Origin of the sequence: Streptomyces sp. NBC_00178 (assembly GCF_036206005.1) — a bacterium.
In the GTDB taxonomy this organism is placed as follows: domain Bacteria; phylum Actinomycetota; class Actinomycetes; order Streptomycetales; family Streptomycetaceae; genus Streptomyces.
Map to the genome: position 1 here is coordinate 6,328,376 of NZ_CP108143.1, position 57,201 is coordinate 6,385,576.

51 protein-coding genes (2 of these 51 only partly in view) are annotated in these 57,201 nt (G+C 71.2%); 35 read left to right on the plus strand and 16 right to left on the minus strand.

The features are described 5' to 3' along the window. On the plus strand, positions 1-73 hold the 3' end of the coding sequence (locus OHT61_RS27645) for a cytochrome P450 (RefSeq protein WP_329041946.1). 1,154 nt of this gene lie to the left of the window's left edge; only the last 73 of its 1,227 coding nucleotides appear in the window; its start codon lies beyond the left edge, outside the window; it ends in the stop codon at positions 71-73. A 57-nt stretch (positions 74-130) separates the two neighbouring features. Here the strand turns inward: OHT61_RS27645 and OHT61_RS27650 are convergent, their stop codons facing one another. From OHT61_RS27650 to OHT61_RS27665, 4 genes are all read right to left on the minus strand, one after another. Continuing rightward, complete coding sequence (locus tag OHT61_RS27650; RefSeq protein WP_329041947.1) at positions 131-1,345, minus strand: acyl-CoA dehydrogenase family protein; 1,215 nt, start codon at positions 1,343-1,345, stop codon at positions 131-133. Between the two features lie 6 nt (positions 1,346-1,351). After that, entirely contained in the window at positions 1,352-1,825 is a 474-nt protein-coding gene (locus OHT61_RS27655) for an SCP2 sterol-binding domain-containing protein (protein ID WP_329041948.1), read from the minus strand. A gap of 69 nt (positions 1,826-1,894) precedes the next feature. Further along, the gene (locus tag OHT61_RS27660; protein ID WP_329041949.1) at positions 1,895-2,158 is read right to left on the minus strand and encodes a hypothetical protein; all 264 of its coding nucleotides are present in this window, start codon (positions 2,156-2,158) and stop codon (positions 1,895-1,897) included. 197 nt (positions 2,159-2,355) lie between these two features. Continuing rightward, a complete protein-coding gene (locus OHT61_RS27665; RefSeq protein ID WP_329041950.1) occupies positions 2,356-3,570 on the minus strand; it encodes a helix-turn-helix domain-containing protein in 1,215 nt (404 codons plus the stop codon). A 662-nt stretch (positions 3,571-4,232) separates the two neighbouring features. On the opposite strand from OHT61_RS27665, the gene OHT61_RS27670 reads away from it, so the two are divergent. From OHT61_RS27670 to OHT61_RS27750, 17 genes are all read left to right on the plus strand, one after another. Next, positions 4,233-4,868: a hypothetical protein gene (locus OHT61_RS27670; protein WP_329041951.1), complete on the plus strand. Its 636-nt coding sequence runs from the start codon at positions 4,233-4,235 to the stop codon at positions 4,866-4,868. 109 nt (positions 4,869-4,977) lie between these two features. After that, positions 4,978-6,468 (plus strand): DUF6801 domain-containing protein, encoded by a 1,491-nt coding sequence (locus tag OHT61_RS27675; protein WP_329041952.1) that lies wholly within the window; start codon positions 4,978-4,980, stop codon positions 6,466-6,468. Positions 6,469-6,538: 70 nt separating this feature from the next. Beyond that, positions 6,539-7,492, plus strand: a complete 954-nt coding sequence (locus tag OHT61_RS27680) for a hypothetical protein (protein WP_329041953.1) — start codon at positions 6,539-6,541, stop codon at positions 7,490-7,492. A 699-nt stretch (positions 7,493-8,191) separates the two neighbouring features. Further along, positions 8,192-9,172, plus strand: coding sequence for an ABC transporter ATP-binding protein (locus OHT61_RS27685; protein WP_329041954.1), 981 nt, complete (start codon positions 8,192-8,194; stop codon positions 9,170-9,172). Continuing rightward, the gene (locus OHT61_RS27690) at positions 9,169-10,014 is read left to right on the plus strand and encodes an MlaE family ABC transporter permease (RefSeq protein ID WP_329041955.1); all 846 of its coding nucleotides are present in this window, start codon (positions 9,169-9,171) and stop codon (positions 10,012-10,014) included. Before OHT61_RS27685 ends, OHT61_RS27690 begins: the two co-directional genes overlap by 4 nt. Before the next feature lie 3 nt (positions 10,015-10,017). After that, positions 10,018-10,821: an MlaE family ABC transporter permease gene (locus OHT61_RS27695; RefSeq protein ID WP_329041957.1), complete on the plus strand. Its 804-nt coding sequence runs from the start codon at positions 10,018-10,020 to the stop codon at positions 10,819-10,821. Beyond that, positions 10,821-12,116 (plus strand): MCE family protein, encoded by a 1,296-nt coding sequence (locus tag OHT61_RS27700; RefSeq protein ID WP_329041959.1) that lies wholly within the window; start codon positions 10,821-10,823, stop codon positions 12,114-12,116. Before OHT61_RS27695 ends, OHT61_RS27700 begins: the two co-directional genes overlap by 1 nt. Continuing rightward, positions 12,113-13,144 (plus strand): MCE family protein, encoded by a 1,032-nt coding sequence (locus tag OHT61_RS27705; protein ID WP_329041960.1) that lies wholly within the window; start codon positions 12,113-12,115, stop codon positions 13,142-13,144. The genes OHT61_RS27700 and OHT61_RS27705 overlap by 4 nt, the downstream gene beginning before the upstream one ends. Continuing rightward, positions 13,141-14,160: an MCE family protein gene (locus tag OHT61_RS27710; protein ID WP_329041961.1), complete on the plus strand. Its 1,020-nt coding sequence runs from the start codon at positions 13,141-13,143 to the stop codon at positions 14,158-14,160. Before OHT61_RS27705 ends, OHT61_RS27710 begins: the two co-directional genes overlap by 4 nt. A gap of 1 nt (position 14,161) precedes the next feature. Continuing rightward, positions 14,162-15,280, plus strand: coding sequence for an MCE family protein (locus OHT61_RS27715; RefSeq protein WP_329041963.1), 1,119 nt, complete (start codon positions 14,162-14,164; stop codon positions 15,278-15,280). Then, complete coding sequence (locus OHT61_RS27720) at positions 15,277-16,425, plus strand: MCE family protein (RefSeq protein WP_329041964.1); 1,149 nt, start codon at positions 15,277-15,279, stop codon at positions 16,423-16,425. Before OHT61_RS27715 ends, OHT61_RS27720 begins: the two co-directional genes overlap by 4 nt. Next, on the plus strand, positions 16,425-17,654 hold the full coding sequence (locus tag OHT61_RS27725) for an MlaD family protein (RefSeq protein WP_329041966.1): 1,230 nt from the start codon (positions 16,425-16,427) through the stop codon (positions 17,652-17,654). Before OHT61_RS27720 ends, OHT61_RS27725 begins: the two co-directional genes overlap by 1 nt. Next, a complete protein-coding gene (locus OHT61_RS27730; RefSeq protein ID WP_329041968.1) occupies positions 17,651-18,172 on the plus strand; it encodes a hypothetical protein in 522 nt (173 codons plus the stop codon). Before OHT61_RS27725 ends, OHT61_RS27730 begins: the two co-directional genes overlap by 4 nt. Next, a complete protein-coding gene (locus tag OHT61_RS27735; protein ID WP_443049553.1) occupies positions 18,169-18,804 on the plus strand; it encodes a hypothetical protein in 636 nt (211 codons plus the stop codon). Before OHT61_RS27730 ends, OHT61_RS27735 begins: the two co-directional genes overlap by 4 nt. Positions 18,805-18,819: 15 nt before the next feature. Next, the gene (locus tag OHT61_RS27740; protein ID WP_329041970.1) at positions 18,820-19,350 is read left to right on the plus strand and encodes a nuclear transport factor 2 family protein; all 531 of its coding nucleotides are present in this window, start codon (positions 18,820-18,822) and stop codon (positions 19,348-19,350) included. Between the two features lie 28 nt (positions 19,351-19,378). Further along, positions 19,379-20,152, plus strand: a complete 774-nt coding sequence (locus tag OHT61_RS27745; RefSeq protein ID WP_329041971.1) for a hypothetical protein — start codon at positions 19,379-19,381, stop codon at positions 20,150-20,152. Positions 20,153-20,171: 19 nt separating this feature from the next. Next, entirely contained in the window at positions 20,172-21,413 is a 1,242-nt protein-coding gene (locus tag OHT61_RS27750) for a lytic transglycosylase domain-containing protein (protein WP_329041972.1), read from the plus strand. A gap of 4 nt (positions 21,414-21,417) precedes the next feature. On the opposite strand, the gene OHT61_RS27755 is transcribed toward OHT61_RS27750, so the two are convergent. Beyond that, on the minus strand, positions 21,418-22,479 hold the full coding sequence (locus tag OHT61_RS27755) for an ATP-dependent DNA ligase (protein WP_329041973.1): 1,062 nt from the start codon (positions 22,477-22,479) through the stop codon (positions 21,418-21,420). A gap of 94 nt (positions 22,480-22,573) precedes the next feature. On the opposite strand from OHT61_RS27755, the gene ligD reads away from it, so the two are divergent. Together ligD and OHT61_RS27765 are read left to right on the plus strand one after the other, a co-directional pair. Next, positions 22,574-23,584 carry a non-homologous end-joining DNA ligase gene (ligD, locus tag OHT61_RS27760; RefSeq protein WP_329043403.1) on the plus strand — a complete coding sequence of 337 codons (1,011 nt, stop codon included), beginning with the start codon at positions 22,574-22,576 and terminating at the stop codon, positions 23,582-23,584. Further along, complete coding sequence (locus OHT61_RS27765) at positions 23,581-24,663, plus strand: ABC transporter permease (RefSeq protein ID WP_329041974.1); 1,083 nt, start codon at positions 23,581-23,583, stop codon at positions 24,661-24,663. Before ligD ends, OHT61_RS27765 begins: the two co-directional genes overlap by 4 nt. A 1-nt stretch (position 24,664) precedes the next feature. Here the strand turns inward: OHT61_RS27765 and OHT61_RS27770 are convergent, their stop codons facing one another. Both OHT61_RS27770 and OHT61_RS27775 read right to left on the minus strand, forming a co-directional pair. After that, positions 24,665-26,899 carry an OmpL47-type beta-barrel domain-containing protein gene (locus OHT61_RS27770; RefSeq protein ID WP_443049555.1) on the minus strand — a complete coding sequence of 745 codons (2,235 nt, stop codon included), beginning with the start codon at positions 26,897-26,899 and terminating at the stop codon, positions 24,665-24,667. Beyond that, complete coding sequence (locus tag OHT61_RS27775; RefSeq protein ID WP_329041975.1) at positions 26,896-29,391, minus strand: ThuA domain-containing protein; 2,496 nt, start codon at positions 29,389-29,391, stop codon at positions 26,896-26,898. Before OHT61_RS27775 ends, OHT61_RS27770 begins: the two co-directional genes overlap by 4 nt. Before the next feature lie 232 nt (positions 29,392-29,623). On the opposite strand from OHT61_RS27775, the gene OHT61_RS27780 reads away from it, so the two are divergent. The 3 genes from OHT61_RS27780 to OHT61_RS27790 all read left to right on the plus strand — a co-directional run bounded on the left by OHT61_RS27780 (position 29,624) and on the right by OHT61_RS27790 (position 31,950). Next, positions 29,624-30,613, plus strand: a complete 990-nt coding sequence (locus OHT61_RS27780) for a multicopper oxidase domain-containing protein (RefSeq protein WP_329041976.1) — start codon at positions 29,624-29,626, stop codon at positions 30,611-30,613. 224 nt (positions 30,614-30,837) lie between these two features. Beyond that, entirely contained in the window at positions 30,838-31,629 is a 792-nt protein-coding gene (locus tag OHT61_RS27785) for a VOC family protein (RefSeq protein ID WP_329041978.1), read from the plus strand. Between the two features lie 66 nt (positions 31,630-31,695). Further along, positions 31,696-31,950 (plus strand): WhiB family transcriptional regulator, encoded by a 255-nt coding sequence (locus tag OHT61_RS27790; RefSeq protein WP_329041979.1) that lies wholly within the window; start codon positions 31,696-31,698, stop codon positions 31,948-31,950. 88 nt (positions 31,951-32,038) lie between these two features. On the opposite strand, the gene OHT61_RS27795 is transcribed toward OHT61_RS27790, so the two are convergent. From OHT61_RS27795 to OHT61_RS27805, 3 genes are all read right to left on the minus strand, one after another. Beyond that, positions 32,039-32,938 carry a chitosanase gene (locus tag OHT61_RS27795; protein ID WP_329043405.1) on the minus strand — a complete coding sequence of 300 codons (900 nt, stop codon included), beginning with the start codon at positions 32,936-32,938 and terminating at the stop codon, positions 32,039-32,041. 218 nt (positions 32,939-33,156) lie between these two features. Further along, the gene (locus OHT61_RS27800; protein WP_329041980.1) at positions 33,157-34,131 is read right to left on the minus strand and encodes an acyl-ACP desaturase; all 975 of its coding nucleotides are present in this window, start codon (positions 34,129-34,131) and stop codon (positions 33,157-33,159) included. An 863-nt stretch (positions 34,132-34,994) separates the two neighbouring features. Continuing rightward, on the minus strand, positions 34,995-35,411 hold the full coding sequence (locus OHT61_RS27805) for an SsgA family sporulation/cell division regulator (RefSeq protein ID WP_329041981.1): 417 nt from the start codon (positions 35,409-35,411) through the stop codon (positions 34,995-34,997). A gap of 186 nt (positions 35,412-35,597) precedes the next feature. Between OHT61_RS27805 and OHT61_RS27810 the strand changes: the two genes are divergently transcribed. The 3 genes from OHT61_RS27810 (at position 35,598) to mmpA (ending at position 37,712) form a co-directional block, all read left to right on the plus strand. After that, positions 35,598-36,683, plus strand: coding sequence for a WD40/YVTN/BNR-like repeat-containing protein (locus OHT61_RS27810; RefSeq protein WP_329041982.1), 1,086 nt, complete (start codon positions 35,598-35,600; stop codon positions 36,681-36,683). A 101-nt stretch (positions 36,684-36,784) separates the two neighbouring features. Continuing rightward, entirely contained in the window at positions 36,785-37,462 is a 678-nt protein-coding gene (locus OHT61_RS27815; protein WP_329041984.1) for an endonuclease V, read from the plus strand. Positions 37,463-37,565: 103 nt separating this feature from the next. After that, positions 37,566-37,712 (plus strand): morphogenic membrane protein MmpA, encoded by a 147-nt coding sequence (mmpA, locus tag OHT61_RS27820; RefSeq protein WP_329041986.1) that lies wholly within the window; start codon positions 37,566-37,568, stop codon positions 37,710-37,712. A gap of 29 nt (positions 37,713-37,741) precedes the next feature. Here mmpA and OHT61_RS27825 read toward each other — a convergent pair whose 3' ends face one another. Continuing rightward, positions 37,742-38,932, minus strand: coding sequence for a saccharopine dehydrogenase family protein (locus tag OHT61_RS27825; protein WP_329041987.1), 1,191 nt, complete (start codon positions 38,930-38,932; stop codon positions 37,742-37,744). Between the two features lie 208 nt (positions 38,933-39,140). Here OHT61_RS27825 and OHT61_RS27830 point away from each other — a divergent pair, with 208 nt between their 5' ends. The 4 genes from OHT61_RS27830 to OHT61_RS27845 all read left to right on the plus strand — a co-directional run bounded on the left by OHT61_RS27830 (position 39,141) and on the right by OHT61_RS27845 (position 45,014). Beyond that, the gene (locus OHT61_RS27830; RefSeq protein WP_329041988.1) at positions 39,141-40,292 is read left to right on the plus strand and encodes a CaiB/BaiF CoA transferase family protein; all 1,152 of its coding nucleotides are present in this window, start codon (positions 39,141-39,143) and stop codon (positions 40,290-40,292) included. Between the two features lie 72 nt (positions 40,293-40,364). Continuing rightward, on the plus strand, positions 40,365-41,507 hold the full coding sequence (locus OHT61_RS27835; protein WP_329041989.1) for an acyl-CoA dehydrogenase family protein: 1,143 nt from the start codon (positions 40,365-40,367) through the stop codon (positions 41,505-41,507). A gap of 89 nt (positions 41,508-41,596) precedes the next feature. Beyond that, on the plus strand, positions 41,597-42,811 hold the full coding sequence (locus OHT61_RS27840; protein WP_329041990.1) for an acetyl-CoA C-acetyltransferase: 1,215 nt from the start codon (positions 41,597-41,599) through the stop codon (positions 42,809-42,811). Between the two features lie 31 nt (positions 42,812-42,842). Further along, positions 42,843-45,014 (plus strand): 3-hydroxyacyl-CoA dehydrogenase NAD-binding domain-containing protein, encoded by a 2,172-nt coding sequence (locus OHT61_RS27845; protein ID WP_329041992.1) that lies wholly within the window; start codon positions 42,843-42,845, stop codon positions 45,012-45,014. Between the two features lie 27 nt (positions 45,015-45,041). Here OHT61_RS27845 and OHT61_RS27850 read toward each other — a convergent pair whose 3' ends face one another. Further along, positions 45,042-45,782, minus strand: a complete 741-nt coding sequence (locus tag OHT61_RS27850) for a MerR family transcriptional regulator (protein ID WP_329041993.1) — start codon at positions 45,780-45,782, stop codon at positions 45,042-45,044. A 210-nt stretch (positions 45,783-45,992) separates the two neighbouring features. Between OHT61_RS27850 and OHT61_RS27855 the strand changes: the two genes are divergently transcribed. Then, positions 45,993-46,469 carry a macro domain-containing protein gene (locus tag OHT61_RS27855; RefSeq protein ID WP_329041995.1) on the plus strand — a complete coding sequence of 159 codons (477 nt, stop codon included), beginning with the start codon at positions 45,993-45,995 and terminating at the stop codon, positions 46,467-46,469. A gap of 102 nt (positions 46,470-46,571) precedes the next feature. Further along, entirely contained in the window at positions 46,572-47,204 is a 633-nt protein-coding gene (locus OHT61_RS27860; protein ID WP_329041996.1) for a TetR/AcrR family transcriptional regulator, read from the plus strand. 106 nt (positions 47,205-47,310) lie between these two features. On the opposite strand, the gene OHT61_RS27865 is transcribed toward OHT61_RS27860, so the two are convergent. Beyond that, positions 47,311-48,186 carry an oxygenase MpaB family protein gene (locus OHT61_RS27865; RefSeq protein ID WP_329041997.1) on the minus strand — a complete coding sequence of 292 codons (876 nt, stop codon included), beginning with the start codon at positions 48,184-48,186 and terminating at the stop codon, positions 47,311-47,313. A gap of 358 nt (positions 48,187-48,544) precedes the next feature. On the opposite strand from OHT61_RS27865, the gene OHT61_RS27870 reads away from it, so the two are divergent. Then, on the plus strand, positions 48,545-49,450 hold the full coding sequence (locus OHT61_RS27870; protein WP_329041998.1) for an oxygenase MpaB family protein: 906 nt from the start codon (positions 48,545-48,547) through the stop codon (positions 49,448-49,450). Here OHT61_RS27870 and OHT61_RS27875 read toward each other — a convergent pair. After that, a complete protein-coding gene (locus OHT61_RS27875; protein WP_329041999.1) occupies positions 49,413-50,465 on the minus strand; it encodes a LacI family DNA-binding transcriptional regulator in 1,053 nt (350 codons plus the stop codon). The genes OHT61_RS27870 and OHT61_RS27875 overlap by 38 nt on opposite strands. Before the next feature lie 283 nt (positions 50,466-50,748). On the opposite strand from OHT61_RS27875, the gene OHT61_RS27880 reads away from it, so the two are divergent. Then, entirely contained in the window at positions 50,749-52,485 is a 1,737-nt protein-coding gene (locus OHT61_RS27880; protein WP_329042001.1) for a BCCT family transporter, read from the plus strand. Positions 52,486-52,545: 60 nt separating this feature from the next. On the opposite strand, the gene OHT61_RS27885 is transcribed toward OHT61_RS27880, so the two are convergent. Then, positions 52,546-53,469, minus strand: coding sequence for an FAD-dependent oxidoreductase (locus OHT61_RS27885; RefSeq protein WP_329042002.1), 924 nt, complete (start codon positions 53,467-53,469; stop codon positions 52,546-52,548). A gap of 113 nt (positions 53,470-53,582) precedes the next feature. Here OHT61_RS27885 and OHT61_RS27890 point away from each other — a divergent pair, with 113 nt between their 5' ends. After that, a complete protein-coding gene (locus tag OHT61_RS27890; protein ID WP_329042004.1) occupies positions 53,583-55,223 on the plus strand; it encodes an ABC-F family ATP-binding cassette domain-containing protein in 1,641 nt (546 codons plus the stop codon). Positions 55,224-55,469: 246 nt separating this feature from the next. Here the strand turns inward: OHT61_RS27890 and OHT61_RS27895 are convergent, their stop codons facing one another. After that, positions 55,470-57,201, minus strand: the 3' portion of a protein-coding gene (locus OHT61_RS27895) for a Tex family protein (RefSeq protein ID WP_329042006.1). The gene runs 722 nt beyond the window's last position; 1,732 of the gene's 2,454 nt are visible here — the last part of the coding sequence; its start codon lies beyond the right edge, outside the window — the gene reads right to left on this strand; the stop codon is at positions 55,470-55,472.

Sequence of the window (57,201 nt, forward strand, 5' to 3'; positions counted from 1 at the left end):
CCCGGTCGAGCAGGGCGTCTTCACCCGGGGGCCGGCCTCGCTCCCCGTACGGTTCGACCCGGTGGCCACCTGAGGGGGCGGCGCCCCGAGATACGGTGGATGTCGCCCCGCAGCGGCCGGCCCCGCCCCCTCAGCGGATCTGGCGCCCCGAGATCGCGCGGGCGATGACCAGGCGCTGGATCTCGCTGGTGCCCTCGAAGATGGTGTAGATCTTGGCGTCGCGGTACATCCGCTCCACCGGATGCTCCCTGCTGTAGCCGGCGCCGCCCAGGATCTGGACGGCCTTCTCCGTCGCCGACACCGCCAGCTCACCCGCGCGCAGCTTGGACATCGAGCCCTGTCCCGCGTCGAAGGCGCGGTCGTTGCGGGCCATCCAGGCGGCCTGCCAGATGAGCAGCCGTACGGCCTCGATCTCGGTCCGGATGTCGGCGAGGGCGAACGCGATCGACTGGTTCTCGATGACCGGCCTGCCGAACGCCTCGCGCTGCCCGGCGTACTCCAGCGCGTACTCGTACGCGGCGCGGGCGATGCCCAGGGCCTGCGCGCCCACGGTGGGGCGGCTGACCTCGAAGGTCGCCATGGCGGCCTGCCCCTTGGCGGTGCCGCCCTCGCGTGCGCGGGCCAGCCGGGCGTCCAGCCTCTCCTTCCCGCCCAGCAGGCAGTGCCCCGGCACGCGTACGTCGTCGAGGAAGAGGTCGGCCGTGTGGGAGGCACGCAGTCCGAGCTTCTTCACGGTGCGGCCCGCTTCGAGGCCGCGGGTGCCGGGCGGCACGATGAACGCGGCCTGTCCGCGCGCGCCCAGGGACGGGTCGACCGAGGCCACCACCACGTGCACCTCGGCGATGCCGCCGTTGGTGATCCACGCCTTCTGGCCCGAGAGCACCCATGCGTCGGCGGCCTCGTCGTAGCGAGCCCTGGTGGCCATCGCCGAGACGTCGGACCCCGCCTGCGGTTCCGACACGCAGAAGGCGGCCACCTTCGGGTCGTCCGCGTCGCCGTAGCACTGCGGGACCCACTCGGCGAGCTGGTCGGGCGTGCCCGAGGCGAAGATCCCGGCCACCGCGAGCGAGGTGCCGAAGAGCGCCATGCCGATGCCGGCGTCGCCCCAGAACAGTTCCTCGTTGGCTACCTGGAGGGAGAGCCCGCTGGGGTCGCCGTACATGTCGGCCAGCGACTCGAATCCGTACAGCCCGATCCGGGCCGCCTCCTGGATCACGGGCCACGGCGTCTCCTCCCTGGCGTCCCATTCGGCCGCCGCGGGGCGCACCACCTCGGCGGCGAATCCGTGCACCCAGTCGCGCAGGTCCTGCTGTTCCTCGGTGAGGGCGAGGGAGAAGTAGCTCATGGGCGCTCAGGCCTTCGGGATGTCGAAGTAGCGGGTGAGGCCGGAGGCCAGGCCGACGTCGCCGGCTATCTTCAGCCTGCGCATCATGAACATCGTCACGGGGTTGCCGTTCCCGGAGACGAGCCGGAGGAAGTCGGCGTCGGCCATCACCAGGGTCGTCCGGGGCTCGGCCGCGGAGCGGCCCGCGCCGACCGTGCAGACGCCGTCGGCGATGGTGGTCTCGTAGACCTCGTCGCTCTCGCCCGTGATCCTCCAGCGGATCAGTGCCTCCAGCGGGCCGGCCGCCTCGGGGCGGAACTGCTGCCGCATCCGGCCGAAGACCTCGCTCAGCACGCGGGTGCGCAGGTCGCCGCGCATCACCTCGCCGAGCTCCTTCGTGGACAGGCCCTTGACGATCCGTGCGAACTCCCCGGGGGAGACCGCGGCGAAGTCGAGCCCGGACAGTTCGCCGGTGAGGTCGCCCTTGCTGTGGTCGGGCACGCCAAATCCTTACTCCGGAGTAAACTTACTTCAGAGTAAGGTAAGGGTGCCGCAGGGTCTTCGCAAGCGTCACCAAGGGCCGCCCTGACGAACCGCGAGGAGCGGGTCATGGGCCGACAGCACCTTGTTGGCCCACGCGAGTTCGGACAGTGCCTGTTCCCGGTCGGCCTGGTCCTCGATGCCCAGCCTCGGCCCCCGGAACCTGCGGACCTCGCGCGCGGCGCAGTCGGCGTCGAACTCCGCCTGCAGGATGTGCGGCGGGGTGCAGGCCCCGATGAGCGCGGCGACCCGGTCCGGGATCGGCACGGGGACGAGGAGGTGCGAGGCGGTCATGGGGGGTTCCCTCTCGGGTGGTCGGCCAGGAGGCGGTGCCGCGCGGTGACCTGTGGGCCACCGCTCCTCCATATGTACGGGACGCAGTTCCTGGTTTCTCGTTGAGAACGTCTCCGTGTCGCAACCGTTTGGGACTGACCGTCTATTTCGCATTACTTGGAGGTAAGTTGACGCCGTGCGTGACGTGTGATGCACCATCAGTTGAGGTTCTGGCTGCCGCGCGCCCGTAACTGCAGTGCCCGCAGCACGGCCTCCGTGGCGAACCGGCTCTCGGGATCCGTCAGTTGCCCGCCGAAGATGGCCTCCAGGCTGCGCATCCGGTAGCGGACCGTCTGCGGGTGCACGTCCAGCAGCTCGCCCATCTGGGCAGCTGTGCCGCGGGTGTCGAGCCAGATCCGGAGCGTCTCGATCAGCCGCTCGCGCCGAGTGGTGCTGATCGAGGAGACCGCGGCCAGTTCGCGCTCGGCGAGCTGGTCCAGGAGGGCCGGGTCGGACAGGAGCCAGAGCGTGATGAGGTGGTCCTCGCAGCGCACGAAGGGGGTGCCCTCGATGACACCCGCGTCGACCAGTTCCAGAACCCGTCGGGCCCAGCGGATCGAGTCGGCCGCCGAGGCGGTCGGCACCGTCAGCCCGATCGCCGCGCCCCCGTTCGGGATCGTGCGTTCGAGCATCTGCCTGCGGTCCTCGTCGACGGCACCGGGGATGAGGAGGTGCGGCTGCGGGTCGCCCGGATCGATCAGCACGTCGTGGTCCGCGCTGATCCGGTCCAGGCCGGCCGGGGCGCGCACGGCGACGAGCGTGACCTGTTCGGGCAGTGCCCACCCGGTCTGCTCGCACAGCTCGGCGATGGCGCTGCGGGGCACCGGCCGGCCCGCCAGGACGAGGTGGAGCAGCTGGCGCCGCATGGCCTCGCTCTGTTCCCCCGACCGCGACTGCACCTCCAGGAAGCCTTCGCGTGAGAGCGTCTCCAGCTCGTCGACGTAGGCGAAGAGCGCGTCCGCGAAGCTCAGCATCAGCGACGGTGAGAAGTTGTACTTCCGGCCGACCTTCTTGGCCCGGCGCAGGGCGACGCGGGCGCCGAGGCGGTAGGCGCCCTGGAGCGTCTCCATGGTGCGGCCCTCGTAGGCCTCGAAACGGCCGAACCGGCGGCAGATGTCGTCGCGCAGCGGTGTGGCCGAGGTCGGTTCCGCGACGAGGTCGACGAACGCGGCGAGGCTCTGCTCCACACCCACCCGGATGGCCTGCCCGTTGGGCCCCCCGAGCAGACGGGCGTACTCCGGATAGGCCCGGGTGACCTCGACGCCGATCTCCTTGATCAGGCTGGGGAGTTCGGGACGCATGATCGCGGCGAACTCCTGGGGGAGGGGACCCAGCGGGTCGCCGGTGTCCAGCGGCTGGATGAGTCTCGGCATGACCGTCCCCTCGCTCATCGGTGCCCTGTGTGGGTGAGGCGGTGGAGGGAAAGCGCTCCCACGGACCGATAGGTGTATACCAACATCGGCGCCGAAGATAGACCAAGTCGGGCGGGTGGCACACCGCCTGGACAAGATCGAAGTGCAAGGGGCACACATCGTGGCCCTGTTATGGGGTTCCGGTGCAGGTGGGGCGCTCCTGCTCACTTCCGGACAATGTTTTCGGCCTTATGCTCCTCGCGAGGCGCGTAAACGACCTCCGAAGCCGGCCGCCACGGAACTCCGGGCCCCGGCGCTCCTACCCGGCCGGCTCTCCGGGGAGACGGCCGAAGCGGTGCCCGCCCCCGGTGCCGCGGACCGCGAAGATCCCGGTCCGGTGGCCTTCCTCCCCGAATTCTGCGCACCAAGTGACAAGTGCTCCGGGCGAATTAGTGACGTGCGGACGAGGAAACAAACTCGCGGCACCAATCTTGACCGACGGCATTGTGTTCCAAGTTTCCCGCAAGTAACGTCACGCCCTGTCACAGAACGTGTGTGGCTGAAAGCGCAGCACGGCCCCCCACGCAACTCGGTTCATCGCGGCACTCCCTGCGCCTTTGCAGGAATTCGGGTGCTGTCCCCGCAGCAGTGCACCCGCATTGTTCGAATCGGAGGAAATCACTGTGCGCAACTCCCTCAGGAAGATCTCGGTAGCGGTCGGCGCCGCCACCGCCGCTGTCGCCCTCGGAGCCACCACCGCGACCGCCGGCGTCTCGGCCCCGACCTGGACCGTCGGTCCCAGCTCCCCGGAGACGTTCTCGGCTACCGCCGGCACCGTCACCCTCACCCTCAACGGCATCCCCATGACGTGTACGTCGTCCGCGGCCCAGGGCAACCTGGCATCGGCCGCCGGCACGACCAACGTGCAGGTCGGCACCATCGCTCCGCTGACCTGGAGCGGCTGCACCAGCCCGTTCGGCCCGGTGACCCCGACCGCCGACACGTCCACCCCGTGGAAGCTGAACGCCAACACCTACAGTGCCGGCGTCACCAGCGGATACATCAGCGGCATCAAGGCCACGCTCAAGGTGCTCACCTGCACCTTCACCGTGACGGGCAACGCCGCCGCCACCTACACCAACTCCACGGGCAAGCTGGCGGTCAGCAACAACGCCACCTACAAGCTGACCGTCGCGACCGTCACCGCGGGCTGCGCGGGCATCGCGGCCGTGGGCAACAACCCGACCTACAGCGCCAGCTACAACGCTGTGACGCCGAGCGGCGGCACCACCAAGCCGACCATCGTCTACACCCCCTGATCCGGCCTCCAGCCGGTAACGGGTGATCAGGGATCGCACGGCGGGCCCGCCCGCCGTGCGATCCGCGTCAGGCCGCCCCCGAGGGGCATCGTCGATGAGGGGCAGTCGTATGGCGGGAACCCGGAGACGCACGGCGCGTGGTGCGGCAGTCGCCACCGCGGTACTGCTGGGCGGGATGATCCCCGGTGCGCAGGCGGCATCAGGCACGCAGAGGATCGACGCGGAGCTGGCCTACACGTGTGCCGCTCCAGGAGGCGAGCAGCACCCGGTCGAGGTGGGTGTGACCGCCGAGGTCACGGATTCGGCGCGCCCCGGCGACCGGTTGCAGCCCGAGGGCGTGACGCTGGACGTGAGACTGCCGGAGACCGTCCTCGCCGGGGTCCCCGATGCCGGGGCGGCGACGCTCACGGCCGCGACACGGCTGTCCGTCGCCGTCTCGCAGGACGACCGCCGGGCCGGGGCCGAATGGCTGGGCTCGACTCCCGAACCTGTCACGGTCCCCGGGGCGGGCGGCCCGAAACTGAGCACCACGGGGAGGGTGCCCTACGTACAGCCCACGGCAGAGGGCGAGTTGGCGCTCGACGCCGGGGCCCTGACGGTGGAGCTCGGGCTGAGGAAGGCGGACGGGACACCGGCCGACCCCGAAAGCATCGTGCTGGAGTGTGTGCTGGATCCGGGCCGGGACGCGGCCCTGGCGAAGATCCCCGTCGCGGGCGGCGACGAGGGCGGAGAGGGCGAGCCGGAGCCCGGGCCGACGGAGACCTGGCCCGCCGACGAGCGGGACGCGGGAGCCGTGGACGGCCGGCCGGAGGTCGGTACCGCTGCGAAGCCGTCCGCCGCCGACGGCGTGCCTCCCTGTGTGGGTGACCCGAGCGCCGAGCTCGGCATGGTCGCGTACGTCACCGGATACGCCAATGTGACGAAACTCGACGGCGCGACCAGATTCCCGGTCGCCTGCGCCCGGATCACCCAGGGGCTCAGCCAGCTCGTGCCCGACGGTGAGTTCCTCCACATCTTGCAGGATTCGACCGTCGACCTGGAGTACGAGGGGAAGCCGCAGCTTCCTCCCTCGTCCGGGACCTTTCTGACCTTCGGCTTCATGCCGACCACCGCGACCCTGGAGATGACGCAGATCCCCCCGGCGGCCAACCCCGACGGCACCCGTGAGGCGAATATCAAGTCCGATCTGGCGATCAACCTCGCCGAGGGTTCCACCAAGGCCCTCACGGTCGTGACTCTCCAGCTGATGCTCAGGCTCCGCGACGTCGAGGTGAACGGGGTGCCCCTCGACGTAGGCGACAACTGCCGGACGAGCAAGCCCTTCACGCTCAGGCTGGAAGGGCGCATGACGCTGAAGGACGGCGTCCAGGTCGGCTACACCCTGGCCACCGGAGGCGAGTTGACCGGGTCGGTCACCCTGCCTCCCTTCAGCGGGTGCGGGGCCCACGAGGATCTGGACAGCCTCTTCACCGCCTCCCTGTCCGGGGTACCCGGATACGTCAAGCAGACGCAGGGTGCCCCCTGTGCGGCCGTCAGCGCGGATCCGACGTTCTGTACGCCCGACTTCCGGCCGACGGACATCCCCACGGCGGCTCGCTGAGCCCCGGAACCGCCCCGAGAACCGCACCGCGCACAGCAATCCCCCGAGCCGCTACCGAATTGAGGGAACGATGAGACCTGCCTCGAAGACCTGGATCAAGGCCGCCGGCGCCGTCGCCGCGTCCGCCGCGCTGGTCATGCCGCTGAGCGCGACGCCCGCCGGTGCCGCCGCGGCGGCGGCGCAGCTCAACGGTGCCTGGGCCCCGTTCGACCGGTGTCCCGTGGACGCCCCGGCCATGCTCGCGACGGACGGCGACACGGACATCCCCCTCTGTGTGACGTCCACCTCGCCCAACGGGACGATCAAGCTGGGCAACACCACGGCCACGACGGGTTCCACCAACCTGCAGTTCGGGGTGATCCAGCACCCGGCCGAGGGGACCTACACCGTCGTCCCGCCGCCCGCCGGCTCCATCGTCAGCGGCAAGACCACCATCCCCGGCGGGCTGCTCGGCATCATGTGCCCCAGCAACGTCCCCGTGATCTCCGCCGTGTGCGGGCAGATCACCAACGCCACCCTGAACAAGGTGACGGCCACGGTCGAGTCCGCGGGCACGCCGACCGAATTCAGCCTGGTCGCCGGAATATCCTCCGGGCCCATCGTCAAGCTGCCCGTCAAGATCAAGTTGGAGAACCCGCTGCTCGGCTCCAACTGCTACATCGGGAGCAGCGGCAGCCCGGTGATCCTGCGCCCCGGGAACCTCAGTGCGCCCAGCCTGGCGGCCACCAGGCACAACGGTGACGGCTCGGACAACCCGGACGAGGGCTCTCTCATCCAGATCGGCCTGTCCGGGGCCGCGCAGGGCGACAGCCAGTTCGCCGTGCCGAAGGCCAGTGGCTGCGGCCTCGGCGGGATCCTCAGCTGGGCGATCGACCTGAAGGTCGGCCTGCCCGCCGGGGCAGGGTCGAACAACCTGGTCCTGAACGACGCCAGGACCTCCACCATCGGCCTCACGGCGCCGGGGCTGTCGGTGCCGAACGCCGGCAAGGAGTTCGCGCAGAACTGGCACTCCGCGGTGAAGTAGGCCGAGAGGGAGGCACGCGCCGCGCCTTGTCACTTGGTGCGTGCCGGCACGGCGTCCACCGGGCCCGCCCCGACCGAAGGAACCCTGGTCGGGGCGGGCTTCCGTGCGCAGGTGCTGCCTTTCGCCGCCGCGCGGCCCCGCCTCGAATGCCTCACTTATGGATAGGTTTCGCTCCCCGATTACTCATCCGGGAACAAGAAAACAAGGCCCTTCCATTGCCTCGGAGAAAGTTCGTGAACCGCTATTGCGGACCGAGGTTACTGACCCGTAGCGTCCGGCATGAGCGGCTCGGAAAGGGGTCCGCAATCGCTCGCCCGACATACGTGGAGTCCTGGTCGCACCCCTTTTGAGCCGGGATTCCACCGGGAGTTCCTCCGGCCCCGGACCTCCCACACCGGGGCCGGGAACGCTCCCGTCGCCGGGGTCCCGCGGCTCCGGCCCCGGACCGTGGTGCCCCGGTGGGAACGGAGTGCTTGCGCAGATGACGACAAACCCGCGACGGGGATTTGTCATCCGGTGACAAGTGGTCCGCCCGAAGATCGAAGTCCGGCGATTTCCGCTGTTCCACTGCTTGTCCTGGCGGTTTCGACGGACCTAACGTGCGCCCCCTGGTGCATGTGTGACAAGCCGTCCGTTGCACGTACCGGAGCCGGAGCGCTGACAGATGACGCCGTTCACCACCACATCGAGGGAGGGCCGATGGGAATCGAAGTAGTCGTCGAAGGCCTGACGAAGTCCTTCGGCAAGCAGAACATCTGGCAGGACGTCAGCCTCACGCTGCCGGCCGGTGAGGTGAGCGTCATGCTCGGTCCCTCCGGTACCGGGAAGACCGTGTTCCTGAAATCCATCATCGGACTGCTGAAGCCGGAAAAGGGCCGCGTCCTCATCAACGGCGTCGACATGGTCAACAGTCCCGAGCGGGAGATCATGGAGACCCGCAAGCTCTTCGGCCTGATGTTCCAGGACGGTGCCCTCTTCGGCTCGATGTCGCTCTTCGACAACATCGCCTTCCCCTTGCGTGAACACACCCGCAAGAAGGAGTCCGAGATCCGGCGCATCGTCATGGAACGGATCGACGTCGTCGGCCTGCTCGGCGCCGAGGGAAAACTGCCCGGCGAGATATCCGGCGGGATGCGCAAGCGGGCCGGCCTGGCCCGCGCACTCGTCCTCGACCCGCAGATCATCCTCTGCGACGAACCGGACTCGGGGCTCGACCCGGTGCGCACCGCCTACCTCTCGCAGCTGCTCATCGACCTCAACGCCCAGATCGACGCGACGATGCTCATCGTCACCCACAACCTCGACATCGCGGCCACCGTCCCGGACAACATGGGCATGCTCTTCTGCCGCAACCTCGTCACCTTCGGGCCGCGCGAGGTCCTGCTCACCAGTGACACGCCCGTGGTCTCCCAGTTCCTCTCCGGGCGACGGGAGGGGCCCATCGGGATGTCCGAGGAGAAGGACGCGGCCACCCTCGCGGCGGAACGGACCGACGGCCACGCCCACCCGGCGCCGCGCACCGTCGTCCCGCAGCTGGAACCCTCGCCGGGCATGCCCGTGCGGCAGGGGGCGCTGCGCCGCCGGGAGCGGGTGCACTCCATGCTGGGCACGCTGCCCGAGGCCGCCCGTACGGCGATCCTCAACAGCTACTCACCGGCCTTGGACGGTGGGCGCCGATGACGGCACCGCTGCCCCTGCGGCCGCCGGACCCCGGCACCGGGAAGGCCGGGGCGGCCCCCGCGCGGCGGGAGCCCTCGCGGCTCCTCGCCCCGCTGCGCCAGACCGGCGGGCTCTTCGCCCTCGCCCTCGCGGTCGCCCGCGCGGTCTTCCGCCGGCCCTTCCAGGTGCGGGAGTTCATCGAGCAGTTCTGGTTCGTCGCCAGCGTCACCATCCTCCCGGCGGCCCTCGTCTCCATCCCGTTCGGCGCGGTGATCGCCCTCCAGGTCGGCTCGCTCACCGAGCAGCTCGGGGCCCAGTCCTTCACCGGGGGAGCCAGCGTCCTCGCGGTGATCCAGCAGGCCAGCCCGCTGATCGTGGCGCTCCTCATCGCCGGGGCCGCCGGCTCCGCGATCTGCGCCGACCTCGGCTCCCGCAAGATCCGGGAGGAGCTCGACGCGATGGAGGTCATGGGCGTCTCGCCCGTCCAGCGCCTCGTCGTCCCCCGCGTCCTGGCCACCATGCTGGTCGCTGTCCTGCTCAACGGCCTGGTGTCCGTGGTCGGGACACTCGGGGGCTACTTCTTCAACGTGATCATGCAGGACGGGACCCCCGGCGCGTACCTCGCCAGCTTCTCCGCCCTGGCCCAGCTCCCCGACCTCTACGTCGGCGAGATCAAGGCCCTGATCTTCGGCTTCATTGCGGGCATCGTGGCCGCCTACCGGGGACTGAACCCGCGCGGCGGACCCAAGGGCGTCGGCGACGCGGTCAACCAGTCCGTCGTCATCACCTTCATGCTCCTGTTCCTCGTGAACATGATCCTCACGGCGGTCTACCTCCAGATCGTCCCCCCGAAGGGAGGCTGACCGATGTCGGTGCTCGGCTGGCTGGACCGCTCGGGTGACCAGCTCACCTTCTACGTCAAGGCGCTCCTGTGGATCCCCCGGACCCTGCGCCGCTACCTCAAGGAGGTGCAACGGCTCCTCGCCGAGGTCGCCTTCGGCAGCGGCGGGCTCGGTGTCATCGGCGGAACCATCGGCGTGATGATCGCGATGACCCTCGCGACCGGCTCGGTCGTCGGACTCCAGGGATACGCCGCCCTCGACCAGATCGGCACGTCCGCCTTCACCGGGTTCATCTCCGCCTACTTCAACACCCGCGAGATCGCCCCGCTGGTGGCGGGCCTCGCCCTCTCCGCCACCGTCGGCGCGGGTTTCACCGCGCAGCTCGGCGCGATGCGGATCAACGAGGAGGTCGACGCCCTCGAAGCGATGGGCGTGCGCTCCATGCCCTACCTCGTCACCACGCGGATCATCGCGGGAGTCGTCGCGATCATCCCGCTGTACGCGATCGGCCTGCTCTCCTCCTACCTGGCCTCCCGCTCCATCACGGTCCTGTTCAACGGACAGTCCGCGGGCACCTACGACCACTACTTCAACCTGTTCCTCTCCCCGGACGACGTCCTGCTGTCGGTCCTCAAGGTGCTGATCTTCAGCGTGCTGGTGATCCTCGCCCACTGCTACTACGGCTTCCACGCCACCGGCGGACCGGCCGGCGTGGGTGTCGCGGTGGGCAGGTCGGTGCGCAACGCCATCGTGCTCATCAGCGTCACCGACTTCTTCCTCTCGCTCGCCATCTGGGGTGCGACGACAACGGTGAAGGTGGCCGGCTGATGCGTACCTCCACGGCGCAGACGGTGCGCCGCAGACTCGCGGGCGTGGCCTTCGTGCTCGTGCCCGCCGTACTCGTCTGGGTGTCGGTCTCGGTGTACGAGAAGGACTTCACGGACGACGCCACCGTGACCGTACGCACCGGCAGCGTCGGCAACGAGATGCACGACAACGCCGACGTGAAGCTGCGCGGTGTCGTGATCGGCGAGGTGCGCCACATCGCGGCCGACGGGGACGGCGCGCGCCTCACCCTCGCCATCGAGCCCGGCAGGCTCGGCCGGATACCCGCCGACGTCACCGCCCAGATGCTGCCCACCACCCTCTTCGGCGAGCGGTTCGTCGCGCTCGTCCCCCCGGCGGTCCCGTCGGCGCAGCCGCTGAAGGCCGGGGCGGTGATCCCGCAGGACCGTTCCAGCAACGCCATCGAGCTCGAAGAGGTACTCGACAACGTCCTGCCGATGCTGACCGCGGTCAAGCCCGAGAAGCTGGCCGCCACCCTCAACGCCGTGTCGCAGGCGCTCGAAGGGCGGGGCGAGAAGCTCGGCGACACGCTCGTCACCCTCGACGCGCACCTCAAGGAGTTCAACCCCCAGCTCCCCACGCTGAACGCGGACATCAAGGAGCTGGTGAAGGTGAGCACGCTGTACGCCGACGCCGCCCCGGACGTCCTGGACGCGCTCACCGACTTCACCACCACCAGCGGCACCATCGCCGAGCAGCAGGCGGAACTCGCGGACCTGTACGGCTCCACCACGGCGTCGGCGCAGGACGTGACCACCTTCCTCCGCAGGAACAAGGACAACCTGATCCGGCTCTCCGCCTCGGGCAGGCCGACCCTGGAACTCCTCGGGGAGTACTCCGACGCCTTCCCGTGCACCTTGCGGACCATGGCCGGGTTCGTCCCCGCCATGGACAAGGCGCTGGGCAAGGGCACCGACGAGCCGGGCCTGCACGTCACGCTCAGACCCGTCGAGTCCAAGGGCAGGTACGTGGCCGGCCGGGACACCCCCGTCTACGGCGCGACCGGCGGCCCGCACTGCTACTCCGTCCCCTACACCGGCAGGGCCGTGCCGACCGCCGACGCCCGGACCGCGTCCGCCCCGGACAGCACCGCCACCGCCGCCGGCGACACCGGGACGGACACCACCGCGCTCGGCATGCCCAACTCCCCGCAGGAGAGCCGGCTCGTCAACGAACTCGTCGCCCCCTCACTGAAAGTCCAGCCGCAGGACCTGCCCGACTGGAGCGGCGTGCTCATCGGTCCGGCCTTCCGCGGTGCGGAGGTGAAGCTCAAGTGAAGCGCCGCTCCCTCGCGGGCCCCCTCGTGAAGTCCCTCGTCTTCGTCGTGGTGACCGTCCTGGCCACCACCGTCCTCGGGCTGTCCATCGCCAACACGGGCGTCGGCGACACCACCTCGTACAAGGCGAGGTTCACCGACGCCACCGGACTCGTCGTCGGCGACAGCGTCCGGATCGCCGGCGTCAAGGTCGGGCAGGTCGAGTCCATCAGGGTCGCCGACAAGCGGCTGGCCGAGGTCGGATTCGCCGTACGCAGGGGGCGCCACCTGCCCGCCTCGGTCACGGCGTCGATCAAGTACCTCAACATGGTCGGCCAGCGCTACATCGACCTCGACCAGGGCGCCGGGCCCGTCGGCGAGAGCTTCGGAGCGGGCGCGACCATCCCGCTCTCCCGCACCACGCCCGCGCTCGACCTCACCCAGCTGTTCAACGGCTTCCAGCCGCTCTTCGAGGGCCTGTCGCCACCGGACGTCAACCAGCTCGCCGGATCGATCGTGCAGGTCCTCCAGGGCGAGGGCGGCACCGTCGACAGCATCCTCTCCCACGTCGGATCGCTGACCGGCACCGTCGCGGCCAAGGACAAGGTGATCGGCGAGGTGATCGAGAACCTCAACACGGTCCTGAAGACCGTCAACGACCGGGAGGCCGGCTTCAACGACCTCGTGGTCACCCTGCAGAAGCTCGTCACGGGCTTCTCCGGCGACCGCAAGCCGCTGGGAGAGGCGGTCACCGCGATGGGGGCGCTGACCACCGTCACCGCCGGCCTCCTCCAGGACGGCCGGGGTCCCCTCAAGCGCGACATCGCCCAGCTCGGACGCCTCAGCGGCCAACTGGACCGGAACGCACCCCAGATCGAGAACTTCCTCCGGAAGACCCCGGCCAAGATGGAGGCGATCACCCGCCTCACCTCGTACGGGTCATGGCTCAACCTCTACCTCTGCGAAGCGAGGGTCAGCGGGGTCACGACCGAGGACGGCAGCGCCCCGCCCACCGGCATCACGATCCGTCAGCCGAGGTGCCAGGCATGAGGATCAAGCCCGTGCGGGAACGCAACCCCGTCGCCGTCGGCATCGCCGGACTCCTCGTCCTGGCACTGCTCGGCCTCGCCGCCTACCGTGCCGACGCACTGCCCTTCCTCGGCGGCGGCACCACCTACAGCGCCGACTTCACCGAGTCCGCCGGCCTCGACGAGGGCGACGAGGTGCGCATCGCCGGGGTGAAGGTCGGCGAGGTCACCGGAGTCTCGCTCGACGGCGCCAAGGTCAAGGTCGACTTCGAGGTCGAGGACGCCTGGATCGGCAACTCCTCCACCGTGGGGATCGCCATCAAGACGCTCCTCGGCGACAAGTACCTCGCGGTCGACCCGCTGGGCGACGCCCCGCAGGACCCCGGCTCCCGCATCACCGCGAGCCGCACGACCTCGCCGTACGACGTCACCCAGGCCTTCAACGGTCTCGGCGAGACGATCGACGAGATCGACACGGCCCGGCTCGCCGAGAGCTTCGAGACGATCTCCGACACCTTCAAGGACTCCCCGCCGGACGTGCGCAGCGCCGCCGACGGGCTGTCCGCACTGTCGAGGACCGTCTCCGAGCGGGACGCCCAGCTCGCCACCCTCCTCAAGGGCAGCAAGCAGCTCACGAAGACCCTCGCGACCAGGAAGAGCAGCTTCGAGACGCTCCTGGAGGACGGGAACCTGCTCCTCGGCGAGATCCAGGCCCGCCGGGAGTCCATCCACCTGCTCCTCACCGGCACGAAGAACCTCGGGACCCAGCTCACCGGACTCGTCGCGGACAACGACAAGCAGCTCAAGCCGACCCTGGACTCCCTCGGCCGGGTCACCGCCGTGCTGGTGAAGAACCGCAAGAGCCTCGACAAGGTGCTCTCGCTGGCCGGTTCCTACAACCGCCTCGTCGGCAACACCCTCGGCAACGGCCGCTGGTTCGACAACTACGTCTGCGGCGTCGTCCCGAAGAAGTACCTGCCGGCGGGCACACCCCCGGCCGACGGAGGGTGCATGCCACCGAAGCAGGGAGGGAGCTGACATGAGGCGCACACGCGTCATCGGCATCGCCGCCGGACTCGCCGTCGTCGCCGTGGCCGCCACCTCCGGGGTGATGGCGATGGACGACCGGGGGAAGACGACGATCACCGCCTACTTCGACCAGGCCACGGGCGTGTACGCCGGATCGGACCTGCGGATCCTCGGCGTCAAGGTCGGCACCGTCGAGTCCGTGGAGCCGCACGGCCGGGAGGTCCGGGTCGTCCTGCGGCTCGACGAGGGCGTCGACGTGCCCGAGGAGGCACACGCGGTGGTCGTCGCCCCGAGCCTGGTCGCCGACCGGTACGTCCAGCTCGCCCCGGCCTACACCGGAGGAGCCCGGCTGAAGGACGACGCCGTACTGCCGGCGGCGGACAACGCCACGCCCATCGAGGTCGACCAGCTCTACGCGTCGATCACCGAACTCTCCACCGCGCTCGGCCCCGACGGGGCGAACACCGACGGTGCGCTCGCCGAACTCCTCGACACCGGCGCGAAGAACCTGGACGGCAACGGGAAGGCCATCGGCGACTCCGTGGAACAGTTCGGCAAGGCCACCAAGACCCTCGACAGGAGCAGCGGCAACCTCTTCGACACGCTGTCCTACCTGCAGACGTTCACCACGATGCTGAAGGACAAGGACGGCGACGTACGGGCCGCCGAGCAGCAGCTGAACTCCGTCACCGGCTTCCTCGCCGACGACCGGAAGAACCTCGGCGCGGCGCTCGAGGAACTGGGCAAGGCACTCGGCCAGGTCAAGGGCTTCATCCAGCGGAACCACGGAGCCCTGAAGGAGAACGTGGACCTCCTCGTGCCCCTCACCCAGACCCTGGTCGACCAGCGCGCCTCGCTCGCCGAGTCCCTGGACACGCTGCCGCTCGCCGCGGGCAACGTGCTCAACGCCTACGACCCGGCGAACCGCACCCTCAACGGCCGCACCAACCTCAACGAGCTGTCCATGGGAGGACCGCTCACCGAGCCGGGGGCCGGCCTGACGGGACTCGCGCCGGTGGACGCCGCCCGCCGGCAGAGTCTGCCCGCCCTGCCGCTGCCCGCCGTCGGGACCGTCTACGGCACCCCGGACCGGACCGGGCCGCAGGAGAAGAAGGAGACGCCCCGATGAGCCGCGCCCCGCGCAGACCCGGCAACCGCGCGCTCGCCGGTCTGGCAGCCCTGGTCGCCGCCGGAGCCGGCCTCACCCTCGTGGTGACGAGCGTGAGCCTGCCGTCCCTCACGGGCATCGACCAGGTGCCCCTGCCGGGCGGCGCCGACCTGGGCGACCACCCGTACGAGATCACCGCCGAGTTCGGCGACGTACTCAGCCTCGCCCCGCAGTCGTCCGTGAAGGTCAACGACGTCGCGGTCGGACGGGTCACCAGGATCGCCCTGACGCCCGGGGGGTGGACCGCGAAGGTCACCATGCGCGTCAACGGCTCGATCGACCTGCCCGCCAACGCCTACGCCCACCTCGAACAGTCCAGCCTCCTCGGCGAGAAGTTCGTCCAGCTCTCACCCCCGAGCACCGGCGCCGCGCGCGGCGCCCTCGCGGACGGCGACCGGATCCCGCTCTCCCGGACGAACCGCAACCCCGAGGTCGAAGAGGTCTTCGGGGCCCTCTCGATGCTCCTCAACGGCGGCGGGGTCAGCCAGCTCAAGACCATCACCACCGAGCTGAACAAGGCGCTCGCGGGCCGGGAACCACAGATCCGCTCCATGCTGAAGCGCGTCGACACGCTCGTCACGAACCTGGACGACCACAAGGCCGACATCACCCAGGCCCTCGACGGGGTGAACCGGCTCTCCGCCACGCTCGCCACCCGCAAGCAGGACGTCGGCACGGTCCTCACGGGGCTCACCCCCGGCATGAAGGTCCTGGAGAAGCAGCGCGGCTCCCTGCTCACCATGCTGCGCTCGCTCGACTCCCTGTCCACCGTCGCCGTCGACACGATCAACAAGAGCAAGGCGGACATGATCGCCGACCTCAAGGCCATCGCACCCACCCTCACCGCACTCGCCGACTCGGGCGACGACCTGCCGGACTCCCTCCAGGTGCTGCTCACCTACCCGTTCACCGACGAGGTGCTGCGCGGGGTGAAGGGCGACTACCTCAACGTCTACCTCGACGTGACGGCCGTGCCCGGCACCCAGGTCATACCGGCGCTCACCCCGGCCACCACACCGCCGGCGGCGTCCGGTACGCGCAAGGGAGCGGCGCTGCCCCTGCCACTGCCCTCGGTCACGGCACCGGGAACGGAGGGCACCCGCTGATGATCACCACAGCCGTCCGCCTCAAGAACGTGGCCTTCCTCCTCATCGCCGTACTCGTCCTCGGCTACCTCGGTGCGCGGTACGCCGACCTCGGCCACTACGTCGGACTGCGCGGCTACTACACCGTGACGGTCCAGCTCCCGCAGACCGGCGGCCTGTACACCCACTCCGACGTGAGCTACCGGGGCGTGTCGGTCGGCAGGGTCGGTCCCATCGAACTCACCGACGACGGGGTCGAGGCGGAACTGCGCATCGAGAACGACGCGCCCCCCATCCCCGACAGCCTCCACGCCGTCGTCGCCAATCTCTCCGCGGTCGGCGAGCAGTACATCGACCTGCGGCCCACCCGCGCCGACGGCCCCTTCCTGGGGAACGGCTCGGTCATCGACCAGGCCGACACGACCATTCCCGCGCCCGTCACCGACGTCCTCACCAGCGTCGACGACCTGACGGCCTCCGTCGACACGGAGGCCCTGCGCACGGTCGTGGAGGAGTTCGGCGCCGCCTTCGAGGGGCGGGGCGACGACCTCCAGGTCCTCCTCGACACCAGCGGCGAGTTCGTCGAGGCCGCCGACGAGGCCCTGCCCACCACCACGAAGCTGATGGCCGACGGCGAGACCGTCCTGCGCACCCAGTCCGAACAGGGCGAGGCGCTGAAGGGGTTCGCTTCCGGGGCCAAGGAACTGGCCGACGAACTCAAGGACTCCGACACCGATCTGCGCCGGCTCATCGCCGCCGCACCCGGCGCCACCGAGCAGATCAGCGGGCTGCTCCGGGACCTCGACCCCGAGTTCGGGGTGGTCGTCGCGAACCTGCTCACCACGTCCGAGGTCGCCGTGACCCGCCAGCGTGGACTGGAGGAACTCCTGGTGAAGGTGCCCGCGGTCGCGGCCGCCGGTTCCAGCGCCATCGACGCCGACGGCGCCAGGTTCGGGATGTCCGTCACCTTCTTCGAACCGCTGCCCTGCACCTCCGGCTACGGCGGTACGACCTACCGGGTGGGCACCGACCTCTCGCCCGCGCCCGCCGCCAACACCAAGGCCCGGTGCGCGTCGGCGCCCGGCAGCGGGATCAACGTCCGAGGCAGCGCCAACGCCCCGAAGGGCGGACCCGTCCCCGAACCGGCCGAGCCCGGCGCGTCCCTCCCCGGAGCCCTCGGCGCCCCCGCCGGCACCCCGCGCGCGGCCGACGGCATGGCCGGCCTGCTCGGCCTCGGAGGCGGCGCATGAGCGACCGGACGAGAACACGGCTCGGCTGGGCGGCGATGCTCGCCGCCGCACTGGTGTGCGTCCTCGGCGCGTGGTCGTACGCCCAGGCGCGCGGCGACGGCACGCTTGCCTACGCGAAGGGCCGCGACGCCGCGCTGGCCGACGGCAAGCGGCACCTCGCCAGGCTCACCAGCATGGACGGCCGGAGCACCCAAGGCGTCGACTCCGGCCTCACGGCCTGGCTCGGATCCTCCACCGGACCACTGCACGACCGGCTGGAGAGCTCCCGGAAGAAGGACGCGGCCGAACTCACCGCATCCGGCGCCACCGCACGCGGCAAGGTCACCGACGCCGCCCTCACGGCGCTCGACGACCGCGCCGGCACCGCGGCGCTCATCGCGACGGTGGACGTCGAGATCACCCCGCGCACCGGCAAGGCCGGGACCGAGCGCAAGCGCTTCGAGGTGACCCTCGCGCGGACCGGCCAGGGCTGGAAGGTCAAGGCACTCGAAGCACTACCGGTCGGGAGCGGCTCATGAAGCGGAGCGGGGACACGACGACGCCCGGTCCGGAAGACGGCACGGTGGCCGAACCGGGCCCCGCGCCGGAACCAGGCACCGCGATGGAGCCGGGTACCGCGACCGGACCCGGGCAGCCCGCCCTTCCGCGCCCGCGGCGATGGCCTCGCGCGCTCGCCGCCGTGCTCGCCGTCGCGCTGCTGGCGACGGGCGGCACCCTGTTCGCCCAGGGACGCCAGCTGCGCGACACCCCGGCCACCTCCAACCACGCGCTCACGGACACCGCCGCGACCACCCGGGTCGTGGGCGACGTGAGCAGCGCACTGGGAAAGGTCTTCTCGTACAGCCCGCAGGCCACCGCCGCCACCAAGGAGTCGGCGAAGCACCTGCTCGGCGGCAAGGCGCTCCAGCAGTACGCCGCCCTGTTCGGCCAGGTCGAGAAGCAGGCGGCGGACCAGCGGCTGACGCTCACCAGCCAGGTCGTACGCGCCGGGGTCACCCGGCTCAGCGGGTCCAGCGCCCACCTGCTCGTGTTCCTCGACCAGGTCTACGAGCGCGAGGGCAAGGCGGCCACCACGGCGGCGGCCCAGCTGTCCGTCACCGCGGAACTGCGCGGCGGGCACTGGCGGATCGTCGACATCACGTCCAGGTAAGGGGAGAGGCACCGGATGGCACGGGTACGGATGAGGGGGAATCCCCTGACGGCGGCCGCGATCGCGCTGACGATCGCCGCGGCCTGCGTCGCGGGCTGGGGCGGCTGGTCCCGCTACGAGGCGGCGCACGACGACTCGGCGGCCTACGCGCAGGCCCGCGACGACGTGCTCGCGGCGGGGGAGCAGGCCGTGCAGAACATGAACACGCTGGACCACGCCGAGCTGGAGGAGGGGCTCGACAGCTGGGAGGACTCGACCACCGGAGATCTGCACAGCCAACTCGTCGACGGACGGGACGCGTTCGTCGAGCAGATCGAGGCGGCGAAGACGGTCAGCACCGCGAAGATCCTGTCCGGGGCCGTGACCGAGCTCGACGACCGGGCCGGGAAAGCCGCGGTGATGGTGGCGCTCCGGGTCACGGTGACCGCGTCCGAGGGCAAGCCGGCGGTGAAGGAGAGCCGCATGCTCGGGCAGCTCACCCGCACCTCCACGGGCTGGAAGCTCAGCGCCCTCGGCCAGGCGCCCGTCGGCAGCACGGCCGGCTGACCCGCCCCCTTCGAGAGGACCACCGCACATGTCGACGACCCGTCACCTCGTGAACCGGCGCCGCCGCCTTGCCGTCGTCGCCGCGACCGCGACGCCGCCCCGCACCCCGGCGGCCCCGGCGGACGAACAGGCCCGCGACGAGAACCCGCAGGAGCAGGAGCAGGAGCAGGAGCACGCACAGGCGCAGGCGCAGGACGAGGACCCCGCCTCGGGACCACACTCCCGGGACGGCGTCACGGCCGACGAGGAGCCCGCGGATGACGGAGCACCGCGCGGGCGGCTGCCACGCCCCCGCATTCCGCTCCCGGCCGCACTCTGCGCCGTGACCGTGCTCCTCGGAGCCTTCGCCGCCTGGGCGTTCACCTCTGCCGGTGACCTGCGCGACGAACCCGCCCGGCAGAACACCGCGCTCACCGACATCGCCCGGACCAGCGAGGTCAAGGGCCGGATCACGCAGGCCGTCGGCGCCGTCTTCTCGTACGACTACGCCTCGCCCGGGAAGTCCGACCGCGCGGCCCGCACCTACCTCGTGGGCAAGGCGGTCCAGCAGCACCGGGAGATGCTCGCGGAGGTACGCGCCCAGGCGCCGAAGCAGAAGCTCGTGCTCACCACGACCGTCACCGGGAGCGGGGTCCAGGTGCTCGACGGCGACCGGGCGAGGCTGCTGGTGTTCGCCGACCAGAGCAACACCCGTACCGGCGAGAAGGAGGAGACGACGTACGCGGCGGCGATGTTCGCCGTGGACGCGGTCCTCCGGGACGGCGCCTGGCGCATCTCGGCCATCGACACGTTCACCCAGTGACCCGGGGAGAGGAGCACGCGTGAGGTTCCACGGAAAGATGCGCCGCGGACTCGGCGGCACCGCCACCGCGGTGGCCGCCATGGCGGCGCTGACGGCGTCCCAGGCACCCGGGCTCGCCGCGGGCGCGGACGCCACGGAGAAGACGGCCGCCACGGACGACGTCGTCTGGACCGAGGTGCCGAACGACGACAGCTACCACACGGAGCTCCCGCCCCTGAAGTCACCGCAGCCACCGTCGAAGGCGGGCCGCGGGCAGAGCTCCCCGGCGGTCGTGCGGTCCTGGGCCGAAGCGGGCGTCCCCGCCACCGTCCTGGCCGCCTACCGCAACGCGGAACGCGCCCTGGCCCGTACCGATCCCGGCTGCAACCTGCCGTGGCAGCTCCTCGCGGCGATCGGCAAGGTCGAGTCGGGCCACGCGGGCGGCGGACGGGTGGACGCCTCCGGCACGACGCTCACCCCCATCCTCGGCCCGGTCCTCAACGGTGAGGGTTTCGCCCGCATCCCGGACACCGACGGCGGGGCCTACGACGGCGACGCGACGTACGACAGGGCCGTCGGGCCGATGCAGTTCATCCCCTCGACGTGGGCGCACTGGGGCGCGGACGGGAACGGAGACGGACGCAAGGACCCCGGCAACGTCGTCGACGCCTCCCTCGCCGCCGGCCACTACCTCTGCGCGGGGACACGGAACCTGTCCGTCCGCGCGGACCTGGACCGGGCGGTGCTCAGCTACAACCACTCGGACACCTACCTGCGGACGGTGCGGTCCTGGCTGGAGTTCTACCGCAAGGGCGTCCACACGGTGGCCGACGGCAGCGGTGTGGTCCCGAGCAGCCCGGGTGCGGGCGGCCCCCACGCACCGCAGGCCCCGGTCGGCGGCCCCGGAGCCCCGGGCAAGGGCGGGGGAGGCATTGTCGTCGGCCCGCAGCCGACGGGATCACCGAGCCCCTCCACCTCGCCCACCACCGGCCCCTCAGGCTCCCCGAGCCCCACCGGTCCGGGTCCGGACCCGACCGGCACCGGCGATCCGACCGGTCCCGCGACGCCCGACCCCACGACCACGCCGGACCCGACGACCACACCCGACCCCACGACCACGCCGGACCCGACCACCACGCCCGACCCCACCACGTCACCCGATCCGGACCCGACCACCACGCCCCCGGAGTGCCCCACGGACACAGCCGGCCCCGACCCGTCACCCGGCACCACGCCGGACGGCGACCCGGCCGGTGATCCCTGCGCCACCCCGGCCCCCTGACGGGTCAGCCGGGCCGGAGCACCTCGGACAGGTCGTACCGCACCACTTCCTCCAGCTGTGCGTAGGTGCAGCCGGTGGCGGTGCGGTCCGGCCGCCACCGCCGGAACTGGGTGGTGTGGCGGAAGCGGTCGCCCTCCATGTGGTCGTACGCCACCTCGCAGACGCGCTCCGGGCTCAGCGCCACCCAGGACAGGTCCTTCTTGCCGGACCAGCGGCTGGGCGCTCCCGGCAGCCGAGATCCCTCGTGCGCCGTGGCGTCCGCCCAGGCCGACCAGGGGTGCCCGGCGGGGTCGATGCGCAGCGGGTCCAGTTCCTCCAGCAGTTCCGCGCGGCGCTTCATCGTGAAGGCGGCGCACACGCCCACGTGCTGCAGGGCGCCCCCGGTGTCGTACAGGCCGAGCAGGAGCGATCCGACGACCGGGCCGCTCTTGTGGAAGCGGTAGCCCGCCACGACGCAGTCGGCGGTCCGCTCGTGCTTGATCTTGTACATGGCGCGGGTGTCGGGGCGGTAGGGCAGGTCGAGCGGCTTCGCGACCACTCCGTCGAGCCCCGCGCCCTCGTAGCGCTCGAACCAGTCCTGCGCGAGCGCCTGGTCCGTGGTGGCCGGTGCGAGGTACACCGGCGCGGACGCGCCTGCCAGCGCCCCCTCCAGGACCGCTCGGCGCTCCGTCTGCGGGGCGCCGAGCAGCGAGGCGTCGTCCAGCGCGAGGATGTCGAAGGCGACGAGGCCGGCCGGCGTCTCCCCGGCCAGCATGCGTACGCGGGAGTCGGCCGGATGGATGCGTTCGCTCAGCCGGTCGAAGTCCAGCCGTCCCTCCCACGGCACGACGATCTCGCCGTCGATCACGCAGCGGGCGGGCAGGTTCTCCAGGACGGCCGCGACCACTTCGGGAAAGTAGCGGGTGAGCGGCTTCCCCGTCCGGCTGCCGATCACCACCTCGTCGCCGTCCCGGTGGACGATCGCGCGGAAGCCGTCCCACTTCGCCTCGTACTGCATGCCCGGCGGGATCCGCTTCACGGACTTGGCGAGCATCGGCTTCACGGGAGGCATCACCGGCAGGTCCATGGCCCGATTCTCACCCGGCGGACCGGGCACGTCTTCCGATATGCGGCATATGTGCGTGCCGCCTACGGTGTTCGGCATGGGCGCAGGAGCAGCGGTGGAACTGGACGTGGACGGGCGAGCCGTACGGCTGTCCAACCCTGACAAGGTGTACTTCCCGGACAAGGGCTACACGAAGAAGGACGTGGCCGACTACTTCCTCGCGGTGGGACCCGGCATCCTCCGCGCCCTGCGGGAGCGGCCGACCACGCTCCAGAGGTTCGTCGACGGGGTCGAGGGGGACTTCTTCTACCAGAAGCGCGCGCCGAAGAACCTCCCCGACTGGACCCCGACCGCGCGGATCGAGTTCCCCAGCGGCCGGCACGCCGACGAGATGTGCCCCACCGAGCTCGGCGCCGTCCTCTGGGCGGCCAACCTCGGCACCCTGACCTTCCACCCCTGGCCGGTGCGCAGGGCCGACACCGACCACCCGGACGAGCTCCGCATCGACCTCGACCCGCAGCCCGGCACCGACTACGCCGACGCGGTGAGGGCCGCCCACGAGCTGCGCGCGGTCCTGGACGACCACGGCCTGCGCGGCTGGCCCAAGACCTCCGGCGGGCGCGGCATCCACGTCTTCGTCCCGATCGTCCCGGAGTGGACGTTCACCCAGGTGAGGCGGTCGGCCATCGCGGTCGGGCGGGAGCTGGAGCGCAGGATGCCCGACCGGGTGACGACCGCCTGGTGGAAGGAGGAACGGGGCGAGCGGATCTTCGTCGACTACAACCAGACGGCCCGCGACCGCACCATCGCCTCCGCCTACTCCGTACGCCCCTTCCCGCACGCCCCGGTCTCCGCGCCGCTGCGCTGGGAGGAGGTCGACGACGCCGAGCCGCGCGACTTCGACCTCCGGAGCATGCCCGCCCGCTTCGCCGAGGTGGGCGACCTGCACGCCGACATGGACGAGCACGCCTTCCGCCTCGACGCCCTGCTGGAGCTCGCCCGGCGCGACGAGCACGACCACGAGCTGGGCGATCTGCCCTATCCCCCCGAATACCCCAAGATGCCGGGCGAGCCGAAGCGCGTGCAGCCCAGCCGCGCCCGCCGCGACGACGGGGGACCCGCATGACGTCCGGAGGCGACGGCGGACACGGGGCGCACGGCAAGCCGCTGACCCGGCGTGAGAAGTGGGAGGCGTACAAGAAGTCCCCGTACCTCCCCGCCATGGTCGTGGGCCTGATCATCTCGGCGGGGGCCGGGCTCTTCGCCGCCTCGTACACCTACGCCCTCGCGAACCCGACGCCGCGCGAGATCCCGGCCGCCGTCGTCGACAACGCCAGGGCGCCGCACACCAGGGAGTTCCTCGCGGGGATGGAGAAGGCGCTCGACGCCTCGCTGCAGCTCCGCCGCTATCCGGACGCCACGCAGGCCCGGGACGCGATCGACGACCAGAAGGTCTTCGTGATCTTCCGCACCGTCGGGCAGGGGGTTGACATGCAGGTGGCGGGCGCCTCGGGCTCGACCGTCGCCCAACTGCTGGAGCAGACCGGGGCGACGGTGGCCCGGACTCTCGGCACCCCGCTCAAGGTGCAGGACGTCATGCCCCTCCAGAGCGGCGATCCGCGGGGCCTCGCCCTCTTCTACATCTCGATCGCCGCCGTCATCATCGGCTTCCTCGGCGCGATCCAGCTCAGCGTGCACGCGCGGGCCCTCAACCCGCTGGAACGCATCCTGTTCACCGTGAGCTACTCCCTGCTCGGCGGTTTCGCGATCGCCGCGATCGTGGACTGGGGGCTCGAAGCGCTCGATCTGCCCTTCGCCCAGTCGTGGGCGATCCTCGCCCTCACCATGTTCACGTCCGGCATGGTCTTCACGATGTTCAACACCCTCATGGGCCGCTGGGCGATCATCCCGACCTGGGGGGTGATGGTGCTGCTGGGAAACCCGTCGTCCGGCGGTGCGGTGTCCTGGCCGCTGCTGCCCTCCGCCCTCGGCCACATCGGCCGCTGGCTGCCGCCCGGCGCCTCGGTCAACGCACAGCACACCGCGGTCTACTACCAGGGCCACCAGTACGTCTTCCCCTACTTCGTGCTGGCGATCTGGGCGCTGGTGTCCTGCACGGTCTTCTGGGTGTGGCGCCACAGACACCCGGGAGGCCGCGGCCACGTGCCTGAGCACGCGGCCACGGCCTCCCGTCTCCGTCTGTGACCTACAGCTCCTTGATGCGGATGTCGCGGTAGGAGATCACGTCCGAGGTGCTGTGGACCTGGAGTCCGACATAGCCGGAGGCGTAGCGCCGGCCGTCGGTCCCCGGGTCGTCACCCCGCGGCGGCTCGAACAGCTGACCGCCGGTGTTGTCGAACTCGTTCAGCAGGACACCGTTGCGGTAGATCGAGTAGTGCTGGTCCACCACCCGGATCTCGTAGTCGTTCCAGGTGCCCTTGGGTGTGACCCCGGCGCCGCCGAGACCCACCCGGTCGAATCCGTAGAGGGAACCGGTCTTGTACATGTCGCCGTCGGGCCGGTCGTTGATCTGGACCTCATGGCCGTACTTGATCGCCGCCCACTCCGGCCGGGACTCCTCCGGCTGCTCGTGGACGTTCGGGAAGCGGACGAACACACCGCCGTTGGCGTTGCCGTTGCCCGGGGCGTCGTCCCGCCACTGGAGCTTCATCGAGAAGTCCCCGTACTGCCTGGCCGGGAACCACAGCATCCCCATGCCGTCCACGGTGGTGGAGCTGGTGATGGAGCCGTCCGCGGTGTTCAGCCCGAACTTCCCGCCACCGACCTGCTCCCACTTCGCGAGGGACGCGGCCGTGCCGTCGAAGAGCTTGGTGTAGCCCTCGTCCTGGCCCGGCTTGCCGATGCCGGACTGCTTGGCCGCCTTGTAGATCTTCTTGTGCTCACGGGTGTCGACGACACCGTCGGTGAGCAGCTTGTCCAGGACCTTGTCGACGTGCTTGAGGAACAGCGCGTGCGACGACCAGTCCTTCTCGTCCTCGATCAGCTCGTTGATCGTGCAGCGGTTGCCGGTGAGCCGGTTGGGGACTCCCGAGTCGACCGTTCCGACGATGACGGTGAGCCGCTCGTCGTACTCGGGGCAGTTGGGCGGCGGGACTCCGCCGCTCTCCGCGATGGTGAACGAGGACTGCTTCGCAGTGGAGGTGTTGCCGGCCTTGTCCGTCGCCCGGTGGGCGAAGGTGTGGTAGCCGACACGGTCCACGATGACGGGGGTGGTGTACGCCAGGTACGGACCGCCGTCGAGGGAGTACTCGACCTTGGCCACACCCGAATCCGCGTCCGTCGCGGTGACCGTGGCCTTGGCGCTCGTGATGAACGCGCCGTCCGAGTTCTTGTCGCCCGTCACCGTCACGGAGGTCACCGGCGCCGTCTTGTCCTGCGACGGCGGCTCCACGACCTTGAAGTCGGCGGACTTCTCGGCCGCCACGTTGCCCGACTTGTCGGTGGCGCGGTAGCGGACGGTGTGCGAGCCCACCTCGTGCACCATGACGGGAGCGGTGTACGCCTTCCAGGCGCCGTCGGCCCCGAGGGCGTACTCGATGGTGTTGACGCCCGAGCCGGTGTCGGACGCGGTCACGGTGACCGTGGCCATGCCGAGGTACGCGCCGGAGGCGTCCTTCTCGCCCGAGACGGTCGCCGAGGTCTCCGGCGGCGTCTTGTCGTCCGTCGGGGGCGCGGCCACCGCGAAGTCGACGGACTTCTCGGCGGCGGCGTTGCCCGCCTTGTCGGTGGCGCGGTAGCGGATCTTGTGGGTGCCCACCTCGTTCACCACGACCGGCGTGGTGTACGGCTGCCACGCGCCGTCGGCCCCGACGGCGTACTCGACGGTGTCCACGCCGGAACCCGTGTCGGTGGCGGCGACGGCGACCGTCGCCTGGCCGATGTACGCGCCGTCGGCGTTCTTGTCACCGGTCACGGTCGCCGAGGTCTCGGGAGCGGCCGTGTCCTCGCCGCTGCCCTCGGTCACCGTCAGGATGCCCTGCATCGACCCGTGGCCCGGCATCGTGCAGTGGTAGAAGTACCGTCCCGGCGTCAGGGTCACCTGGACGCTGTGCTTGCCGCCCTCGGAGTCACTGGGGTTGGCCAGGATGTTGACCGCGACGTCGTTGTTGAACTCCACGTCCGACACGCTGAAGGTCAGCGTGTGCGGCATGCCCGTGGTGTTCCCGGTGGCCGCGCTGTTCTCGAACACGAGCGTCGCGGCGCCGGCCACCGCGGTCTTGGGCGCCGACAGATAGCGGTCGATGGGGTCGCCCGCGGTCCAGGTCAGGACCTGGTCGGCCGCGGCCGACGCCCGGTCGTCCTCCCGTCCGTACGCCGCTGTCGAAGCCAGCCCGAGGACCATCAGGAACGAGCCGAACAGGGCGAGCCACCAGTGTGCGGGCCCGTACCGCTGCCGGGCGAGGAGCATGGGTCGTCTCACTGAGCTGCCGCCTTCCTGGCCAGGTCTGCGGCGGCCGGGGTCGGGCCGCCGCCCTTGTAGGTCACGCGCCACAGCGCGGACTTGGAGTCGGAGGTGAAGAATCCGCGACCGTAGTCCAGGACGTAGAGCGAGCCGTCCGGGGCGAACTTCCAGTCCATCAGGTTGCGGATACCGGTCGCGCCGACCGGGATGATCTTCTTCAGGGATTCGGCGTGCGTGGGCAGGCCGCCCTTGCCGACGGTCTTCGGGTCGGTCAGCACGGCGTGGCGCGGCTGGGTGTCGTCGTAGAAGTCACCGACGAACCACTTCCCGTCCCAGTACGAGGGCCACTTGGCCTCGCTGGTGCTCGCCGCGTCGTAGCGGTACACGGGGCCGTTCATCGTGGCCTGGCCGCCGCCCTTGAGCCAGGGGAGGAGCTGCTTCTGGTCCTCGACCTTGTAGCTCGGGATGCCGTTGGCGTCACGCGGGTAGTCGACGCCGCCGCCCTGGGGCGAGTACCAGATGGTGTTCGACGTGATCGGCGGCAGCTTGACCAGGCCGTCGTTGTTCGGCGACTCGTTCCTCGGCGCGTCGCAGTTGTACCAGCCGAGCGGCTTGGACGGGTCGGGCAGGTTGCGGTCCCGGTAGGGCTGCTTGTTGCCCATGCAGTACGGCCAGCCGTGGTTGCCGGCCTTGGTGATCGCGGCGAACGTGTCGTACTTCGCCGGACCCCAGGTCGTGCTCGGGGCACCGGCGTCGGGGCCGACCCAGCCCGCGTACAGCGTGTCCGTCGACTTGTCGATGGAGATACGTGCCGGGTTGCGCACGCCCATCACATAGATCTCGCCGCGGGTCTTTCCGCCGCCCTCGTCGGGCTCCTTGCCGGTGAACAGGTTGCCCTGCGGCAGGGTGTACGTGCCGTCGTCCTCCGGGTGGATCCGCAGGATCTTCCCGTTGAGGTTGTTGGTGTTGCCCGCGGTGCGCCGGGCGTCCGCGAAGGACACGCCCTTGTAATTCGGCTGCGGGTTGTTGCCGGAGTAACCATCGCTGAAACCGGACGAGTTGTTGTCACCGGTGGCGATGTAGAGGTTCTCCTTGGAGTCCCACGCCATGCCGCCGCCCGCGTGGCAGCAGCTGTGGATCTGGACCGGCCAGGACAGCAGCACCTTCTCCGACGCCAGGTCCAGCTTGTTCGTGGCCTGGTCGAAGGTGAAGCGCGATACCTGACGCACCGCCATCTGCTTGTCGCGGTCGATCTTCGCGTGCGGGGTGTAGTGCAGGTACACCCAGCCGTTGGTGGCGAAGTCCGGGTCCAGCTCGATGCCGAGCAGACCCTCCTCCACCTTGACCAGCTCGTCGCCGCCGCCCTTGTTGCCGAAGATGCTCAGCCGGCCGGCCAGGGTGACCTTCTTCGTCGCCGGGTCGTAGACGTGGATCTCACCCCAGCCCTTGCCGACGTCGGGGTTGTTCCAGTCGGTGACCACGGGCACGCTGCTGTCCGCGCCGCCGCGCCCGATGTAGAAGACCCGCCCGTCCTTCGCCGTCACCAGGCCGTGGGGCTCGCCGATCTGGTCGTTCGCACCGGGCTGGTTGGGCTGGGTGAGGCGCTCGGCCGTGTAGTTGGAGTCGATCGTGGCCTTGCAGTCGGCCTGCGAGAGGCGGCTCGTCCAGGCCAGGGCGCCGCGCAGGTGGTCACGGAAGTCCGTCTCGGCGAAGCTCGCCGCCGTACCGCCCATGGCGGTGTAGAACGACCGGCCGCCGTCGTAGTCGCGGCACCAGGAGACCGGGTGGTCCCAGCCGTTGGCGCTCTTGCCCGGGGTGTAGGTGAGCTCGCGGACCCGGGCCACGGTGTGCACGGCGCCGGACGGGTTGGTCTTCCAGTTCAGCCAGGTGTCCGGACGCTTCCACTCCAGCGGGAGGTTCTTCGTCGCCGGGTGCTGCCGGTCGCCGATCTCCACGGTGGCGCGCTGGACGGCCGTGGGGCTGTCCGCCGCGGGGCGGGCGCCGACGAGGCCGGTGAACCAGTCGGAGTACGGCTCGGTGCGCGCCGCGTCGTGGATGCCGAGGAAGCCGCCGCCGGCCTCCATGTACGCCTCCAGACCCGCTTCCTGCTCCGGGTCGAGGACGTCACCGCCGCCCGTCAGGAAGACGACGGCGTTGTACTTGCCGAGCTGCTTGCCGTTGGTGAAGACCCCGGCGTCGTCGGTGGCCACGGTCTTGAACCGCCCGGCCTCCGGACCGCTGAGCCCGATCTTCTCGATGGCCGCGATCCCCGCGTCGACGGTCGGCGACTCGTCGCCGGCCGAGGCGTGGAACACCAGCACCTTGACGTTGGCCCCGCCCGGCGGCGAAGGAAGGGACAACGTTGTCGCCATCCGTTCCTTCAACCCCGGATCCGGATACGGGCTCGCGGTGGCGTTCCCGCCCAGCAGGGACGCGGTCAGGGCCCCGATCCCCACGGCCGCCGCGATACCGCGGCGCGATCTGGACCTGTGATGTGGTGTGCGCTGCATGTGGTCACCCACCCCTCTTGGTCGCTTCTCCGGTCACACTTCCGTCACCGCACCTCTGCGGTCACTGCGACAGCGCACGAAGCTAGACCTCTTTTCGCGGCTCGCCAATAGGTATGGCAGCAATCGAACGAACTTTGTCCTGAGTGTGGATAAACGAGGTTCCCCCGGCTACCGTGTGGGCCGTCCAGGGGGTGCAGTGCGTCAGTTTCCGTATCTCAGTGGGGAGTTCGACATGGACCGAAGGACCTTCAACCGCCGGATGCTCGTGGGTGGCGGCGTCGCGGCCGCGACCGGGGTGACATCGATGTCACTGGGGGCGGTCCAGGCCACATCGGCGGAGAACCCGGCGAAGACCGCGCCCGCCGGGGGAGCCGTACGCCATCTCAAGCTGTACGCCGAGAAGCTGGCGGACGGGACCATGGGCTACGGCTTCGAGAAGGGCAAGGCGTCGGTCCCCGGCCCGCTCATCGAGATCGTCGAGGGCGACACGCTGCACATCGAATTCGAGAACACCACGGACGTCGACGCGAGTCTCCACGTCCACGGGGTGGACTACGACATCGCCAGCGACGGCACCCGCATGAACCGGAGCCACGTCGAACCCGGCGGCACGCGCACCTACACCTGGCGCACCCACGCCCCCGGCCGCCGCAAGGACGGCACCTGGCAGGCGGGCAGCGCGGGTTACTGGCACTACCACGACCACGTCGTCGGCACCGACCACGGCACCGGGGGCATCCGCAAGGGCCTGTACGGGCCGCTCGTCGTGCGCCGCAAGGGCGACGTCCTGCCCGACAAGACCATCACGATCGTCTTCAACGACATGACGATCAACAACAAGGCGGCCCACGAGGCCCCGAACTTCGAGGCGACGGTGGGCGACCGGGTCGAGGTCGTCATGATCACGCACGGCGAGTACTACCACACGTTCCACATCCACGGGCACCGCTGGGCCGACAACCGGACGGGCCTGCTCACCGGCCCGGACGACCCCAGCCGCGTCGTCGACACGAAGATCTGCGGGCCCGCCGAGTCCTTCGGCTTCCAGGTCATCGCGGGCGAACACGTGGGGGCGGGGGCCTGGATGTACCACTGCCACGTCCAGAGCCACTCCGACATGGGGATGGCCGGGCTGCTGCTGGTCGCCAAGGCCGACGGCACGGTCCCCGGATACGACCCGCCGCACCACGCCGCCGAAGCGGCCGGCGAGCACGAGCACTGACGGCCGCGGAGCTGCCGGCGCGCTCCCGCCGGGTGCGGGCCTGACGGCGGCCCGTGCGGGACGCGCCGGCGGTCCCGGAGGTGCGACGGGCACCCGCCCGCACCTCCGGGACGCGGGCGCGGCGGGGCTGCGGTCCTCGGCGCCCGGTGCAAGACTCGGAGGGGGTGGGAACGCCCGTGCCACGAGGCGCGCGGGTACACGTGCACACGCCCGAGGAGCACACCATGCTCGACCCGTCCTTCGAGACCGGCGCCCCCAACTGGATCGACCTGGGCACCCCCGACATCGACGTGGCCACGGCCTTCTACCGGGGCCTCTTCGGCTGGGAGCTGGTGCCCGGCGGCCCCGAGACCGGGGGGTACGGCACGTACCGGCTGAGGGACAGGACGGTCGCGGGCGTCATGACCGTGTCCGAGGAGCAGGGCAAGCCCGCGTGGTCCGTCTACTTCCAGACCCCCGACGCGGACGCCACGGCGCGGACGGTCGAGCAGGCAGGCGGCACCGCCGCGTTCGCTCCGATGGACGTACTGGACTACGGGCGCATGGGTGGCTTCACCGACAGTGCGGGCGCCTATTTCGGAGTGTGGCAGCCCGGCACGAACACCGGACTCGGCATGATCATGGAGCCGGGCGCACTGATCTGGTCCGAGCTCTACACCCCCGACGTGCCGGCTGCGGCCGCCTTCTTCCACACGGTCTTCGGATGGCAGACCGGGGCGATGCAGTATCCCGGCGGCTCGTACACCATGATCCGTCCCGCCGGCACCGAGGACGACACGTCGTCGTTCGGCGGGCTCGTGCCGCTCGACCAGGCGAAGGCCGGAGCCGCGGCCGGACCGCACTGGCTGCCGTACTTCGCGGTCGAGGACGTCGACGCGACGGTCGCCGCCGCGGAGCGGCTGGGCGGCGCGGTGACGATGGCCGCCACCGACGTCCAGCAGGTCGGCCGGATCGCCGGCCTCGCCGACCCGGCGGGCGCGGCGTTCGCGGTCATCAAGCCCGCACCGATGACCTGACCGTGCACGGGCCGCCGTCAGCGATCGTTGATCACCTGTTTATCGCGACAGGGCACCGTGTCTTCCATGCCGATCAACATCACGACGACCGAAGAGCTCCCCTGGCAGGAGACGGCGCTGTGCGCCCAGGCCGGGCCCGAGTTCTTCTTCCCCGCACCCGGAAGCTCCACCCGCGAGGCAAAGCAGCTGTGCAACGCCTGTGAGGGCCGTACGGCCTGCCTCGAGTACGCACTCACCCACGACGAGCGCTTCGGCGTCTGGGGCGGGCTCTCCGAGAAGGAGCGGGAGCGCATGCGCAGAGGCCGCCGCGACGCGGGCTGACCGCGCACCGCACACGGCCGGGACCGCCGCGACGCGGGCCGCCGGCCGCGACCGGCTCCCGTAGCCGGGCGGCACCTCGGCGACCCGGTCAGTCCAGGCGGAAGGTCTCGCCGTACACCCGCCACACCAGCGGCTTCTCCAGGCCGAGGTTTCCCGCGCGCAGGAACACCCGCTGCGCGGTGTCGATCCGGGTCGTGTCGCGCTGCACCTTCCGCGCCTTGATCGCCGACCTGCTCGCGTCGAGGAAGGCGTTCAGGTACGCCTTCTCGTCGCCGCCCTCCGCGACCGTGTCCGCGGAGGCCGTCGCGGCGTCCCGGATGCCGTAGAAGCCGTCGGCCTCGACACCGGGCCCGTGCAGCACCATCGCGTCGTAGTAGACGAACTGCCCCAGGGTGCCGAGGCCGTCCAGCTTCGCCAGCCGGACCGCGGGATCGAAGTACAGCTCGTCGCGCGTGCGGTCCTGCGCCTCCCGGAACGCCGGTTCGCCGGCGGCCTGGTGCCACGCGTCGGTGAAGCCGGGATCCAGCCCCTCGTGCGAGTCGCTCCCGTCCACCTTGCGGAGGGCGGGGAGGAAACGTGCGAGCGGATTGTCCGGATGGCCCTTCGTGTACGACTCGACCAGGTGCAGCATGTCGCCGGTGCCGGAGCAGAAACCGATGATCCCCGCCGTGTAGCCGGTGCCGTCGCCGATGTCGTCGATCGCCCCGTACCGGCTGCGCCAGTCCAGGGTGGACGCCTCGGCGCTGGACACCAGCCGGGACGCGGTCTCCTTCATCGCGGGAGCGGCGAGACCGGGCGGCACTGAGGCGATCCGCTCCGCGTCCGCGGCCTCGTCCGACCCCTGTCCCGGCCGGGGCGTTGCGGTGGTCCCGCCGGTGGCTCCCGTGGCGGCCTGCCCGACCACGGTGGGCGCCTCGGAGTCGCCGTGGTTGAGCACGATCGAAGCGACGATGGCAAGGGGTGCACCGAAGAGAACCAGACGCGTCACGGATTTCACGCGGACAAGAATACGTTCGGTGAGGTCGTGCGGTGCGGTGCGGCCCGACCGGACGGGCGGCCCACCCCGCCCGCCGCACGCCCCGGAAGGGCGGTTCAGCCGAAGAGGCGGCACACGCCGGAGCGTGCGCCGCCTCTCGCCGCGCGGTTCGGGGAGCGGCCTCCGGGCCGGGAGCGGACCGGTCCGGAGGGTGTCGGGTCGGGCGGCCGTCAGCCCTGTGCGCGGGCTGCCAGTCGGGCCTTGCGTGCGGCCAGCTTCTCGTCGAACTTCGACGCCTCGCTGTCCAGGCCGCTCATGTAGAGACCGAGTTCCTCCTGGGCCTTCAGGCCCTCGGGGCCGAGACCGTCGATGTCGAGCACCTTCAGGTAGCGCAGCACCGGCTGGATCACGTCGTCGTGGTGGATGCGCATGTTGTAGATCTCACCGATCGCCATCTGCGCGGCGGCCCGCTCGAATCCGGGCATCCCGTGACCGGGCATGCGGAAGTTGACCACCACGTCCCGGACGGCCTCCATCGTCAGGTCCGGCGCGAGCTCGAACGCGGCGGCCAGCAGGTTGCGGTAGAAGACCATGTGCAGGTTCTCGTCGGTCGCGATACGCGCCAGCATGCGGTCGCAGACGGGGTCGCCCGACTGGTGGCCGGTGTTGCGGTGCGAGACGCGGGTCGCGAGTTCCTGGAAGGCGACGTACGCGACGGAGTGCAGCATGGAGTGGCGGTTGTCGGACTCGAAGCCCTCCGCCATGTGCGCCATGCGGAACTCCTCCAGCTTGTCCGGGTCCACGGCGCGGGAGGTGAGGAGGTAGTCACGCATCACGATGCCGTGCCTGCCCTCCTCCGCCGTCCAGCGGTGCACCCAGGTGCCCCAGGCGCCGTCACGCCCGAAGAGGGAGGCGATCTCGTGGTGGTAGCTGGGGAGGTTGTCCTCGGTCAGCAGGTTCACGACGAGGGCGATCCGCCCGATGTCGGTGACCTTGGACTGGCTGGACTCCCACGCCTCGCCGTCCTCGAAGACGCCGGGGAAGTTCCGGCCGTCGGAGAACGGGACGTACTCGTGGGGCATCCACGCCTTGGCGACCTTGAGATGGCGGTTCAGTTCCTTCTCCACCACCTCCTCCAGCGCGTACAGCAGCTGGGCGTCTGTCCACGCCTTCGAACTGCCGAGGTGGGGAGAGGTGATCGTCACGAGCGCTCCTGGGGACGGGAGAATTACCTACGGCTTCGTAGGTTACGTGACCGTAGGTTAAGGCGGCGGTAAGGCCGCAGCCAAGCCCGGTCCTCGCACCGCTCGCTCACGTACGGTGATCAGGCCAGCTCAGTGGCCTGTGGTGGCCGCAAGACGGCCCTTTCATGCGTCTGCTCGCGACGCCGTTCCGGATCGATGTCGTGCAGTCCGCCGTCGTCAAGCACAGGTCATCGGTGATCCCCGGTGAGCCGAGGAGGGGACGCCGCGGCTCACCGCGACGAGCGCCCCTCGTACCCCTCCAGGGCCGACGCCGGCCTGCGCACGCCGGACAGGTCGAGACCGTTCGTCTGCTCGTCCGGCAGGACGAGCCGCGGAGCCGGCTCGGCGGCAGCGGTGCCGCCAGTGTGGCACGCAGAAGCTCCCCTCCGGACAACGTCCCCGCGGGGGAGGTCCGAACGGCCCCCTTTGAAAAGGAAATGTGCCAGTCGGGCGCGGCGGCCGTTGTCCTCGGGCCCGGTGCGAAGCGAGCCGGATCGCGCAGCAGCCGTACGCCCTGCCCCGGCCGCAGCCGTGTGCGCGGCAGCTCGACGCGGATCGCCTCGTCGTCCCTCACCGCCTCGACGGTCCGGTCGAGGGCCCCCGGGCGGGACGTCCGGTGTGCGCGGTGCGGTGTTCTCCGGCCGGCTCCCGGGCCGTCCGCCCGCGCTGCGCCGTCACGCCCTTGGGGGATCGCGCCTGATGACCCACCTTTTCGGGCCGTACCGCTGACGTCTGGAGAGCTTGACGTGGGCGTCGGCGAGTTCACGCCTCCGGCGCCGTACGTCCGCCTCCGGGCCGCGGTCGTGACCGACGACGACCAGGACTCAGCAGGCCCCGCCGAGCAGGTCCGTCAGATCCCCGTCGAGGTCGAGGAACCGGTACTCGTCGCCCACCGGGACGAGTTCCTGAGCGCGTTTCAGGAAGCGGCGCAGCTCGGACGTCCGCACGTGCACCATGGCGATGCCCTCGACGGCGTGGAACTCCAGCACCGTGCGGTCGTATCCGAACGGCCGCACCCTGACGTCGCCGACACCCGCGGGGGAGTCCATCCCGGTGGCCAGGAGCTCCCGGGAGAACTCCCAGGACACCTCGGTGCCTTCGAGGGTCGCCGGTGCCGGGAACGCCATGCGGACGGCGAAGGGGTCCCCGCGGTCGTAGTGCAGAGTCGCCGGCAGGGTCTCCATCCGCGGTGCGGACGCGACCATGCGGGCCTGCACGGACTGCTCGATAACGCTGGACAAGACCTGCTCCCTCTCGCCTCGGACGACGGCTCCCGCCATTGGAGTAGACGACGGAACTTCCCCGTCCGTGCACTGCCCGGCAGCGTGAGCTGCGTCACCGCCGGGCCGTCCTCCCCCCGGTCGACTGCCCCGTTTCGCGCGGCGCACCCTGGACGCCCGCGGCGGGGTGGGTTAGCTTCCAGCGCCATGACGGCCATGCGGAAGACGAGACTGCTGGTGGCACTGGGACTCTGCGGGGCGGCGGTGGCCGCCGCGTTCGCCGGACCGTCGGCGCAGGCGGGAGAGGTGAGGCACCGTCACGGGACGCCCGGGTGGGAGCTCACGGCCACCGGGACGGACGCACGGTTCCGCGGCCTCGCCGCCGTGGACCACCGCGCGGCCTGGGTCGCGGGGTCCGGCGGCACCGTGCTGCGCACCGAGGACGGCGGGAGGCACTGGCGCGACGTGTCGCCGGCCGGTGGGGCCGGTCTGGAGTTCCGTGACATCGAGGCCTTCGACCGGCGCAGGGCGGTGGCCCTGGCCATCGGCGAGGGCGAGGCGTCCCGCGTCTTCCGTACGGGTGACGGGGGGAAGACCTGGACGGAGTCCTTCCGCAACGACGACCCCCGGGCCTTCTACGACTGTCTGACCTTCTTCGACAGCCGTCACGGGCTGGCGATGAGCGACCCGGTCGACGGCAGGTTCCGGATCCTGTCCACCTCGGACGGCGGCCGCAGCTGGCGGGTGCTCCCCGCCGCCGGGATGCCGGTCGCCCAGCCCGGCGAGGCGGGGTTCGCGGCGAGCGGCCAGTGTCTCGTCAGCGCGGGCGGCAGGGACGTCTGGCTGGCCACCGGCGGCGCGGCGACCGCCAGGGTCCTGCACTCCGGGGACCGAGGGCTGACCTGGACCGAGGCGGGGCCGGGCATCCCCGCGGGGGACCCCGCGCGCGGGGTGTTCGGCCTCGCCTTCCGTGACCGGGCCCACGGCATCGCCGTCGGCGGTGACTACCGGGCCGGCCAGGCGTCGCCGGACGCGGCGGCCGTCACCGCGGACGCCGGACGGACCTGGCAGCGGGCCACCACCCCGCCGCCGGCCTACCGTTCGGGCGTCGCGTGGCTGCCGCACAGCCGCCGGTCGGCGCTGGCCGTCGGTCCCACCGGCACCGATGTCACGCGGGACGGCGGGCGCACCTGGCGGACGGTGGACACCGGTTCGTACGACACCGTGGACTGTGCCGCGGACGGCGGCTGCTGGGCCTCGGGCGAGAAGGGCCGCGTCGCACGGTTCGCGTGACACCCGGGGCGCCGCCGGCCGGCCGGTGCGTTGCCGGCCGGCGGCGAACCGGCCTGCCGGGCTCCGGCCGCCTCAAGGGGCGGCCCCTAGACTGACCCGCCATGACGACCTTCCGGATGCCCGCCGACGAGGCCGAAGCCCGCGCCGTGCAGGACGCGTTGCGGCCCCGGGTGGTACTGGACGAGCCGGGGCCGCCGCCCGGCACCGGCCTCGTCACCGGGGTCGACGTGGCCTACGACGACGAGCGGGACCTCGTGGTCGCCGCCGCCGTGGTCCTGGACGCCGCGACCCTGGAGGTGGTCGCCGAGTCGACCGCCGAGGGCCGCGTGACGTTTCCGTACGTCCCCGGGCTCCTCGCCTTCCGGGAACTCCCCGCCGTGCTGGCCGCGCTGGAGGGACTGCCCGTGGACCCCGGCCTCGTCGTCTGCGACGGATACGGCAGGGCCCACCCGCGCAGGTTCGGGCTCGCGAGCCACCTCGGCGTCCTCACCGGCCTCCCCGTCATCGGGGTGGCGAAGAACCCCTTCACCTTCCGCCACGAGGAACCGGGCCCGCTGCGGGGCGACTGGGCCCCGCTCCTGGACGGGGACGAGGAGGTGGGGCGCGCCGTGCGCACGCAGGACGGCACGAAGCCCGTGTTCGTCTCCGTCGGCCACCGCACGGATCTGGACGGGGCGTGCGCCCACACGCTCGCGCTGGCCCGGGAGTTCCGCCAGCCGGAGACCACCCGCCGGGCCGACGCGCTGTGCCGCACCGCGCTGCGGGAGGCGGTCGGCTGACGGCGGCTCCGGCGGGAGCCGGGGCAAGGGCGGGGCGGTTCTGTTGCCAACTGAGTACAAGGACGGATGTTCCTCGTCGAACATCAGGGGCAGGCTGGTACACATGATCGACCACCGCGCACCGCAGATGAGCACCGGAACCGTACGTCTCTCCCAGCGCGGCGTCGCCGTGGGCATGACCCTGGGCGTCCTCGCGGGAGCCGCCTGGACCGTGTCCATGGTCGTCACGCTGGCGTCCTGGATGAGCTGACCCCCGGGCCCCACCCGGCCCGGTGGCGGTCAGCGCTCCGCCGCGACCCGGAAACGCAGTCCCGCGGCCGTGAGCCGCCCGATGAGCGCGTCGCCCATCGCCACGGCGGTCGTGACCTGGCCCGATGTCGCCGGCAAGTCGTCCAGGGCGAGTGAGAGCGCCGATTCGGCCAGCATCTTCGCCGTCTCGCCGTAGCCCGGGTCGCCGCCCGACACCTCGGTGAACACCCGCCGACCGCCGCCCTCCCCGACGAAGCGGACCGTGAACCAGCTGCGCCGCCTGCGCCGCTCGTCCGGGCCCGTGCCCGGCTCGACCCGGGCCGACAGCCAGGTGCGTGCCGCGGGTATCTGGGCGGCGCACAGCAGCAGACCCACGGCCGCGGAACCGCCGAGCGCCATCGGCAGGCGCTCGACCGAGGCGAAGTGCCGGTAGCGGAAGTCGGGTCCGTAGCGCTCCAGTGCCCGCGCCGAGCGCTCGACGACGCGCGGGTCCAGGGTGGGCAGGGGCAGCGCCCAGGTGCCCGTCTCCGGGCTGAAGTGCGGTGACCCCTGCGGGGCGCGGGCCCGGCGGCCGACCAGCCGCGGTTCGTGCAGCCTGCGTTCCCTGGCGGCGCGCAGCATCTGCGGGCCGCGCCCCATGGCGGTGAGGGCGGAGGCGAACGTACCGCCCGAGAACACGGCGTCGGTGCGTACGAAACCGTCGACGGTCAGGGGCACGCCCTCGGGAAGCTGCTGGACGGTGAAGTAGGCGCCGAGGTCGTGGGGCACGGAGTCGAAACCGCAGGCGTGCACGAGGCGGGCTCCGGTCTCGCGGGCCCGGGCGTCGTGCTCCAGATACATCCGGTCGACGAACTCGGCCTCGCCCGTGAGGTCCGCGTAGTCCGTGCCCGCGTCCGCGCAGGCGGCGACCAGCTTCTCGCCGTACCAGACGTACGGACCGACCGTGGAGGCCACCACGTGTGCCGAGCCCGCCAGTTCGCGCAGGGCCTCGTCGTCGTCGGCGTCCGCCGTCAGCAGCGGGAGGTCCGCGCAGTGCGGATGGTCCGCGGCGAGGCGGTCGCGCAGGTGTTCCAGCTTCGCGCGGCTGCGGCCCGCCAGGGCCCAGCGGCAGCCGTGCGGTGCGTGGGCGGCGAGATATTCGGCGGTGAGTGCCCCCACGAAGCCGGTAGCTCCGAAAAGGACCACGTCATAGGGGCGTTCTGCCCCGTTCTGCCTGTTCATGAGTGCCTCCGCGGGGAGCCGGGTGCCGATGTGGCAGGCAGAGGTTAGCCGAGGCGTTCGTGGCGCCGTACGGCCGGGAGGGTCTCGGTGCGAGAGGATCCCGGGGGAAGCAACTAAGCGCTTGCTCGGCCAAAAGGGTTGTGCGGAGCGCGGCCGGTTCTTAGCATCATCGATGTTACATCAGTTGTGTCATACCGCTGGGGGCTTGATGACAACGACAGGGCACGGGTCGCGGGGCCCGCTGACCGGGGTGCGCGTCGTCGAACTGGCCGGCATCGGCCCGGGCCCGTTCGCCGCGATGCTCCTCGCGGACCTCGGCGCCGACGTGGTGCGGGTCGACCGCCCCGGGGGTTCGGTGCTCGGCATCGATCCCGCCTTCGACCTCACCAACCGCAACAAGCGTTCCGTCCTCGTCGACCTCAAGGCCGAGGACGGGCCGGCCCAGGTGCTCGGCCTCGTCGAGCGCGCCGACGTGCTGATCGAGGGCTACCGGCCGGGCGTCGCCGAACGCCTGGGGGTGGGGCCCGACGCCTGTCTGGCACGCAACCCCCGGCTCGTGTACGGGCGGATGACCGGCTGGGGCCAGGACGGGCCGCTGGCCGACCGGGCGGGGCATGACATCGCCTACATCGCCCTCAGCGGCACCCTGTCCATGATCGGCGGGTCCGGCGGGCCGCCGACCGTACCGGCCAACCTCGTCGGCGACTACGCGGGCGGCTCGCTCTACCTGGTCGTCGGCGTGCTCGCCGCCCTCCAGCACGCCCGTACGCCGGAGGGGGCCGGCCAGGTCGTCGACGCGGCGATCGTCGACGGCGCCGCCCACCTCGCCACGATGATCCACGGCATGCTGGCGGCCGGCAGCTGGCAGGACCGGCGCGGCGCCAACCTCCTCGACGGCGGCTGCCCCTTCTACGGCTGCTACGAGACCGCCGACGGCGGGTACATGGCGGTCGGACCCCTGGAGCCCCGGTTCTACGACGAGTTCGCCACGCTCCTGGAACTCGGCGACGACGCGCCCGACCGCGACGACCCGGGACAGTGGGAAGCGCTGCGCGCCCGCGTCACCGAGCGGTTCGCCAGCCGTACCCGCGCCGAGTGGACCGAGGTCTTCGAGGGCACGGACGCCTGTACCGCCCCCGTGCTCTCGCTCCGCGAAGCCCCCGGCCACCCTCACCTCGCCGCCCGGGCGACCTATGTGGAACACGGCGGCCTCACCCAGCCCGCCCCCGCGCCCCGCTTCTCCGCGACGCCCGTGTCCGTCCGGAGCGGCCCCGCGCTGCCGGGGGCGGACACCGAGGACGTCGCCGCGGACTGGGACCTGCCGGGCCTGCGGGCGCACGGGAGGGAACCGGCCCGCTGATGGAACGCTCCGCCGGACCCCGTCCGGCGCGCCCGATCTCCACCGTCAAGACATGGCTCCAGGGGGCTTGAAGTGCAACGGCAGATCTTCACCGACGAGCACGACGCGTTCCGCGCGACGGTCCGCACCTTCCTCTCGAAGGAGGTCCTCCCGCACTACGAGCAGTGGGAGCGGGACGGCATCGTCTCGCGCGAAGCATGGCTCGCCGCGGGGCGCCAGGGACTCCTCGGCCTCGCCGTGCCCGAGGAGTACGGCGGTGGCGGCACCACGGACTTCCGCTACAGCGCCGTGCTCGCCGAGGAGTTCACCCGGGCCGGGGTCTCCGGGCTCGCGCTCGGACTCCACAACGACATCATCGGGCCCTATCTCACCGGCCTTGCCACCGAGGAGCAGAAGCGCCGCTGGCTGCCCGGGTTCTGCAGCGGCGAGACCATCACCGCCATCGCCATGACCGAACCGGGCGCGGGCTCCGACCTCCAGGGCATCCGCACCTCGGCCCAGGACAAGGGGGACCACTGGCTCCTCAACGGCTCGAAGACCTTCATCTCCAACGGCATCCTCGCCGACCTCGTCGTCGTCGTGGCCAGGACGACACCCGAGGGCGGCGCGAAGGGCCTCTCCCTGCTCGTCGTCGAACGCGGAGCCGAGGGCTTCGAGCGGGGCCGCAACCTGGACAAGATCGGCCAGAAGTCCCAGGACACCGCCGAGCTGTTCTTCGAGGACGTACGCGTCCCCAAGGACAACCTGCTGGGCGAACGCGACGGCGCCTTCCTGCACCTCATGACCAACCTGGCCCAGGAACGCATGGGCATAGCGGTCGCCGGCATCGCCGCCGCCGAACACCTCCTGGAGATCACCACCGACTACGTCAAGGAGCGCGAGGCCTTCGGGCGTCCCCTCTCCAAGCTCCAGCACATCCGGTTCGAGATCGCCGAGATGGCCACCGAGTGCGCCGTCACCCGGGCCTTCCTCGACCGGTGCATCGTCGACCACTCCGAGGGGACGCTCGACGCCGTGCACGCGTCGATGGCCAAGTGGTGGGCCACCGAACTGCAGAAGCGCGTGGCCGACCGCTGCCTCCAACTCCACGGCGGCTACGGCTACATGGCGGAGTACCGGGTCGCGAAGGCGTTCACCGACGGGCGCATCCAGACCATCTACGGCGGGACGACCGAGATCATGAAGGAGATCATCGGCCGCTCCCTCCTCGCCTGACCTCCCCGCTGCTCGGCCTCGCCGCTCCTCGCCGCTCCTCGCCGTTCCCGCTCCTCGCCGTCCCTCACCGACCCCGAAAGGCAGCTGCCTTGAGTACCGAAGCATTCGTCTACGACGCGATCCGCACCCCGCGCGGCCGCGGCAAGGCCAACGGCGCCCTGCACGGCACCAAGCCGATCGATCTCGTCGTCGGCCTCATCCACGAGATCCGGGGACGCTTCCCGGACCTGGACCCTGCGGCCATCGACGACATCGTCCTCGGCGTCGTCAGCCCCCTGGGCGACCAGGGCTCCGACATCGCCCGTATCGCCGCCATCGCCGCCGGGCTGCCGGACTCCGTGGCGGGCGTACAGGAGAACCGCTTCTGCGCCTCCGGCCTGGAAGCGGTCAACCTCGCCGCCGCGAAGGTCCGTTCCGGCTGGGAGGACCTCGTGCTCGCCGGTGGTGTCGAGTCGATGTCCCGCGTGCCGATGGGTTCCGACGGCGGCGCCTGGGCCATGGACCCGATGACCAGCTTCGAGACCGGCTTCGCCCCCCAGGGCATCGGTGCCGACCTCATCGCGACCATCGAGGGCTTCTCGCGGCGTGACGTCGACGAGTACGCGGCGCTGTCGCAGGAGCGCGCAGCGACGGCGTGGAAGGAGGAACGCTTCGCCCGCTCCGTCGTCCCCGTCAGGGACCGCAACGGCCTCCTCGTGCTCGGCCACGACGAGCACATGCGTCCCGGCACCACCGCGGACTCGCTCGCCGGCCTCAAGCCGTCCTTCGCCGCCATCGGCGAGATGGGCGGCTTCGACGCCGTGGCCCTGCAGAAGTACCACTGGGTCGAGAAGATCGACCACGTCCACCACGCGGGCAACTCGTCCGGGATCGTGGACGGGGCGGCCCTCGTCGCCATCGGGTCGAAGGAGACCGGCGAGCGCTACGGGCTCACCCCGCGTGCCCGGATCGTCTCCGCGGCAGTCTCCGGCTCCGAACCGACCATCATGCTCACCGGACCGGCTCCCGCGACCCGCAAGGCGCTTGCCAAGGCCGGGCTCACCATCGACGACATCGACCTCGTCGAGATCAACGAGGCGTTCGCCGGAGTCGTCCTGCGCTTCGTGCGCGACATGGGTCTGTCCCTCGACAAGGTCAACGTCAACGGCGGCGCCATCGCGCTCGGCCACCCCCTCGGAGCTACCGGCGCGATGATCCTCGGCACGCTCATCGACGAACTGGAGCGCCAGGACAAGCGCTACGGCCTCGCCACCCTCTGCGTCGGCGGCGGCATGGGCGTCGCCACCGTCGTCGAGCGCCTCTGACCGTTCCCCTTCCTACGGAGAAGACAAGCAGATGACCGAGAGCACGACCATTCGCTGGGAACAGGACGAGACCGGCGTCGTCACCCTCGTACTGGACGACCCCAACCAGTCCGCCAACACGATGAACCAGGCGTTCCGGGACTCCATCGCGGCCGTCGCCGACCGTGCGGAGGCCGAGAAGGACACCATCCGGGGCATCATCTACACCTCCGCCAAGAAGACCTTCTTCGCCGGCGGTGACCTGAAGGACATGGTCCGGATCGGCCCGGACAACGCCCAGGACGCCTTCGACGCCGGTACTGCGATCAAGAGGTCGCTGCGCCGCATCGAGACCCTCGGGAAGCCGGTCGTCGCCGCGATCAACGGAGCCGCTCTCGGCGGTGGTTACGAGATCGCGCTGGCCGCCCACCACCGCGTCGCCCTGGACGCCCCGGGCTCCAGGATCGGCCTGCCCGAGGTCACCCTCGGCCTGCTGCCCGCGGGCGGCGGTGTCACCCGCACCGTGCGGCTGATGGGCATCGCCGACGCGCTGCTGAAGGTCCTCCTCCAGGGCACCCAGTACACGCCCGCGCGGGCCCTGGAGAACGGGCTGATCCACGAGGTCGCCGCCGGGCGTGAGGAGATGCTCGACAAGGCCCGCGCCTTCATCGACGCCCACCCGGAGTCGCAGCAGCCCTGGGACGTCAAGGGCTACCGGATCCCCGGCGGCACCCCGTCGAACCCGAAGTTCGCCGCCAACCTGCCCGCCTTCCCCGCCAACCTGAAGAAGCAGCTGGCCGGCGCCCCCATGCCCGCGCCCCGCAACATCATGGCCGCGGCGGTCGAGGGCGCGCAGGTGGACTTCGAGACCGCGCAGGTCATCGAGGCCCGCTACTTCACCGAGCTGGTCACCGGCCAGGTCGCCAAGAACATGATCCAGGCGTTCTTCTTCGACCTCCAGGCCGTCAACTCCGGTGCCAGCCGCCCCGCGGGCATCCCGGAGCGGCCGGTCCGCAAGGTGGCCGTCCTCGGCGCCGGCATGATGGGAGCCGGCATCGCCCACTCCTGCGCGCGTGCCGGAATCGACGTGGTGCTCAAGGACGTGTCCACCGAGGCCGCCGGGAAGGGCAAGGCGTACAGCGAGAAGCTCCTGGCCAAGGCGCTGTCCCGCGGCCGTACGACCGAGGCGGAGCGCGACGGGCTGCTGGCGCGCATCACCCCGACCGGTGACCCGGCCGACCTCGCGGGCTGCGACGCGGTCATCGAGGCCGTCTTCGAGGACACCGCGCTCAAGCACAAGGTGTTCGAGGAGATCCAGGGCATCGTCGAGCCCGACGCGCTGCTCTGCTCCAACACCTCGACGCTGCCCATCACCGTGCTCGCCGAAGGCGTTGAACGGCCCGCCGACTTCATCGGGCTGCACTTCTTCTCGCCGGTCGACAAGATGCCGCTCGTCGAGATCATCAAGGGCGAGAGGACCGGTGACGAAGCCCTCGCGCGGGCCTTCGACCTGGTGCGACGCATCAAGAAGACCCCGATCGTCGTCAACGACTCACGCGGCTTCTTCACCTCGCGTGTCATCGGGCACTTCATCAACGAGGGTGTCGCGATGGTCGGCGAGGGCGTGGAGCCCGCGTCGGTCGAGCAGGCGGCGGCGCAGGCCGGCTACCCGGCCAAGGTGCTCTCCCTCATGGACGAGCTGACGCTCACCCTGCCGCGCAGGATCCGCGACGAGACCCGCCGCGCCGTCGAGGAGGCGGGCGGCACCTGGGCCACGCACCCCGCCGACGAGGTCATCGACCGGATGGTCGACGAGTTCGGGCGGCCGGGCCGCAGCGGGGGAGCGGGCTTCTACGAGTACGGCGAGGACGGCGGCCGGGGCGCCCTGTGGCCCGGACTCCGCGAGCACTTCACCCGCCGGGACGTGGAGATCCCGTTCGAGGACATGAAGGAGCGGATGCTCTTCGCCGAGGCACTGGACAGCGTCCGCTGCCTGGAGGAGAACGTCCTCACGACCGTCGCCGACGCCAACATCGGCTCCATCATGGGAATCGGCTTCCCCGCGTGGACCGGCGGAGTGCTCCAGTACATCAACGGTTACGAGGGCGGCCTGCCCGGCTTCGTGGCGCGCGCCCAGCAGCTGGCCGAGCGTTACGGCGACCGCTTCCTGCCGTCCGCGCTCCTGCTGGAGAAGGCGGCCGGGGGCGGGACGTTCCACGACTGACGTCGACGCCGGCCCCGCGGGCCGTGCTCACCCCTGCTCCTCGGCGGTGAACGCGGCCCGCAGTTCCTCCTTGAGCGATCGCTGGAAGGCGGTCAGCAGCGCCTGCAGCACCATCGGCTGCATGTGGGCGGAGAGGGACTTCATCGCCTTCACGTGCTCCGGGTCCGACTCCCGCTCCCGGTAGGGGTTCCACACCTCGTCCCGGAACAGCCGCGTCAGCTCGTGGGCGGCCGACCTGGTGTGCTCCAGCAGGACCGTGCGTGCCGCCAGGATCGTCTCGTGGGCGATGGGCACGTCCAGGAGTTCCACCCCGAGCCGCAGCAGGCCCGGATCCACCCTGAGCGGCCCCCCGGGCTTCTCCGCGCGCTCCAGCACCCCCATGGCCGCCAGCCGGTCCACGTCCTGCCTGCTGAGTGTCCGGCCCGCGCGCCGCTCCAGCTCGCCGCGCTCCATGTCCTCCGCGGCGTCCGGGGCCCACGACGCCACCAGCGCGCGGTGGATCGCGAGGTCCTGCGCGCTCAGGTCGGGCGGGAGCTGCTGGAGGTAGCGTTCGATGGCGGCCAGCGTCATGCCCTGGTGCTGGAGCTCCTCGATGAGCGCCAGCCTGGAGAGGTGCGCGTGGCCGTAGTGGCCGACGCGCCGGGGGCCGATGACCGGAGGCGGCAGCAGGCCCCGGGTGCTGTAGAAGCGCACCGTACGCACCGTCACCCCCGCCCGCGCCGCCAGTTCGTCGACGGTCAGCGTCGGCTCCTCGGTCCCCGCAGCCATCTCTGCTCCTCGCTCCTGCCGGCCGGTGCGCGTGTCCGCGGTGTCCCGGGGGTCTCCCGGCGGCCGGTGCGTCACCCAGGTGCAACAGTATTGCTGTCTCACCACTGTTGTGTAAGTGTCCGGTGCCGGGGGCCCGCGACAGATCCCGCGGTGGCGGTCCGCCTACGTGGTGCCGGGGCCGGTGTCAGTGACGGCCCGTACGGTGACGTCATGCCGGGAATCACGTACGTCCAGGGGGACGCCACCGTGCCGCAGGGCAAGGGTGCCAAGATCATCGTCCATGTCTGCAACGACCTGGGCGGCTGGGGCAAGGGCTTCGGCGTCGCGCTGTCGCGCCGGTGGCCGGAGCCCGAGACCGCGTACCGACGCTGGCACCGTGAGCGCGCGGGCAACGACTTCGGGCTGGGCGCCGCGCAGTTCGTCCAGGTCGACCCGTACGTGTGGGTCGCCAACGTCGTGGGCCAGCGTGGGATACGCACCGCCGGCAGGGGTGCCCCCGTGCGCTACGAGGCGATCGCCGACGGCCTCGCCAAGGTGGCCGCACGGGCGTCCGCGCTGGGCGCCTCGGTCCACATGCCGAGGATCGGCTGCGGGCTGGCCGGTGGCCTGTGGTCCCGGGTCGAGCCCCTGATCACGGAGCGGCTCGTGAACCGTGGGGTCGAGGTGACGGTGTACGACCACGGGTGAGGGCGGTGACGGGCCGCCGGCGGTCGCGTCACAGGGACACGGGACGGGTGACTCCGTCGCGTGGCCGATAGGGTGGGGACGCCACCGCGGACGGGAGGCCCCATGGCGGCACGGAGCGCTGACGAGACCCTGCTGGCCAGGGCGCTCGTCGAGATCCCACCTTCCGACGCGCTGAACGAACAGATCCTGGACGCCGCACGCGAGCAGTTCGTGACGTTCGGGCTGCGGCGCTCCACCGTCGACGACGTGGCCAAGCGGGCCAAGGTCTCGCGCGTGACCGTGTACCGGAGGATCGGCAACAAGGACGGTCTCGTCTCCGCCTGTCTGCTGCGTGAGTACCGGCGCTTCGTGGCGGACGTCGACGAGGCCGTGGCGTCGCTGCCGACCATCGAGGACCGGCTCGTCGCCGGGTTCGTGGCCGTGCTCAAGCACATCCGCGAACACCCGCTGGTCGGAGGCCTGCTGCGGCTGGAGCCGGAGACGCTGCTCCCCTTCCTCACCCTGGAGAGCGGGCCCGCCTTCGTCGCGATGCGTGAGTACCTGGCCGACCGGCTGCGTCATGCCCAGCGGGCCGAAGGCCGCCCGGAGACGGACCCGACGCCCGTCGCCGAACTGATGGTGCGGATCACCGTCTCCTTCCTCCTCAACCCGGTGAGCTGCTTCGAGCTGGACGACGACGAACAGGTGGGCGCCTTCGCCCGGCGTTACCTGGTACCGCTGCTCAGCGTGCGCTGAGCCGGCCGTGGAGCGGGTGCGGCGCCCCGAGGCACCCTCGCGCTCCTCCCACCGGGACGCTCCCGTGCAGGGCGCGTCGCGGAGAGCCGCCCGCTCCGGCGGGTCATCACCTCTCTACCGGCAGGGGCTCCAGCGGACGGCTCCGTGCCCAGTGCGGGCCGAGGTCGTCGAGCCGGTAGCCGAAGGGGTAGCTGCGGGGTCTCGGCCGGGAAGGTATCCAGCGCGGCCGGGCGGGCAGCAGGCGCACCCCGTGCGAGCGGGCGCGCACGAGCCGCACCGCCGCCGCGCGCGCCCACCAGGGCTGCGCGGGGAAGCCGAGCGCCCGCAGCAGTGCTTCGTCCAGCAGGGCGAGCGAGAACCTGGCGACCAGCGGGCGCAGCGGCGCCGGATACCAGGCCGCCATGACCCGGAAGGTGGCGTTGGCGACGCGACGGTTCGCCGGGTCGTAGGCGAACATCCGGGCCTCGTAGGAGTCGAGCAGCGCCTCGAAGCCCTCGTAGGTGTCGGGGGCGCCCTCGATGCCCATCATCTCGGCCATGCGCCTCCCCACCTCCGCGAGTGCCGCGGTCTCCTGCGGGCAGAGGGGACGCCAGCCGAAGCGGTCGATCCACCGTTTGGGGCCGACCACGGTGGTGGCCAGCACGTAGAGGTAGTCCTCGTTCGGGATGCGGTACCTGCCGTGGATGCGGTTGAGGTGCCGGGCCGCAGCCCGCGCCCGCTCCGAGTCGAATCCCTCGGCCGCCATCTCGTAGCCGAAGAGGACCGTGTCGTCGTAGCGCTTCTGTCCGTTGCGCTCGAACTCCTGCGTGCGGTCGAGGAGCGAGGAGATCCTTGGCACGCCGTAGTCGCGCAGGAAGGCGACGCTGATGCCCTGACGGTAGTCCCACGGGAATTCGTACTGCGACATCAGCCGGAGTATCTCGGCGCAGTCGCGGGCTGGATCCATCCGGCGGATCTCACGCAGTCGGCTGTAGCGGCCCATGGTGTGCAACCTCCTCGGTGGACGGGAGCCGTTCGGGTACGAACCCGCGGGGGAGGCCTCCGGTGCGGCCGTCACGGGCTTCGGGCGGTACGTCGGGGCGAGCAACTCGTAGCCGCAACAAGCGAGGTGATGAGTCATCACCTCGCGAGCGTCAAAGTTACAAATACTATCGACTTGTTTCATCGGGTGCGTCAACACCGCCACCGCTGCTGTACGAGGGGCAGGGGGGTTGCAGGCGGACAGGGCGCGGAGCGCCTGGCCGCCCGGCCTCCGCCTCGCCCGCCCTCCCGGGATCGCATACTGGAAGACACGGGGCCGCGCACAGGTCCGCGTCCCGCCGATGCCTGGGAGCACCCGCATGAACAGCGCAGGAGACCCCGTCCCGCCCCCGCCGGGCGGCGTCCTGTGGAGTCTCGCCGGCGACATCCGGGGCCTGCTCATGCTGCCCGCGGCCCTCACCCTCCAGGTCGCCCACCCGGCCGTCGGTGCCGGAGTCGACGACCACTCCGTGTTCCGCACCGACCCGTGGGGGCGCGGGGAGCGGTCCCTGCGCTCGCTCCAGCTCTGGGTGTACGGGGGAGAGGAGGCCGCGCAGGAGGGGCGCAGGCTCAGAAGGCTGCACCGCACCATCCAGGGCACCGACACCAGGGGCCGCCCGTACCACGCGCTGACGCCGTCGAACTACGCCTGGGTCCACGCCACGGGCTTTCCCGTCTACCAGCACGCCTCGCGCTACCTGGTCCGCCCGCTCACACAGGCGCAGGAGCGCGCCCTGTACCGGGAGTGGCTCCAGGTCGGCCGCGTCCTCGGGCTCAGGGACGCGGACATGCCGCCGACGATCGAGGAGTTCTGGCCCTACTACCGGGCCATGCTGGCCGAGGAGGTGGAGGCCACGACCGTCGTACGGGAGCTGGTGGACGTGGACGCCCCGGTGCCGCCGCCCGACCGGGGGCCGCTCGCCCTGCGGCTTGTCCTACGAGCCGCGTGGCCGCTTCTGCTGCCGCCTCTCGCACGGTTCCGCCGCTTCGTCACCGTCGGACTGATGCCGCCGGACGCCCGCGAGGCCATCGGGCTCGACTGGACTCCCCGGCAGGAGCGGCGGCTCCGGCGGTTCGGGGCGGTGGTCCGGGCGGTCGTGCCGCTGCTCCCGGAGCGGTTGCGCTACCTGCCGCGTGCCCGCTCCGCCCGTGCCGCCCGGCGGGCCGGGCAGGGGCGGTGGCGACAGGTCAGGCCGACGCCCGGCGGATCAGCTCCGTCGCAGTGACGACCGACTCGGGCCATGTCCCGGTGTCGCTGTTCAGCCGCTCCATGAGCAGACGCACCATCAGCCGCCCCATGCCCTCGACGTCCTGACGGATCGTCGTCAGCGGCGGCTCGGTGGCGGCGGCCACCGACGTCATGTCGTCGAAGCCGACCACCGCCACGTCCTCGGGCACCCGTACGCCCCGCTCGCGCAGCACGCGCAGGGCGCCCGAGGCCATCAGATCGTTGGACACGAAGACCGCGTCCAGGTCGGGGTGGGCGTCCAGCAGCCCCGCCATGGCCCGGGCCCCGCCCTCGACGGTGAAGTCGCCGTCCGTGATCAGCTCCGTCCCCGCGTCCGGAAGGACGTCGTGGTAACCGTCGATCCGGTCGAGCGCCGACGTCTGGTCACGGGGCCCGGCGATGTGCGCGATGCGCCGCCGGCCGAGCGAGACCAGATGGCGCACGGCGTCGCGTGCACCGCCTCGGTTGTCGCAGTCGACGTACGGCACGCGGGGCGCGTCCCCGGCCCCCTCGGCCGGATGCTCCGGGCGGCCCCCGTACACCGTGGGAACCCGGAACCGCCTGATGATCGAGGGCAGTTCGTCGTCCGTGTGCAGGGAGAAGGCGAGCACGCCGTCCACGTGTCCGCCGGCCAGGTAACGGGTGACGCGGTCGAAGTCGCCGCTGCCCTCGACCAGCAGCAGTACCAGCTGCGCGTCGTGCGCGTTGAGTTCGCGGCTGATGCCCCGTATCTGGCGGGAAAAGAACGGGTCGGAGAACACCCGGAGCTCGGGTTCGTCGATGATCACCGCGACGGCGCCGTTGCGCCGGGTGACGAGCGTCCGCGCGGCGTGGTTCGGGATGTAGCCGAGTTCGTCGACCGCCTTGCGTACCTGGTCCACCAGCGGCTGGCGCACGCCCGCACCCCCGTTGACGACCCGGGACGCCGTCGCCCGGGAAACCCCGGCGCGGGCTGCCACTGCTTCCAGGGTGGGCCGAACGTCACGCTGCGGATCAGGGATCGGGTCGGGCAAGGGTCGCTCCTCGTACACGCGTGCCCCGGCGGGGAACGGCTGGAACCGGCGGGTTCGGCACGGACGCTCCAGCCTATCCGCCCCGCCGGACGAGCAGGCGCCCGAGCCTCCCGGCCCTTCGGCTCGTACGGCAACGGCCGGTGGTTCCGCGCGAACGGCTGCCTCGAGGCGGTCACGCGGGAACGGCCGCGCGTGTACCGCTCGGCGGTCCCCGTGGATGCGCGCCGAGTGTGGTACTGCCTACGGAGAGCGAAATATTCGCATTGCCTGAAAGGTGCCATTTGTGTCACACGACGAGCAGAGAAGGGGTGGGCGAGGGGAGTATCTGCCGGTCACGGCCGAACTGCCCACCGATCCGCACCACGGACGCCGTGCCTCGACCGACCGAGTGGTGTTCGGCGTCTCCGCGGTCCTCACCGTCGCCTTCGTGATCTGGGGCTCCACGGCCACCGACTCGCTGACGGACGTGTCGGACAGTCTGCTCACCGGGCTGATCCACAACGGCGGCTGGGCCTTCATCCTGGCGGCCTCCGGATTCGTGATCTTCGCCCTCTGGCTCGCGATCAGTCGCTACGGGCGGATCTCGCTCGGTCAGGACGGGGAGAAGCCCGAGTTCCGCACGGTCTCCTGGGTGGCGATGATGTTCAGCGCCGGCATGGGTATCGGCCTGATGTTCTACGGGGTGAGCGAGCCGCTGGCCCACTTCGTCAACCCACCCCCCGGCACGCACCCCGCAGACGCCGCCGAGGCGGAGCAGACGGCGATGGCGACCACTCTCTTCCACTGGACGCTCCACCCCTGGGCGATCTACGCGGTCGTCGGCCTGGCCATCGCGTACAGCGCCTACCGCCGGCACCGGCGCCAGACCATCAGCGCGGTCTTCATCCCGCTCATCGGCGAGCGGCACTCCCACGGGGCCGTCGGCCGGATCATCGACATCCTCGCGATCTTCGCGACCCTCTTCGGCTCCGCCGCCTCGCTGGGGCTCGGGGCACTGCAGATCGGCAGCGGCTTCGAGGAACTCGACTGGATGGAGAAGACCGGGACGGGCATGCTCGTCGCGATCATCGGGGTCCTCACGGCGGCCTTCGTCGCATCGGCCGTCTCCGGTGTGGAGAAGGGCATCCAGTGGCTCTCCAACATCAACATGGTGCTCGCGCTGATCCTGGTGGTCTTCGTGTTCGTCGTCGGCCCCACCATCATCATCCTGGATCTGCTGCCCACCTCGATCGCGGCGTACTTCGGTGACCTCGCCCAGCTCGTCGGCCGGACCGAGGCGACCGGGGAGGGGGACGTCGCCGACTGGCTCGCCAGCTGGACGGTCTTCTACTGGGCCTGGTGGATCTCCTGGACGCCCTTCGTCGGGATGTTCATCGCCCGGATCAGCCGCGGCCGCACGATCCGGCAGTTCGTCGGCGGCGTGATCCTCGTGCCCAGCACGGTCAGCCTGATCTGGTTCGCGGTGTTCGGCGGCTCCGCGATCGAACTGCAGCGCAACGGGCAGCTCAAGGGCGTCGGTGACACCCCGGAGGCCCAGCTCTTCGGCGTTCTGCACGAATACCCGATCGCCACCGTCATGAGCATCCTGGTGATGGTCCTGGTCGGCATCTTCTTCGTCTCCGGCGCCGACGCGGCGTCGATCGTGATGGGCACGCTCTCCCAGAAGGGTGTCCTCGAACCCGCCAAGTGGGTCGTCATCTTCTGGGGCGTCGTGACCGGAGCCGTCGCGGCGGTCATGCTGCTCATCGGCGACGGGCAGGGGGACGCCCTGGCGGGGCTGCAGAACTTGACCATCCTGGTGGCCGCGCCCTTCACCATCGTGATGATCGGGATGTGCGTCGCGCTCATGAGGGATCTGCGCCAGGACCCGATGATCGTCCGCAGGGAGTTCGGTGTGGAGGCGGTCGAATCGGCGGTCATCGAGGGCCACGCCAAGTACGACGGCGACTTCGAGATCCGCATCGGCCCCGGGTCCGAGGTCACCAGCGACGAACGCCACAGGCCCGAGCCGCCCGCCTGAGCCGGTGGCGGCGGCGCCGGCTCCCGCGACATCGCCGCCCCGGTGCGGACGGGCCGAGGCTCAGGGCACCAGCCGGGCCGCGGCGTGGGCGCACCCCCGGGCGACGGTCACGCCCGCACCACCGTGACCGTAGTTGTGCACCAGCAGCCCGCCGCCAGGCAGTTCCTCCGCCTCGATCCGCACCCCGGCGTCCCGGGCCGGCCGCAACCCCACGCGGTGGCCGATCACACGTGCCCCGGCAATCTCCGGCCGCACCCGCGCGCAGCGCGCCACGATCTCCCCGGCCGTGACCGGGTCGGGTTCCGCGCGTTCGTCGCCGGTCTCCGCGGTCCCGCCCAGCACCAGGCCGCCCGGCTGGGGGAAGAAGTAGGTCGTCGCGCTCGACACCGGATCCGCCCGGGTGAACCACTCGTCGATGCCAGGGTTCTCCACCACCACCAGCTGGCCCCGCACCGGGTGCACCCCGGGGTCCGGGACGAGTTCCCGGGCGCCCAGCCCGGCGCAGTTGACCACCACGGGTGCCTCCGCCGCGGCTTCGGCGAAGCCGCCCACGGTACGCCGTTCGACCACACCCCCGGCCGAGGCCAGCCGCTCCTCCAGCCAGCGCAGATGGACGGGCATGTCGATCAGCGGGAGGGTCACCCGCAGTCCCTGGGGCACCTCGGCGACCCCGGTCAGCCCGCGGGCCCACGCCCCCAGGGCCGACAGCCGCTCGCCCCCGTGCACTCCGGCGACCATCCGCACGCCGGTCTCCCCGGGGGACGACGACAACTCCTCGTACACCCGCAGAGTGTCGAGCGACCACCTGCCGATCGATTCCTCGGGTTCGATCCGGTACGGCCACCACAAGGCACCCGCCACCGCCGAAGTGGTATCCGAGGACGCCTCCCGCGACCAGACCCGGACCCGCAGTCCCCGCTCCGCCAGCAGCAGCGCCGTGGTCAGTCCGCTGACCCCGCCGCCCACCACGATCACGTCCGCCACCGCGCCACCCCGTCCTCGCTCCGCCCGCGCCCGCCGGGACCCGGGCAGGCCATGGTCGCACCGCGGTCCAGCCGGGAGAAGGGCCGCCCGGGTTCGTTAGGATCGTCAGCCTGATGACTGCCACTCTCGTCGCCAAGGAACTCGCCGCCGGGCACGGCGACCGCACACTCTTCGCCGGACTCGACCTCGTGGTCGCGCCCGGCGACGTGATCGGTCTCGTCGGAGCCAACGGCGCGGGCAAATCCTCGCTGCTCCGTCTGCTCGCCGGCCTCGACCGGCCGGAGGAGGGGGAGCTGCGGCTCTCGCCGCCCTCCGCCACCGTCGGCCACCTCCCGCAGGAGCCCGAACGCCGTGCGGGCGAGTCCGTGCGGGAGTTCCTGGCCCGCCGGACCGGGGTCGCCGACGCACAGACCGCCATGGACGCCGCGACACAGGCCCTGGTCGACGGAACACCCGGCGCCGACGACGCGTACTCCGAGACGCTGGAGCGCTGGCTCGCACTGGGTGGCGCGGACCTGGACGAACGCGCCGAGGAGGTGGCCGCCGAACTCGGGCTGACCGTCGGTCTCGACCTCCCCATGACGGCGCTCTCGGGCGGACAGGCGGCCCGCGCGGGCCTCGCCTCCCTGCTCCTCTCGCGCTACGACGTCTTCCTGCTCGACGAACCCACCAACGATCTGGACCTCGACGGTCTGGAACGCCTGGAGCGCTTCGTCTCCGGGCTCCGGGCCGGCACGGTCGTCGTCAGCCACGACCGCGAGTTCCTCATGCGCACCGTCACCAAGGTCCTGGAACTCGACCTCGCCCAGCAGCAGATCAATCTCTACGGCGGTGGTTACGCGTCCTACCTGGAGGAGCGCGAACGCGCCCGCACCCATGCCCGCGAGGAGTTCGAGGAGTACGCAGACAAGCGCTCCGCGCTCGAAGGCCGTGCACAGATGCAGCGGGGCTGGATGGACAAGGGCGTCAAGAACGCCCGCCGCAAGGCGACCGACAACGACAAGATCGGCCGCAAGTTCCGCAGCGAGGCCAGCGAGAAGCAGGCCGCGAAGGCCAAGCAGACCCAGCGCATGATCGAGCGACTCGACGTCGTCGAGGAGCCGCGCAAGGAGTGGGAGCTGCGGATGGAGATCGCCTCGGCTCCGCGCTCGGGCTCCGTGGTCGCCACCCTCCGCGACGCCGAGGTGGCCCGCGGCGGCTTCTCCTTCGGCCCGGCCACCCTGCAGATCGACTGGGCGGACCGGGTCGCCATCACCGGTGCCAACGGTGCCGGGAAGTCCACGCTGCTGGCGGCCCTCCTGGGGCGCCTCCCGCTGGACTCGGGCCACGCCACGCTCGGCTCGGGAGTCGTGGTGGGCGAGGTCGACCAGGCGCGCAAGCTGTTCCACGGCACGGAGAGCCTGCTGGACGCCTTCTGCGCGGCGGTCCCCGACACCGAGCCGGCCGAGGTGCGCACCCTGCTGGCGAAGTTCGGCCTGCGCGCCGCCCACGTGCTGCGCCCCGCCACCACGCTCTCGCCCGGCGAACGCACCCGCGCCGGCCTGGCCCTGCTGCAGGGCAGGGGGGTCAACCTGCTGGTCCTGGACGAGCCCACGAACCACCTGGACCTGCCGGCGATCGAGCAGCTGGAGTCGGCGCTGGAGTCGTACACGGGCACTCTGCTGCTGGTCACGCACGACCGGCGGATGCTGGAGGCCGTCCGCACGACCCGCCGTGTCGAGGTGGCCGACGGCAAGGTCACCGAGGCCGCCTGACGGACGCGGGTCCGCCCGCCCCGGCTCCGGGGCGGGCGGACCTTTCGCAGGGAGGGGCGGGTCCAACCGGCTGGGGAGAAGCCCGGACGGGGAGCGGACGCGGTCGGTCCGCCGTTCCCGCACCGGTCCGGCAGCCGGTCGGTCCGCTCGGGCACGACGTCCGAAGCGGTGCGGGACTCCCGTCACGCCGTCCGGGCGCCTCGGCGCCCGTACCGTTGCGGGACTCCCGGCACCCCTCCGTACGCCTCAGCGCCCGGAACCGCCCTTGTCTGACCCGCCGGTCAGCCCGGCGCGCCGCAGGGCGTCGGCCATCGCGCTGTTGGCCGGCGCCGCGGCGGGACGTGCCGCGCCTCCGCCACCGCCGCCCCGCCGGTCACGGCGCTGAGCGCCGCCACCCTGGCGGTTCTCCTGGCCCTGCCCCTGTCGCTGCCGTGGCGGACGCTCGCCGCCGCCCTGACCGGTCCGCTCGCCGCGCTCGCGCTTCGGGCCCTTTCCACCGCTCTGCCCGCCGCCCTGTCCGGCCGACGCCTCGTCGTCGAGCCTCAGCGACAGGGAGACCCGCTTGCGCGGGATGTCGACGTCCATGACCTTCACCCGCACGATGTCGCCCGGCTTCACGACGTCCCTGGGCTCCTTGACGAACGTGCGCGACATCGCGGACACGTGCACGAGACCGTCCTGGTGCACGCCGATGTCGACGAACGCGCCGAAGGCGGCGACGTTCGTGACGACCCCCTCCAGCACCATTCCCGGGGCCAGGTCGGCGAGCTTCTCGACGCCCTCCTTGAACGTGGCCGTCCTGAACGCGGGCCGCGGGTCGCGCCCGGGCTTCTCCAGCTCCTTCAGGATGTCCGTGACCGTGGGGAGACCGAACTTCTCGTCGACGAAGTCGTCCGGCCGCAGCGAGCGCAGCGTGTCCGTGTTGCCGATCAGCGAGGCGACGTCCCCGCCCGTCCGCTTCACCATCGTCCGCACCACGGGGTACGCCTCGGGGTGCACGCTCGACCCGTCCAGCGGGTCGTCGCCGCCCCGGATCCGGAGGAAGCCGGCGCACTGTTCGTAGGCCTTCGGTCCCAGCCGCGCCACGTCCTTGAGCGCCCGGCGGGAGCGGAACGGGCCGTTCGTGTCGCGGTGCGCCACGATGTTCTCGGCGAGACCGGAACCGATGCCGGACACCCGCGAAAGCAGCGGTGCCGAAGCGGTGTTGACGTCGACGCCCACACCGTTCACGCAGTCCTCGACCACGGCGTCCAGGGAACGCGACAGCTTCACCTCGGACAGGTCGTGCTGGTACTGCCCGACGCCGATCGACTTCGGGTCGATCTTGACCAGCTCGGCCAGCGGGTCCTGCAGCCGGCGGGCGATCGACACCGCACCGCGCAACGACACGTCCATGTCGGGGAGTTCCTGCGAGGCGAACGCCGACGCCGAGTAGACCGAGGCGCCGGCCTCCGACACCATCACCTTGGTGAGCTTCAACTCGGGGTGCTTGTCGCACAGTTCGCCCGCGAGCTTGTCCGTCTCGCGGGACGCCGTGCCGTTCCCGATCGCGATCAGGTCGACCTGGTGCTCCCTCGCGAGGCGCTCCAAGGTGGCGAGTGACTGATCCCACTTGTTCGCCGGCACGTGCGGATGGATGACGTCCGTGGCGACGACCTTGCCGGTCGCGTCCACGACGGCCACCTTCACACCCGTCCGGAAGCCGGGGTCGAGCCCCAGCGTCGCCCGGGTACCGGCCGGCGCGGCGAGCAGCAGGTCACGCAGGTTGGACGCGAAGACCCGTACGGCCTCGTCCTCCGCCTCCGTGCGCAGCCGCAGCCGCATGTCGATCCCGAGGTGCACGAGGATCCGGGTGCGCCAGGCCCAGCGCACGGCGTCGCCGAGCCACTTGTCGCCCGGGCGCCCGCGGTCGGCGACACCGAAACGCCGGGCGATCATGTTCTCGTACGACGAAGGCCCGGGCGTGTCCGACGGCTCC

Excerpts from the sequence above, each read along its gene's own strand:
- OHT61_RS27650 (WP_329041947.1), bottom strand. The coding sequence starts at position 1,345 with ATGAGCTACTTCTCCCTCGCCCTCACCGAGGAACAGCAGGACCTGCGC.
- OHT61_RS27660 (WP_329041949.1), bottom strand. The coding sequence starts at position 2,158 with ATGACCGCCTCGCACCTCCTCGTCCCCGTGCCGATCCCGGACCGGGTC.
- OHT61_RS27665 (WP_329041950.1), bottom strand. The coding sequence starts at position 3,570 with ATGCCGAGACTCATCCAGCCGCTGGACACCGGCGACCCGCTGGGTCCC.
- OHT61_RS27675 (WP_329041952.1), top strand. The coding sequence starts at position 4,978 with ATGGCGGGAACCCGGAGACGCACGGCGCGTGGTGCGGCAGTCGCCACC.
- OHT61_RS27680 (WP_329041953.1), top strand. The coding sequence starts at position 6,539 with ATGAGACCTGCCTCGAAGACCTGGATCAAGGCCGCCGGCGCCGTCGCC.
- OHT61_RS27685 (WP_329041954.1), top strand. The coding sequence starts at position 8,192 with ATGGGAATCGAAGTAGTCGTCGAAGGCCTGACGAAGTCCTTCGGCAAG.
- OHT61_RS27690 (WP_329041955.1), top strand. The coding sequence starts at position 9,169 with ATGACGGCACCGCTGCCCCTGCGGCCGCCGGACCCCGGCACCGGGAAG.
- OHT61_RS27695 (WP_329041957.1), top strand. The coding sequence starts at position 10,018 with ATGTCGGTGCTCGGCTGGCTGGACCGCTCGGGTGACCAGCTCACCTTC.
- OHT61_RS27700 (WP_329041959.1), top strand. The coding sequence starts at position 10,821 with ATGCGTACCTCCACGGCGCAGACGGTGCGCCGCAGACTCGCGGGCGTG.
- OHT61_RS27710 (WP_329041961.1), top strand. The coding sequence starts at position 13,141 with ATGAGGATCAAGCCCGTGCGGGAACGCAACCCCGTCGCCGTCGGCATC.
- OHT61_RS27715 (WP_329041963.1), top strand. The coding sequence starts at position 14,162 with ATGAGGCGCACACGCGTCATCGGCATCGCCGCCGGACTCGCCGTCGTC.
- OHT61_RS27720 (WP_329041964.1), top strand. The coding sequence starts at position 15,277 with ATGAGCCGCGCCCCGCGCAGACCCGGCAACCGCGCGCTCGCCGGTCTG.
- OHT61_RS27725 (WP_329041966.1), top strand. The coding sequence starts at position 16,425 with ATGATCACCACAGCCGTCCGCCTCAAGAACGTGGCCTTCCTCCTCATC.
- OHT61_RS27730 (WP_329041968.1), top strand. The coding sequence starts at position 17,651 with ATGAGCGACCGGACGAGAACACGGCTCGGCTGGGCGGCGATGCTCGCC.
- OHT61_RS27735 (WP_443049553.1), top strand. The coding sequence starts at position 18,169 with ATGAAGCGGAGCGGGGACACGACGACGCCCGGTCCGGAAGACGGCACG.
- OHT61_RS27740 (WP_329041970.1), top strand. The coding sequence starts at position 18,820 with ATGGCACGGGTACGGATGAGGGGGAATCCCCTGACGGCGGCCGCGATC.
- OHT61_RS27745 (WP_329041971.1), top strand. The coding sequence starts at position 19,379 with ATGTCGACGACCCGTCACCTCGTGAACCGGCGCCGCCGCCTTGCCGTC.
- OHT61_RS27755 (WP_329041973.1), bottom strand. The coding sequence starts at position 22,479 with ATGGACCTGCCGGTGATGCCTCCCGTGAAGCCGATGCTCGCCAAGTCC.
- OHT61_RS27765 (WP_329041974.1), top strand. The coding sequence starts at position 23,581 with ATGACGTCCGGAGGCGACGGCGGACACGGGGCGCACGGCAAGCCGCTG.
- OHT61_RS27775 (WP_329041975.1), bottom strand. The coding sequence starts at position 29,391 with ATGCAGCGCACACCACATCACAGGTCCAGATCGCGCCGCGGTATCGCG.
- OHT61_RS27780 (WP_329041976.1), top strand. The coding sequence starts at position 29,624 with ATGGACCGAAGGACCTTCAACCGCCGGATGCTCGTGGGTGGCGGCGTC.
- OHT61_RS27785 (WP_329041978.1), top strand. The coding sequence starts at position 30,838 with ATGCTCGACCCGTCCTTCGAGACCGGCGCCCCCAACTGGATCGACCTG.
- OHT61_RS27790 (WP_329041979.1), top strand. The coding sequence starts at position 31,696 with ATGCCGATCAACATCACGACGACCGAAGAGCTCCCCTGGCAGGAGACG.
- OHT61_RS27810 (WP_329041982.1), top strand. The coding sequence starts at position 35,598 with ATGACGGCCATGCGGAAGACGAGACTGCTGGTGGCACTGGGACTCTGC.
- OHT61_RS27815 (WP_329041984.1), top strand. The coding sequence starts at position 36,785 with ATGACGACCTTCCGGATGCCCGCCGACGAGGCCGAAGCCCGCGCCGTG.
- mmpA (WP_329041986.1), top strand. The coding sequence starts at position 37,566 with ATGATCGACCACCGCGCACCGCAGATGAGCACCGGAACCGTACGTCTC.
- OHT61_RS27825 (WP_329041987.1), bottom strand. The coding sequence starts at position 38,932 with ATGAACAGGCAGAACGGGGCAGAACGCCCCTATGACGTGGTCCTTTTC.
- OHT61_RS27830 (WP_329041988.1), top strand. The coding sequence starts at position 39,141 with ATGACAACGACAGGGCACGGGTCGCGGGGCCCGCTGACCGGGGTGCGC.
- OHT61_RS27845 (WP_329041992.1), top strand. The coding sequence starts at position 42,843 with ATGACCGAGAGCACGACCATTCGCTGGGAACAGGACGAGACCGGCGTC.
- OHT61_RS27850 (WP_329041993.1), bottom strand. The coding sequence starts at position 45,782 with ATGGCTGCGGGGACCGAGGAGCCGACGCTGACCGTCGACGAACTGGCG.
- OHT61_RS27855 (WP_329041995.1), top strand. The coding sequence starts at position 45,993 with ATGCCGGGAATCACGTACGTCCAGGGGGACGCCACCGTGCCGCAGGGC.
- OHT61_RS27860 (WP_329041996.1), top strand. The coding sequence starts at position 46,572 with ATGGCGGCACGGAGCGCTGACGAGACCCTGCTGGCCAGGGCGCTCGTC.
- OHT61_RS27865 (WP_329041997.1), bottom strand. The coding sequence starts at position 48,186 with ATGGGCCGCTACAGCCGACTGCGTGAGATCCGCCGGATGGATCCAGCC.
- OHT61_RS27870 (WP_329041998.1), top strand. The coding sequence starts at position 48,545 with ATGAACAGCGCAGGAGACCCCGTCCCGCCCCCGCCGGGCGGCGTCCTG.
- OHT61_RS27890 (WP_329042004.1), top strand. The coding sequence starts at position 53,583 with ATGACTGCCACTCTCGTCGCCAAGGAACTCGCCGCCGGGCACGGCGAC.